Annotated in this window: 61 protein-coding genes and 1 other RNA gene (2 of these 62 running past the window's edge); 42 read left to right on the forward strand and 20 right to left on the reverse strand. The window is 43.8% G+C overall.

What is annotated here, in order from left to right; all coding sequences use genetic code 11:
- The 6 genes from ACFQ2J_RS14520 to ACFQ2J_RS14545 all read left to right on the forward strand — a co-directional run.
- Window positions 1-839, forward strand: the 3' portion of a protein-coding gene (locus ACFQ2J_RS14520; protein ID WP_386061955.1) for a phosphoglycerate kinase. It extends 343 nt beyond the left edge of the window; 839 of the gene's 1,182 nt are visible here — the last part of the coding sequence; its start codon lies beyond the left edge, outside the window; it ends in the stop codon at window positions 837-839.
- 19 nt (window positions 840-858) lie between these two features.
- Window positions 859-1,617 (forward strand): triose-phosphate isomerase, encoded by a 759-nt coding sequence (gene tpiA, locus ACFQ2J_RS14525; protein ID WP_386061958.1) that lies wholly within the window; start codon window positions 859-861, stop codon window positions 1,615-1,617.
- A complete protein-coding gene (gpmI, locus tag ACFQ2J_RS14530) occupies window positions 1,614-3,152 on the forward strand; it encodes a 2,3-bisphosphoglycerate-independent phosphoglycerate mutase (protein WP_386061961.1) in 1,539 nt (512 codons plus the stop codon). Before tpiA ends, gpmI begins: the two co-directional genes overlap by 4 nt.
- A gap of 26 nt (window positions 3,153-3,178) precedes the next feature.
- A complete protein-coding gene (gene eno, locus ACFQ2J_RS14535) occupies window positions 3,179-4,465 on the forward strand; it encodes a phosphopyruvate hydratase (RefSeq protein WP_386061964.1) in 1,287 nt (428 codons plus the stop codon).
- A gap of 77 nt (window positions 4,466-4,542) precedes the next feature.
- On the forward strand, window positions 4,543-5,133 hold the full coding sequence (locus tag ACFQ2J_RS14540) for a YdcF family protein (protein WP_386061967.1): 591 nt from the start codon (window positions 4,543-4,545) through the stop codon (window positions 5,131-5,133).
- Between the two features lie 21 nt (window positions 5,134-5,154).
- On the forward strand, window positions 5,155-5,736 hold the full coding sequence (locus tag ACFQ2J_RS14545) for a nitroreductase family protein (protein WP_386061970.1): 582 nt from the start codon (window positions 5,155-5,157) through the stop codon (window positions 5,734-5,736).
- A gap of 108 nt (window positions 5,737-5,844) precedes the next feature.
- Here ACFQ2J_RS14545 and ytzI read toward each other — a convergent pair whose 3' ends face one another.
- The 6 genes from ytzI to ACFQ2J_RS14575 form a co-directional block, all read right to left on the reverse strand.
- On the reverse strand, window positions 5,845-5,991 hold the full coding sequence (ytzI, locus tag ACFQ2J_RS14550; protein ID WP_386061973.1) for a YtzI protein: 147 nt from the start codon (window positions 5,989-5,991) through the stop codon (window positions 5,845-5,847).
- Window positions 5,992-6,091: 100 nt separating this feature from the next.
- Entirely contained in the window at window positions 6,092-7,804 is a 1,713-nt protein-coding gene (ptsP, locus tag ACFQ2J_RS14555; RefSeq protein ID WP_386061976.1) for a phosphoenolpyruvate--protein phosphotransferase, read from the reverse strand.
- 4 nt (window positions 7,805-7,808) lie between these two features.
- Window positions 7,809-8,075 carry a phosphocarrier protein HPr gene (locus tag ACFQ2J_RS14560; RefSeq protein WP_386061979.1) on the reverse strand — a complete coding sequence of 89 codons (267 nt, stop codon included), beginning with the start codon at window positions 8,073-8,075 and terminating at the stop codon, window positions 7,809-7,811.
- 55 nt (window positions 8,076-8,130) lie between these two features.
- Complete coding sequence (locus ACFQ2J_RS14565) at window positions 8,131-10,002, reverse strand: PTS fructose transporter subunit IIABC (protein ID WP_386061982.1); 1,872 nt, start codon at window positions 10,000-10,002, stop codon at window positions 8,131-8,133.
- Between the two features lie 15 nt (window positions 10,003-10,017).
- Window positions 10,018-10,932, reverse strand: a complete 915-nt coding sequence (gene pfkB, locus ACFQ2J_RS14570) for a 1-phosphofructokinase (RefSeq protein ID WP_386061985.1) — start codon at window positions 10,930-10,932, stop codon at window positions 10,018-10,020.
- Window positions 10,929-11,678, reverse strand: a complete 750-nt coding sequence (locus tag ACFQ2J_RS14575; protein ID WP_386061988.1) for a DeoR/GlpR family DNA-binding transcription regulator — start codon at window positions 11,676-11,678, stop codon at window positions 10,929-10,931. The genes pfkB and ACFQ2J_RS14575 overlap by 4 nt, the downstream gene beginning before the upstream one ends.
- A 244-nt stretch (window positions 11,679-11,922) precedes the next feature.
- On the opposite strand from ACFQ2J_RS14575, the gene secG reads away from it, so the two are divergent.
- From secG to rnr, 3 genes are all read left to right on the forward strand, one after another.
- On the forward strand, window positions 11,923-12,153 hold the full coding sequence (gene secG, locus ACFQ2J_RS14580; protein ID WP_386061991.1) for a preprotein translocase subunit SecG: 231 nt from the start codon (window positions 11,923-11,925) through the stop codon (window positions 12,151-12,153).
- 163 nt (window positions 12,154-12,316) lie between these two features.
- The gene (locus ACFQ2J_RS14585) at window positions 12,317-13,060 is read left to right on the forward strand and encodes an alpha/beta hydrolase (protein WP_386061994.1); all 744 of its coding nucleotides are present in this window, start codon (window positions 12,317-12,319) and stop codon (window positions 13,058-13,060) included.
- A gap of 57 nt (window positions 13,061-13,117) precedes the next feature.
- Complete coding sequence (gene rnr / locus ACFQ2J_RS14590; RefSeq protein WP_386061997.1) at window positions 13,118-15,427, forward strand: ribonuclease R; 2,310 nt, start codon at window positions 13,118-13,120, stop codon at window positions 15,425-15,427.
- 31 nt (window positions 15,428-15,458) lie between these two features.
- Here the strand turns inward: rnr and ACFQ2J_RS14595 are convergent, their stop codons facing one another.
- Entirely contained in the window at window positions 15,459-16,307 is an 849-nt protein-coding gene (locus ACFQ2J_RS14595) for a GNAT family N-acetyltransferase (RefSeq protein ID WP_386062001.1), read from the reverse strand.
- 141 nt (window positions 16,308-16,448) lie between these two features.
- On the opposite strand from ACFQ2J_RS14595, the gene smpB reads away from it, so the two are divergent.
- From smpB to ACFQ2J_RS14615, 4 genes are all read left to right on the forward strand, one after another.
- A complete protein-coding gene (smpB, locus tag ACFQ2J_RS14600) occupies window positions 16,449-16,910 on the forward strand; it encodes an SsrA-binding protein SmpB (protein ID WP_386062005.1) in 462 nt (153 codons plus the stop codon).
- A gap of 130 nt (window positions 16,911-17,040) precedes the next feature.
- Window positions 17,041-17,381: a transfer-messenger RNA gene (gene ssrA / locus ACFQ2J_RS14605) on the forward strand.
- A 512-nt stretch (window positions 17,382-17,893) separates the two neighbouring features.
- Window positions 17,894-18,460, forward strand: a complete 567-nt coding sequence (locus tag ACFQ2J_RS14610; protein WP_386062008.1) for a sigma-70 family RNA polymerase sigma factor — start codon at window positions 17,894-17,896, stop codon at window positions 18,458-18,460.
- Window positions 18,457-19,554, forward strand: a complete 1,098-nt coding sequence (locus ACFQ2J_RS14615; protein WP_386062011.1) for a DUF4179 domain-containing protein — start codon at window positions 18,457-18,459, stop codon at window positions 19,552-19,554. Before ACFQ2J_RS14610 ends, ACFQ2J_RS14615 begins: the two co-directional genes overlap by 4 nt.
- Window positions 19,555-19,714: 160 nt before the next feature.
- On the opposite strand, the gene ACFQ2J_RS14620 is transcribed toward ACFQ2J_RS14615, so the two are convergent.
- Entirely contained in the window at window positions 19,715-20,302 is a 588-nt protein-coding gene (locus tag ACFQ2J_RS14620; protein ID WP_386062013.1) for a DNA-3-methyladenine glycosylase, read from the reverse strand.
- A gap of 134 nt (window positions 20,303-20,436) precedes the next feature.
- On the opposite strand from ACFQ2J_RS14620, the gene ACFQ2J_RS14625 reads away from it, so the two are divergent.
- Window positions 20,437-21,195 (forward strand): GNAT family N-acetyltransferase, encoded by a 759-nt coding sequence (locus tag ACFQ2J_RS14625; RefSeq protein ID WP_386062016.1) that lies wholly within the window; start codon window positions 20,437-20,439, stop codon window positions 21,193-21,195.
- Window positions 21,196-21,237: 42 nt separating this feature from the next.
- On the opposite strand, the gene ACFQ2J_RS14630 is transcribed toward ACFQ2J_RS14625, so the two are convergent.
- Window positions 21,238-22,671, reverse strand: a complete 1,434-nt coding sequence (locus ACFQ2J_RS14630) for an alanine/glycine:cation symporter family protein (protein ID WP_386062019.1) — start codon at window positions 22,669-22,671, stop codon at window positions 21,238-21,240.
- A 469-nt stretch (window positions 22,672-23,140) separates the two neighbouring features.
- Between ACFQ2J_RS14630 and ACFQ2J_RS14635 the strand changes: the two genes are divergently transcribed.
- The 4 genes from ACFQ2J_RS14635 (at window position 23,141) to ACFQ2J_RS14650 (ending at window position 24,984) form a co-directional block, all read left to right on the forward strand.
- Window positions 23,141-23,272: a zinc-binding dehydrogenase gene (locus ACFQ2J_RS14635; protein WP_386062022.1), complete on the forward strand. Its 132-nt coding sequence runs from the start codon at window positions 23,141-23,143 to the stop codon at window positions 23,270-23,272.
- Window positions 23,273-23,376: 104 nt separating this feature from the next.
- Window positions 23,377-24,081 (forward strand): DUF2306 domain-containing protein, encoded by a 705-nt coding sequence (locus ACFQ2J_RS14640; protein WP_386062025.1) that lies wholly within the window; start codon window positions 23,377-23,379, stop codon window positions 24,079-24,081.
- A 27-nt stretch (window positions 24,082-24,108) separates the two neighbouring features.
- Window positions 24,109-24,726, forward strand: a complete 618-nt coding sequence (locus tag ACFQ2J_RS14645; RefSeq protein ID WP_386062028.1) for a sterol desaturase family protein — start codon at window positions 24,109-24,111, stop codon at window positions 24,724-24,726.
- A gap of 99 nt (window positions 24,727-24,825) precedes the next feature.
- A complete protein-coding gene (locus ACFQ2J_RS14650) occupies window positions 24,826-24,984 on the forward strand; it encodes a DUF1540 domain-containing protein (RefSeq protein ID WP_386062031.1) in 159 nt (52 codons plus the stop codon).
- A gap of 43 nt (window positions 24,985-25,027) precedes the next feature.
- Here ACFQ2J_RS14650 and ACFQ2J_RS14655 read toward each other — a convergent pair whose 3' ends face one another.
- Window positions 25,028-25,441 (reverse strand): VOC family protein, encoded by a 414-nt coding sequence (locus ACFQ2J_RS14655; protein WP_386062034.1) that lies wholly within the window; start codon window positions 25,439-25,441, stop codon window positions 25,028-25,030.
- Between the two features lie 151 nt (window positions 25,442-25,592).
- Between ACFQ2J_RS14655 and ACFQ2J_RS14660 the strand changes: the two genes are divergently transcribed.
- Window positions 25,593-26,696, forward strand: a complete 1,104-nt coding sequence (locus ACFQ2J_RS14660; protein WP_386062037.1) for a DEAD/DEAH box helicase — start codon at window positions 25,593-25,595, stop codon at window positions 26,694-26,696.
- Between the two features lie 57 nt (window positions 26,697-26,753).
- On the opposite strand, the gene ACFQ2J_RS14665 is transcribed toward ACFQ2J_RS14660, so the two are convergent.
- Entirely contained in the window at window positions 26,754-27,557 is an 804-nt protein-coding gene (locus tag ACFQ2J_RS14665; RefSeq protein ID WP_386062040.1) for a Yip1 family protein, read from the reverse strand.
- Between the two features lie 234 nt (window positions 27,558-27,791).
- Between ACFQ2J_RS14665 and ACFQ2J_RS14670 the strand changes: the two genes are divergently transcribed.
- From ACFQ2J_RS14670 to aceA, 3 genes are all read left to right on the forward strand, one after another.
- Window positions 27,792-27,908, forward strand: a complete 117-nt coding sequence (locus ACFQ2J_RS14670; protein WP_386062043.1) for a YhfH family protein — start codon at window positions 27,792-27,794, stop codon at window positions 27,906-27,908.
- A gap of 77 nt (window positions 27,909-27,985) precedes the next feature.
- Entirely contained in the window at window positions 27,986-29,578 is a 1,593-nt protein-coding gene (gene aceB / locus ACFQ2J_RS14675; RefSeq protein ID WP_386062046.1) for a malate synthase A, read from the forward strand.
- 15 nt (window positions 29,579-29,593) lie between these two features.
- Complete coding sequence (gene aceA, locus ACFQ2J_RS14680; protein WP_386062049.1) at window positions 29,594-30,892, forward strand: isocitrate lyase; 1,299 nt, start codon at window positions 29,594-29,596, stop codon at window positions 30,890-30,892.
- Window positions 30,893-30,946: 54 nt separating this feature from the next.
- Here the strand turns inward: aceA and ACFQ2J_RS14685 are convergent, their stop codons facing one another.
- Window positions 30,947-32,260 (reverse strand): lysine N(6)-hydroxylase/L-ornithine N(5)-oxygenase family protein, encoded by a 1,314-nt coding sequence (locus ACFQ2J_RS14685; RefSeq protein WP_386062052.1) that lies wholly within the window; start codon window positions 32,258-32,260, stop codon window positions 30,947-30,949.
- Between the two features lie 149 nt (window positions 32,261-32,409).
- On the reverse strand, window positions 32,410-32,544 hold the full coding sequence (locus ACFQ2J_RS14690; protein ID WP_386062055.1) for a small, acid-soluble spore protein L: 135 nt from the start codon (window positions 32,542-32,544) through the stop codon (window positions 32,410-32,412).
- A 129-nt stretch (window positions 32,545-32,673) separates the two neighbouring features.
- Between ACFQ2J_RS14690 and ACFQ2J_RS14695 the strand changes: the two genes are divergently transcribed.
- On the forward strand, window positions 32,674-33,255 hold the full coding sequence (locus ACFQ2J_RS14695; RefSeq protein WP_386062058.1) for a CDP-alcohol phosphatidyltransferase family protein: 582 nt from the start codon (window positions 32,674-32,676) through the stop codon (window positions 33,253-33,255).
- Window positions 33,256-33,299: 44 nt separating this feature from the next.
- Here the strand turns inward: ACFQ2J_RS14695 and ACFQ2J_RS14700 are convergent, their stop codons facing one another.
- The 4 genes from ACFQ2J_RS14700 to ACFQ2J_RS14715 form a co-directional block, all read right to left on the reverse strand.
- A complete protein-coding gene (locus ACFQ2J_RS14700) occupies window positions 33,300-34,346 on the reverse strand; it encodes an SDR family oxidoreductase (protein WP_386062060.1) in 1,047 nt (348 codons plus the stop codon).
- 72 nt (window positions 34,347-34,418) lie between these two features.
- Window positions 34,419-35,240 (reverse strand): ABC transporter ATP-binding protein, encoded by an 822-nt coding sequence (locus ACFQ2J_RS14705; RefSeq protein ID WP_386062063.1) that lies wholly within the window; start codon window positions 35,238-35,240, stop codon window positions 34,419-34,421.
- 11 nt (window positions 35,241-35,251) lie between these two features.
- Window positions 35,252-36,301: a FecCD family ABC transporter permease gene (locus tag ACFQ2J_RS14710; protein WP_386062066.1), complete on the reverse strand. Its 1,050-nt coding sequence runs from the start codon at window positions 36,299-36,301 to the stop codon at window positions 35,252-35,254.
- Window positions 36,298-37,308, reverse strand: coding sequence for a FecCD family ABC transporter permease (locus ACFQ2J_RS14715; protein ID WP_386062069.1), 1,011 nt, complete (start codon window positions 37,306-37,308; stop codon window positions 36,298-36,300). The genes ACFQ2J_RS14710 and ACFQ2J_RS14715 overlap by 4 nt, the downstream gene beginning before the upstream one ends.
- A 172-nt stretch (window positions 37,309-37,480) precedes the next feature.
- On the opposite strand from ACFQ2J_RS14715, the gene ACFQ2J_RS14720 reads away from it, so the two are divergent.
- The 4 genes from ACFQ2J_RS14720 to ACFQ2J_RS14735 all read left to right on the forward strand — a co-directional run bounded on the left by ACFQ2J_RS14720 (window position 37,481) and on the right by ACFQ2J_RS14735 (window position 40,599).
- Window positions 37,481-38,464 carry an ABC transporter substrate-binding protein gene (locus ACFQ2J_RS14720; protein WP_386062072.1) on the forward strand — a complete coding sequence of 328 codons (984 nt, stop codon included), beginning with the start codon at window positions 37,481-37,483 and terminating at the stop codon, window positions 38,462-38,464.
- A gap of 172 nt (window positions 38,465-38,636) precedes the next feature.
- A complete protein-coding gene (locus tag ACFQ2J_RS14725; RefSeq protein ID WP_386062075.1) occupies window positions 38,637-39,233 on the forward strand; it encodes an AarF/UbiB family protein in 597 nt (198 codons plus the stop codon).
- 78 nt (window positions 39,234-39,311) lie between these two features.
- The gene (locus tag ACFQ2J_RS14730; RefSeq protein ID WP_386062078.1) at window positions 39,312-39,671 is read left to right on the forward strand and encodes a Lin0512 family protein; all 360 of its coding nucleotides are present in this window, start codon (window positions 39,312-39,314) and stop codon (window positions 39,669-39,671) included.
- Window positions 39,672-40,407: 736 nt separating this feature from the next.
- Window positions 40,408-40,599, forward strand: a complete 192-nt coding sequence (locus tag ACFQ2J_RS14735) for a YfhD family protein (protein WP_386062081.1) — start codon at window positions 40,408-40,410, stop codon at window positions 40,597-40,599.
- Between the two features lie 66 nt (window positions 40,600-40,665).
- On the opposite strand, the gene ACFQ2J_RS14740 is transcribed toward ACFQ2J_RS14735, so the two are convergent.
- Together ACFQ2J_RS14740 and ACFQ2J_RS14745 are read right to left on the reverse strand one after the other, a co-directional pair.
- Window positions 40,666-41,568, reverse strand: coding sequence for an aldo/keto reductase (locus ACFQ2J_RS14740; protein WP_386062084.1), 903 nt, complete (start codon window positions 41,566-41,568; stop codon window positions 40,666-40,668).
- 71 nt (window positions 41,569-41,639) lie between these two features.
- Window positions 41,640-43,106, reverse strand: coding sequence for a UDP-N-acetylmuramoyl-L-alanyl-D-glutamate--2,6-diaminopimelate ligase (locus ACFQ2J_RS14745; RefSeq protein ID WP_386062087.1), 1,467 nt, complete (start codon window positions 43,104-43,106; stop codon window positions 41,640-41,642).
- A 287-nt stretch (window positions 43,107-43,393) separates the two neighbouring features.
- On the opposite strand from ACFQ2J_RS14745, the gene ACFQ2J_RS14750 reads away from it, so the two are divergent.
- The 15 genes from ACFQ2J_RS14750 (at window position 43,394) to copZ (ending at window position 56,970) form a co-directional block, all read left to right on the forward strand.
- On the forward strand, window positions 43,394-44,284 hold the full coding sequence (locus tag ACFQ2J_RS14750) for a glycine betaine ABC transporter substrate-binding protein (RefSeq protein WP_386062090.1): 891 nt from the start codon (window positions 43,394-43,396) through the stop codon (window positions 44,282-44,284).
- Between the two features lie 399 nt (window positions 44,285-44,683).
- A complete protein-coding gene (locus ACFQ2J_RS14755; RefSeq protein ID WP_386062093.1) occupies window positions 44,684-45,637 on the forward strand; it encodes an AAA family ATPase in 954 nt (317 codons plus the stop codon).
- A complete protein-coding gene (locus ACFQ2J_RS14760; RefSeq protein WP_386062095.1) occupies window positions 45,634-46,845 on the forward strand; it encodes a DUF58 domain-containing protein in 1,212 nt (403 codons plus the stop codon). The genes ACFQ2J_RS14755 and ACFQ2J_RS14760 overlap by 4 nt, the downstream gene beginning before the upstream one ends.
- On the forward strand, window positions 46,842-48,077 hold the full coding sequence (locus ACFQ2J_RS14765; protein WP_386062098.1) for a hypothetical protein: 1,236 nt from the start codon (window positions 46,842-46,844) through the stop codon (window positions 48,075-48,077). The genes ACFQ2J_RS14760 and ACFQ2J_RS14765 overlap by 4 nt, the downstream gene beginning before the upstream one ends.
- 189 nt (window positions 48,078-48,266) lie before the next feature.
- Window positions 48,267-49,682, forward strand: a complete 1,416-nt coding sequence (locus ACFQ2J_RS14770; RefSeq protein ID WP_386062101.1) for an esterase/lipase family protein — start codon at window positions 48,267-48,269, stop codon at window positions 49,680-49,682.
- Between the two features lie 80 nt (window positions 49,683-49,762).
- Complete coding sequence (locus ACFQ2J_RS14775; protein ID WP_386062104.1) at window positions 49,763-50,569, forward strand: VLRF1 family aeRF1-type release factor; 807 nt, start codon at window positions 49,763-49,765, stop codon at window positions 50,567-50,569.
- Window positions 50,570-50,881: 312 nt separating this feature from the next.
- The gene (locus tag ACFQ2J_RS14780) at window positions 50,882-51,187 is read left to right on the forward strand and encodes an antibiotic biosynthesis monooxygenase family protein (RefSeq protein ID WP_386062107.1); all 306 of its coding nucleotides are present in this window, start codon (window positions 50,882-50,884) and stop codon (window positions 51,185-51,187) included.
- Window positions 51,184-51,537: a hypothetical protein gene (locus ACFQ2J_RS14785; RefSeq protein WP_386062110.1), complete on the forward strand. Its 354-nt coding sequence runs from the start codon at window positions 51,184-51,186 to the stop codon at window positions 51,535-51,537. The genes ACFQ2J_RS14780 and ACFQ2J_RS14785 overlap by 4 nt, the downstream gene beginning before the upstream one ends.
- A gap of 33 nt (window positions 51,538-51,570) precedes the next feature.
- The gene (locus ACFQ2J_RS14790) at window positions 51,571-52,221 is read left to right on the forward strand and encodes a cobalamin B12-binding domain-containing protein (protein WP_386062520.1); all 651 of its coding nucleotides are present in this window, start codon (window positions 51,571-51,573) and stop codon (window positions 52,219-52,221) included.
- A complete protein-coding gene (locus ACFQ2J_RS14795) occupies window positions 52,208-52,969 on the forward strand; it encodes an STAS domain-containing protein (RefSeq protein WP_386062112.1) in 762 nt (253 codons plus the stop codon). The genes ACFQ2J_RS14790 and ACFQ2J_RS14795 overlap by 14 nt, the downstream gene beginning before the upstream one ends.
- Before the next feature lie 84 nt (window positions 52,970-53,053).
- On the forward strand, window positions 53,054-53,179 hold the full coding sequence (locus ACFQ2J_RS14800; RefSeq protein WP_386062115.1) for a hypothetical protein: 126 nt from the start codon (window positions 53,054-53,056) through the stop codon (window positions 53,177-53,179).
- 272 nt (window positions 53,180-53,451) lie between these two features.
- A complete protein-coding gene (locus ACFQ2J_RS14805) occupies window positions 53,452-53,835 on the forward strand; it encodes a DUF302 domain-containing protein (protein WP_386062117.1) in 384 nt (127 codons plus the stop codon).
- A 174-nt stretch (window positions 53,836-54,009) separates the two neighbouring features.
- The gene (locus ACFQ2J_RS14810) at window positions 54,010-54,327 is read left to right on the forward strand and encodes a metal-sensing transcriptional repressor (protein ID WP_386062120.1); all 318 of its coding nucleotides are present in this window, start codon (window positions 54,010-54,012) and stop codon (window positions 54,325-54,327) included.
- Window positions 54,328-54,346: 19 nt separating this feature from the next.
- Entirely contained in the window at window positions 54,347-56,731 is a 2,385-nt protein-coding gene (locus ACFQ2J_RS14815) for a heavy metal translocating P-type ATPase (protein WP_386062123.1), read from the forward strand.
- Between the two features lie 32 nt (window positions 56,732-56,763).
- On the forward strand, window positions 56,764-56,970 hold the full coding sequence (copZ, locus tag ACFQ2J_RS14820; RefSeq protein WP_386062126.1) for a copper chaperone CopZ: 207 nt from the start codon (window positions 56,764-56,766) through the stop codon (window positions 56,968-56,970).
- 65 nt (window positions 56,971-57,035) lie between these two features.
- On the opposite strand, the gene ACFQ2J_RS14825 is transcribed toward copZ, so the two are convergent.
- Window positions 57,036-57,213 carry the 3' portion of a spore coat protein gene (locus ACFQ2J_RS14825; RefSeq protein WP_386062523.1) on the reverse strand. It continues 113 nt past the right edge of the window, so only the last 178 of its 291 coding nucleotides appear in the window; its start codon lies beyond the right edge, outside the window; the stop codon is at window positions 57,036-57,038.

The raw sequence follows: 57,213 nt of genomic DNA on the forward strand, positions 1-57,213 counted from the left end.
AAAACGTCCGCTTCCATCCGGGAGAGGAAAAGAATGATCCAGAGCTTGCGAAAGCATTCGCTGACATGGCAGATGTTTACGTAAACGATGCATTCGGTGCGGCCCACCGTGCGCATGCGTCTACTGCAGGAGTTGCAGAACACCTGCCGGCAGTAGCTGGACTTTTGATGGAAAAGGAAATTAACGTATTAGGTAAAGCTCTTTCTGATCCGGAGCGTCCGTTCACTGCAATCATTGGTGGCGCGAAGGTCAAAGATAAAATTGGCGTCATCGATCACCTGCTTGATAAAGTCGATAACCTGATCATCGGTGGAGGACTTGCCTACACTTTCCTTAAAGCGAAAGGCTATGAAGTTGGGAAATCCCTTCTTGAAGAAGATAAAATCGACCTTGCGAAACAGTTCATGGAAAAGGCAGAAGCCAATGGTGTCAACTTCCTGATGCCGGAAGATGTCATCGTAGCAGACGACTTTTCCCGTGAAGCGAACACCGAGAAAGTCGCAATCGACAGCATTCCGGCAGATTGGGAAGCGTTGGATATCGGACCTGCTACGCGTGACAAGTACGCGGAGGTTGTAAAAGACTCCAAGCTTATCATCTGGAACGGACCGATGGGTGTGTTCGAATACGAGATTTTTGCAAATGGAACGAAAGCTGTAGCAGCTGCACTTGCTGAAACAGAGGGCTATTCCGTCATCGGCGGTGGAGACTCTGCAGCAGCAGTCGAGAAATTCGGCTATGCAGCGAAGATGGATCACGTATCCACTGGTGGAGGAGCTTCCCTTGAATTCATGGAAGGGAAAGAACTTCCTGGCGTAACATTACTGAATGATAAATAATTCGAAGAGGTGAATGTATATGCGTAAGAATGTGATTGCAGGTAACTGGAAAATGAACAAATTGCACGGAGAAGCAGTCGACTTCGTTCAAACAGCTAAAGGTGAAGTACCTTCTAAAGAGCAAGTCGAATCCGTCGTTTGTGCGCCGTTCCCATTCCTTCATACGTTAGTGAAGGAAACGGAAGGGACAGCGCTTAAAGTCGGTGCACAGAACATGCACTTCGAAGAGAGCGGCGCATTTACAGGTGAAGTCAGCCCAGGTATGCTGAAGGACCTTGGCGTTTCTTATGTTGTACTAGGCCACTCCGAGCGCCGTGAAATTTTCGGTGAAACGGACGAAGATGTAAACAAGAAAGTACATGCTGCATTCAAGCATGACCTGACTCCGATCGTCTGTGTCGGTGAAACGCTTGACCAGCGTGAAGCGAATGAGACGATGGATCACGTCAAAGCACAAGTGAAGAAAGCTTTGGAAGGGTTAAGTGAAGATCAGATCAAGCAAGTAATCATTGCCTACGAACCAATCTGGGCAATCGGAACTGGAAAAACAGCTTCTTCTGAAGATGCTAACGAAGTATGCACACACATCCGCAGCGTTGTGAAGGATTTTGCTTCTGCTGATGCAGCTGAAGCGGTACGTATCCAGTACGGTGGCAGCGTGAAACCTGCGAACGTTGAAGAACTGTTGGCGCAATCCGATATCGACGGAGCATTGGTAGGCGGAGCAAGCCTTGAGGCAGATTCTTTCTTGAAACTTGTGGAGGCAGGTAAAGCATGAGTAACAACAAGCTTGCAGCACTGATCATCCTTGATGGTTATGCGCTGCGTGATGAAGAAAAAGGGAACGCGGTTAAGCAGGCGAATACACCGAACTTCGATCGTCTTTGGAACAAGTACCCGCATTCCGAGCTGACTGCCTGTGGTGAAGCCGTAGGTCTGCCGGAAGGGCAAATGGGGAACTCTGAAGTCGGACACTTGAATATCGGTGCAGGTCGCATCGTTTATCAAAGCTTGACGAGAGTGAACATGTCCATCCGTGAAGGGGATTTCTATGAAAATGAATCCTTCCTGAAAGCGATGAAGCATGCGAAAGATAATGATAAGGCATTACACCTGTTCGGTTTGTTATCCAACGGTGGCGTACACAGTCATATTGAGCACCTGTTCGCCTTGTTGGAAATGGCCGCTAAGCTTGAGCTTAAGAAGGTATATGTACATGGCTTCCTTGATGGGCGTGACGTCGGACAGCAGTCTGCGAAAACATTCATCAAGCAGACAGAAGAGAAAATGCAGGAACTTGGCGTCGGTCAGTTCGCTACCATTTCCGGCCGTTACTATTCCATGGACCGCGATAAACGCTGGGACCGTGTGAAAAAGTCTTATGACGCGATGGTGTATGGTGATGGACCTAAGTACACAACTGCGATGGAAGTCGTCGAAGATTCCTATGCAAACGAAATCTATGATGAGTTCGTCCTGCCGTCCGTTATTACCGATGGCGAAGGGAATCCGACAGCAAAAATCGAAGATGAAGACTCGATCATTTTCTATAACTTCCGTCCGGACCGTGCGATCCAGATTTCCCGTACGTTCGCGAACGAAGACTTCCGTGATTTCGATCGCGGTGAAAAAGCACCAAAAGATATCCGTTTCGTCTGCCTGACGCAATTCAGTGAGACGGTGGATGGATTTGTTGCCTATGAACCAGTGAATCTCGACAATACGTTGGGTGAAGTATTGGCCCAGAATGATATGAAACAATTGCGGATTGCAGAGACAGAGAAGTATCCGCACGTCACCTTCTTCATGAGTGGCGGTCGTGAACAGGAGTTTCCTGGGGAAGAGCGCATCCTCATCGATTCTCCGAAAGTGGCGACGTATGATCTGCAACCGGAGATGAGTGCTTATGAGGTAACGGACGCATTGCTGCAGGAACTGGACGCAGACAAGCACAATGCAATCATCCTCAATTTTGCCAATCCGGATATGGTCGGACATTCAGGTATGCTGGAACCTACGATTAAAGCGATTGAAACGGTTGATGAATGTCTCGGTAAAATCATTGATAAAATCGAAGAAAAGGGTGGACATGCCATCATTACTGCCGATCACGGTAACTCTGATGAAGTCATCACGCCAGAAGGCAATCCGATGACTGCGCATACGACAAACCCTGTTCCGGTAATCGTAACGAAGGAAGGCATTGAGCTTCGAGATGGTGGCATCCTTGGCGACCTTGCCCCGACGTTACTCGAATTGCTTGAAGTTGCACAGCCAAAAGAAATGACAGGGAAAACCCTGATCAAAAAATAACTTTTCATTAAAAGGAGAGATTTTGAATGCCATATATTACTGATGTTTACGCACGTGAAGTACTTGACTCCCGTGGTAACCCAACAATTGAAGTAGAAGTTTATACAGAGAGCGGCGCATTCGGTACTGCACTAGTACCAAGTGGAGCTTCTACAGGTGAATACGAAGCGGTAGAACTTCGTGACGGAGACAAAGACCGTTACCTTGGAAAAGGTGTTCAGCAGGCTGTTGAAAACGTAAATGAAAAAATAGGACCAGAGCTTCTAGGTCTAGATGTTACACAGCAAGTTGTCATCGACTACTTGATGATGGAACTTGATGGTACAGAAAACAAAGGTAAGTTGGGTGCTAACGCAATTCTTGGTGTATCCATGGCAGTTGCTCACGCTGCAGCTGACTTTGTAGGTCTTCCATTGTACAAATACCTTGGAGGCTTCAACGCGAAGACACTTCCAACACCGATGATGAACATCGTAAATGGTGGGGAACACGCGGACAACAACGTTGACATTCAGGAATTCATGATCATGCCAGTTGGTGCGCCTGATTTCCGTGAAGCGCTTCGCATGGGTGCGGAAATCTTCCATTCCTTGAAGAAAGTATTGAAATCCAAAGGCTACAACACAGCTGTTGGTGATGAAGGTGGATTCGCTCCGAACCTTCAGTCTAACGAGGAAGCATTGTCCACAATCATCGAAGCGATCGAAGCTGCTGGCTACAAGCCGGGAACAGAAGTACAGCTTGCGATGGACGTTGCTGCATCTGAAATCTTTGAAGATGGCAAGTACAACTTGAAAGGTGAAGGTGTCGTACGTACTTCAGAAGAAATGGTCGACTGGTATGAACAGATGGTTGATAAATATCCAATCGTATCCATTGAAGATGGCTTGGATGAAAACGACTGGGACGGATTCAAGAAGCTTACAGAGCGCATCGGCGACCGCGTGCAGCTTGTTGGTGACGACCTGTTCGTTACAAACACGAAGAAGCTTAGCCGCGGAATCGAAGAAGGTATCGGTAATTCCATCCTGATCAAAGTGAACCAGATCGGTACACTTACAGAAACGTTCGAAGCGATCGAAATGGCGAAGCAGGCAGGCTACACTGCAGTCATCTCCCACCGCTCCGGTGAAACGGAAGATGCGACAATCGCAGACATCGCAGTTGCGACAAATGCTGGTCAAATCAAGACTGGTGCACCATCCCGTACAGACCGCGTAGCGAAGTACAACCAGCTTCTTCGTATCGAAGATCAGCTGCTTGGTACAGCTGTCTATGCTGGCGACATGGCATTCTACAACCTGAACAAATAAGGTTGCACAAACTTGAACCTCTCTGATATATTTCAGAGAGGTTTTTCTTTTTATAGATAAAAGTAAAGGTGAGAGCAATGATTAAGAAATTGATGGGGATCATTTTTTTAGTATTTCTCGTATATGTGGGATTTACAGGCTATTCGATGTGGACATATGAAGACCATAAAAATGGGGAGCATGCAGATGCAGCAATCGTCCTTGGAGCGGCACAATGGAACGGAAAACCATCGCCTGTATTTGAAGGTAGACTTCAGCATGCTATCGACCTGTATAAAGATGAAAAAGTAGACAAGCTGATTGTCACTGGTGGAAAAGGGACACGATCCCGTTTCTCAGAAGCAGAAGTAGGGCGAGCTTTCATGGTTGAGCGAGGGATTCCAGAGGAAGACGTCCTCATAGAAAACACCTCCCAAGTGACCGAACAGAATCTGGAGAATGCCAAGCAAGTTGCTGAGAAGCTTGGATTGGATGATTTTCTGATTGTGAGTGATCCATTCCATGCCAAACGAGGCGCGATGATGGCACAGCACCTTGGGATGAATGCAGATGGCAGTCCTACGCCATATACACAATATCAATCGATGGATACGAAAGTGCCGTTTTTTGCACGGGAATTAGCGTTCTATATCGGTTATGACTTGGCAGGACCGTTCCGGTGGGAATGAGTACAAAGGGGAGAGGTTCCAGTGAACGTGGAAGAAGCGATAAAAAGCAGGCGATCGATTCATACTTTCAAACCTGAGCTTGTCGACAGGTCAACTTTGATGGATATAGTTGAAACGGCATCGTGGGCACCCACCCATAGGATGGTGGTGCCTTGGAATGTTTTCATGTACCAGGAGAATGGAATTGCTGAAATCGCAGATGCGACGATCGAAAGCTATAGACGGATGGGGTATTTTGAAACCTATACGGATGCTGCGAAGGAAAGACAGGTGATTGAAGGTATAAAGAAATACATTACGTCCATACCGCATCATGCTGTGATCCATATGAAGCGGAATAAAGAGAACCCTCATTTTTATGAAGAAGATTATGCTGCTGTTTGTGCATTCATCCAAAACGTCCAGCTGGCTGCTTGGGAAAAAGGGGTAGGCGTACTGTGGACATCGCCACCACTCATCAATGATCCGGAATTTTTGCGTACAATTGGATTGGACCATAATCAGGACAAAGTTGTAGCGATCCTTCAAATGGGTTATCCGGATAAAATCCCGCGTGCAAAGGCTCGTACACCGATGCATCACAAACTATCTTTTATTGATTGATGGATTGATGGGGCGGTTTCCGGCGAGTTTTCGGAAATACCGGCGAGTTTTCAATTTTTCCGGCGACAATGCCGATTTACCGGCGACTTCACCCAATTTACCGGCAACCTACTTATTCTGATCCTCTTTCTCATCCGGTAGCGGATCGACTTTGTGTTTGTAGTTATAACCGGAGTTGATGGCGATTCCGAATGCTGCTGCAATACCTAGAACAATAAGAATACATACGATTAAAATGACTGTACTTGTAGTCATGTCATCACACCTTAATAAAATAATTTCAAAAAAAGAAGGGATAAAATATCCCTTCTTTTTTCATCATTAGTTTGCCACAAATCGTGAAATAAAACTACTGTTATTTAGTTTTTTCCTTTACGAAAGCGACTACTTCATCTGCTGTTCCCATGGAAAGGATCTCTTCCTTGAACGAAGCCAATTCTTTCTTGGAAAGGTCCTTGATCTGCGTACGAGCAGGCAGGATGGAGGTTGCGCTCATGCTGAATTCGTCGAGTCCAAGTCCAAGAAGGATTGGAATGGCGATTTCGTCTCCAGCCATCTCGCCACACATACCAGCCCATTTGCCTTCTGCGTGAGCAGCTTCAATGACATTGTTGATCAAGTTCAGAATTGCCGGGTTGTATGGCTGGTACAAGTATGAAACGCGTTCGTTCATACGGTCTGCAGCCATCGTATATTGGATCAGGTCATTTGTACCGATGCTGAAAAAGTCGACTTCTTTAGCAAATTGGCGAGCCAATACGGCAGTGGCAGGGATTTCTACCATCATACCGACTTCGATTTCATCAGATACGTCCGTACCTGCTTCCGCCAACTTCACTTTTTCTTCTTCAAGCATGTTCTTAGCTTCACGGAATTCTTCCAACGTCGCTATCATCGGGAACATGATTTTCAAATTACCATAGACACTTGCGCGAAGTAGGGCGCGAAGCTGGGTACGGAAAATATCGTCACGCTCCAGGCACAGGCGGATCGCACGGTAGCCTAGGAACGGGTTCATTTCATGAGGAAGGTCAAGGTAGTCAAGCTCTTTATCGCCACCGATATCCAATGTACGGACAACGACAGGCTTGTCTCCCATTTGTTCCAGCACACTCTTGTATGCTTCAAACTGCTCTTCTTCGGTTGGAAGCTGGCTTTTACCCATGTAAAGGAACTCTGTACGGTAAAGGCCGACACCTTCGCCGCCATTGTTCAGGACACCTTCGACATCATCTGGTGTACCGATGTTAGCTACAAGCTCCACATGTTCACCTTCAGCAGTCTTCGTAGGTTCATCTTTCAATTTCGCCCACTCTTGCTTCTGCTTCTCGAAGTTCTCCATTTTCTCTTTATAGGAAGCGATTTGTTCTTCCGTAGGGTTGATGATGACGTCACCATCGATGCCATCTACGATGATCATATCGTTTTTCTTAGCAGTTTTCGTAATCTCTTTTGTTCCTACAACTGCAGGAATCTCGAGTGAACGGGCCATGATCGCAGAGTGGGACGTACGTCCACCGATATCCGTCGTGAACCCTTTGACGTACTGCTTATTCAACTGTGCAGTGTCTGAAGGAGTCAGATCGTCAGCTACGATGACAACCTCTTCATTGATCAACGCAGGATCAGGGAAGGTCACGCCAAGCAAGTGTGCCATGACACGTTTAGTTACGTCCTGGATGTCTGCAGCACGTTCGCGCATGTATTCATTGTCCATATTTTTGAACATGTCGATGAACATATTTGCCGTTTCATCAAGTGCTGCTTCTGCATTGACGTTTTCGGATTTGATCTTGTCTTCGATCGGCTGGATCAGCTCTGGATCACTCAATACAAGCAGGTGTGCGGAAAAAATCTCGGCATGCTCATCACCAAGCGTCTTTTTCGTATGTGCTTTGATCTTCTCCAATTCACCTTTGGAAACGTCCAGTGCTTCATGCAGGCGAGTGACCTCATCTGTTGGATTGTCAATTTTACTCTTGTTGTAGGATAGGTCTGGAGCTTCCAGAGGATACACCTTTGCGATCGCGATTCCGCTAGAAGCTGCAATACCTTGAATGTTACTCATGTTGTTATTCCCCCAGGCCTTCGTTTTTCATTGTATCTGTAAGTGTTTGGATTGCTTCTTCTTCATCCTTACCTTCTGCAGTGATTTTCACTTCTGCTCCAGCAGGGATACCAAGGCTCATGATTCCCATGATGGATTTCAAATTGACCGCCTTCTCTTTGTAGTGAAGGTTGATGTCAGATTCGAAGTTTCCTGCTTTCTGTACAAGTACAGTAGCTGGACGAGCGTGTACACCATCGTTTGAAGTTATTGTAAATGTCTGTTCAGTCATAGTAATTCCTCCTCAAAAGTTCTTGTCTTTATACAATTCCACTAACTAGTCTATTTTAAGCTTTTCTAAGGTCTTTTTTCAAGAATCCAACAATGATTGCACTGATAAATGAACCGATTAGAATCGCCAAGGTGTACAAGTACCAACCTCCGGTTACAAGCGGGAATACAATTGCACCACCGTGGGGGGCCTGTAAACCGATTCCGAACACCATAGAGAGTGAACCAGCAATCGCAGAACCGACTACCATCGATGGGATGACACGTACTGGATCAGCTGCTGCAAATGGAATTGCTCCTTCTGTAATGAAAAATGCACCAAGCGGCAAAGCAGTTTTACCTGTTTCACGTTCCTGTTTCGTGAATTTGTTCTTGAACATTAAAGTGGCAATTCCCATTGCGAGTGGAGGAACCATTCCACCGGCCATGATTGCAGCGATGAATTCATAGTTGCCGGCATCAATCATTGCAAGTCCAAATGTATAGGCAGCTTTATTGATTGGGCCACCCATATCGACAGCCATCATTCCTCCAAGCAACAATCCGAGGATTGCAAGGTTCGTTCCACCCAATCCTTCTAACCAGCCCAGCACACCTGTGTAGAGCTGTGTCAGTGGAGGGTTAATCAACTGCATAATCATTCCTGTTCCGAAGATCGCAAGTACCGGATAGAACAATACCGTCTTCAAACCGTCCAGGATTGCAGGTAGGCCTTCCAAAGCTTTCTTAACTCCAAGCGTCAAGTAACCAGCAAGAAAACCTGCAATCAGACCACCTAGAAAACCAGATCCGTTTGCTGCATCTTCAACACCAGTCGTTATCGCGATCAGACCACCGACCATACCAGGAGCGAAGCCTGGACGATCTGCGATACTGGATGCAATGAAACCAGCGAGTACGGGAACGAGCAGGAAGAAGGCGTTGTCACCGCCAATAATCCCAAGCATCTCTGCAAATCGGTTATCCGAATCGATGCCGAACATGAAGGATATCGCAAGCAGGATACCACCACCGACAACGAATGGAAGCATGTTGGAAACACCGTTCATCAAATGTTTGTACACGCCTGTACGGCCTTTCTCTTCACTGCCGGAGCTTTCTTTCGATCCTCCGTCACCTTGATGGATCGGTGCATCTTTTTTCGCTGCGCGCTCCAGTAAATTTTTCGGTTCGTGGATCGCTTTTGCGACCGGCACTTCAATTACAGGTTTTCCTTTGAAGCCTGAAGTGTCAACCTTCGTATCTGCTGCAACAATGATTGCATCTGCTTCTGCAATGTCCTGTTCGGTGAGACGGTTCTTAACACCGCTTGAGCCATTCGTCTGGACTTTCAAATTGATACCCATCTCTTTTGCCGTTTCTTTCAATTTATCAGCAGCCATATAGGTGTGCGCGATTCCTGTCGGGCAAGCAGTTACGGCAAGGATTCTGCTTTCCGAATCGGAAGAGCTTTCTTCTTCCTCGTCAGCATCTTCTGCTTCTTTTGCATTAATCGCTTCCATCACATCATCTTCAGTTTGCGCTTCTTCCAGTTTAGTTCGGAAATTCGTATCCATTAAGAATGAAGATAAACGGGATAATGTCTCCAAGTGTGTCTGATTCGCGCCTTCAGAAGCAGCGATCATGAAGAACAGGTTGGTCGGTTGTCCGTCCAGGGATTCATAATCCAATCCATCGCTTGAGCGGCCGAAGGCAATCGCCGGTTCTTTCACCGCATTGGTTTTGGCGTGAGGGATGGCAATTCCCTCGCCGATTCCGGTCGTACTTTGTTCTTCACGGTTCAAAATCGCCTGTTTGAAGCCTTCTTTATCGTTAAGACGTCCTGCGTCATCCAGCTTCGTAACAAGCTCATCGATGACGTCTTCTTTATTCGTTGAAGAAAGGTTCAACAGGATCGTGTCTTTCTTCAACAAGTCTGTAATTCTCATTGTTATTCCCCTCCTTTAAGTAATCGGTACAACCTTTATTTCTGGCAAAAGACGTTCAACATCTTCTTTTTCACATAAGTCATCCTGAAAAGCTGTGGCACTTCCTGATGCAACTCCATATTTGAATGCCTCTTCCAATGTACGTCCATTCGTATAGGCGGTAAGGAAACCGGAGACGACCGAGTCACCGGCACCGACTGAATTCTTGACAGATCCTGTTGGTACATTGGCAAACCAGGCATGCGTCTGATCGACGAATACTGCACCATTACCGCCCATGGAAACAATGACATGCTGTGCACCTTGATCTACGAGTTTCTTTGCAAAGTAAGCTGCCTTTTCAGGTGATTCAATTTGAGTATCGAACAGTTGTCCAAGTTCGTGATGATTCGGCTTCAAAAGCAATACTTTTTCACCAATCAGCTGCTTCAATGCTTTTCCAGATGTATCTGCTGCAAGTGAAATGTCTTTCTCTGTACAAATCGCCGCGATTCGGTTATAAAAATCCTCTGGCAAAGAGGATGGCACGCTTCCTGCAACTACAAGGATATCTTCAGACGTCAGCTGCTCGATCTGGTTCAGCAGCTGCGACTGATGGTTATTTGACAGCTCCGGTCCTGGACCGTTGATTTCAGATTCAACGTCTGATTTCAGTTTGACATTGATTCTTGTGTACTGTTCCGTATCAATGAACTGATGAGCAACGCCTTCCTGATCGAGGAAGTTTTTAATGAATTCACCAGTGAATTGCCCTGTGAATCCCAGGGCAGTGGTCGTTGTGCCAAGCCGATTCATCACACGGGAAACATTGATACCTTTTCCACCAGGGTAATAGAATGCATTTGTCGCTCGGTTCAACCCACCATTTTCAAAATGATCGACGTGCATAATGTAGTCGATCGATGGGTTGAGGGTGCATGTATAGATCATGATGTCACAACCTTTATTTCAGTTTTTTCTTTGAATTGTTCGATTGCATCGATCGAATCGTTCGTAATGACTGCTGCTTCTTCAAGGTCAGCCACTTTCGCAAACGTCGTTCGATGGAATTTGGAACGATCAGCGAGTACCCATCGTCCTTCTGACCGGAGAAGTGCTGCCGTTTTGATGGCTGCTTCTTCTGGGTCCGGTGTGGTAAGACCGTTGGTTGCGTGCACACCATTTATACCAAGGAAGCATTTATCAAAGTGATAGCCTTTAAGACTGTGTTCTGCTTCTCTACCGATAATGGCTCGTGTTACTGTCTTAATCTGACCCCCCAGTACATAAGTGCGGATGTCCAGCTCCGTCAACAAGTTCATATGATCGAGGCCGTTTGTGACGACGATGATATCTTTATTGATTAAATGGGGAATCATTTCAAAAGTTGTCGAGCCTGCATCAAGGTAAATGCAGTCTCCATCTTCAACTAGGTCTGCTGCATACGTTGCAACTGCGAGCTTTTCTTTCAAATGCTTCGTCGATTTCTCCTGCATTGTAAGCTCTTCATTTGTCGGTACTCTAAGTGAAGCACCTCCATGAATCCTGGTCAGCATCCGGTTATTCTCGAGCTGGTCGAGATCACGACGGATCGTAGACTCTGAGGCATTGGTTGCTTCCACCAGTTCTTGTATTTTAACCGTATTTTTTTGATTCAATAATTCAAGTATGATTTGATGACGATCAGGTGTGAGCAATCAGATTGCCCCCTTTCATGAACTACTTCCATCTTAAATGAAGCCTTTTCATAAATCAATCAAAAACAATCATTTTCAATCAAAAACTATCATAATAATCTTTCACAATCAATCATCTATTCTCAACAGAGGAATATGCTTAACATTTATCCTCACATTATCTGAATCTTCTTGATGAATGGGTCGAGTTATGCTAAATTATCACTATGCACTTGTGCGTTTTTTTAGGAGGTGTGGGTCACACATGGAAACACTCGCAATTACGTTATTGGCGATTGATACGATCGTAATGATTGTTCTCGTACTACTTCAATCAGGAAAAAGCGCTGGTCTAGCCGGAGCGATTTCCGGTGGGGCTGAGCAATTATTCGGTAAACAGAAGGCACGTGGAATCGATGCTGTACTTCATCGTGCAACAGTAGTTACAGGAGTATTGTTCTTCGTATTCGCATTCTTTGTAGGTTATATCGCATAATCAAATGAATTATTGAAAGAAGCCGCGCTGATGAAAGCGCGGCTTTTCTCATTTTGAAAAAGGCTATGATATGATGATATGGGTCGAATGGTGTAAAAAACATAGACGAATTCAGAATGAAAACATGCATAAAAGGGAAATACATGGATAAGGAGAGACGAACATGAAAATCAAACAACCACAACCATTTACGTTTGAAGAGGGAGAGCGCGCGGTATTATTACTACACGGATTCACAGGACATTCTGCGGATGTGAGAATGCTTGGGCGTTTTCTGCAAAAGCATGGGTACACGAGTCATGCACCGATTTACCGGGGGCATGGCCTGCCGCCTGAAGAATTGATCAAGGCAAATCCGGACCAATGGTGGGAAGATGTAAATGAAGCAATGAACCATCTGAGAGAGCTGGGTTATGAAAAAATTGCTATTGCTGGTCTTTCATTAGGTGGAGTACTCGGATTGAAGCTTGCTTATTCAGAGCCTGTCAAAGGGATCATTCCGATGTGTTCTCCAATGTTTTTCGATAATGAAGAACAATTGACGCAAGGTTTCCAGTACAAAGCGAAACAATATAAGCAATTGGAAGGAAAAGATAAAGAAACTATCGAAAAAGAAGTCAAGGAGCTGCTTGCGCAGTCTGAAGATATGTTCAAGCAACTGGGTGGCTTCATCAAGGAAGTGCATGACAAGATCGATCACATCTACGCCCCGACCTTCGTCGTACAGGCTGAGAATGATGAAATGATCAATACAGAAAGTGCAACCTACATTTATGAAAAAGTGGAAGCAGATCAAAAGGATCTTAAATGGTATAAAAACTCCGGCCACGTGATTACGATGGATAAGGAAAAAGAGCAGCTGCATGAAGATGTGCTCGAATTCCTGGAATCACTGGACTGGTCTTGAGTATTTTAAGGAACAAGGTCAGGGGAAGCCGGATTGTATGAAGGAGGAGGAAGCGTTTTGAGTAACGAATTGAAGAACCAAATCAAGAATTTTTTCCAAGAGAATGCATCGAAGCCTTTATCTGTACAAGAATTGGAAGAAACGCTAGAACTCGATGAAGCCGGGGACTTCACTGACCTGATGAAATCATTGAATGAATTGGAAGAAGAGGGCGAGCTGGTAAGGACGAGGAAGAATCGGTTCGGTTTACCAGAGAAAATGAACCTCATCCGGGGACGTATCCAGATGCATGCGAAAGGTTTTGCATTTCTGATCCCTGATGAAGAGGGAAAAGATGATATCTACATCCATCATTCGGACCTTCATTCGGCAATGAACAATGATAAGGTCATGGTCCGTGTCGAGAAGCGGGATGAATCCGGCCAACGCCCGGAGGGGACGGTCATTCGTATCCTTGAACGTGCGACAGGGCGAGTTGTGGGAACGTACCAGGGGAGTCAGAACTTTGGCTTCGTCGTTGCTGATGACAAACGGATACCGAATGATATTTTCATACCGAAGAGTGCAACCAACGGTGCGGTCGATGGACATAAGGTCATCGTCAACATCACGAAGTTCCCTGAAGAACGAATGAGTGCAGAAGGGGAGATCGTTGAAATCCTCGGGCATAAAAATGACCCGGGCATCGATATCCTTTCCATCATCTATAAACATGGCATCAAAATCGATTTCCCGGATGAAGTTCTGGAGCAGGCGAAACAGACGCCTGAGACGATTTCGGAAGAGGAAATCAAAAACCGACGCGATCTGCGTGAGGAGACAATTGTCACTATCGACGGGGCGGATGCCAAGGACTTGGATGATGCAGTCTCCGTCAAAGAATTGGACAATGGGAACTACAAATTGAGCGTCCATATTGCGGATGTCAGTTACTATGTGGAAGAAGGATCACCGATCGATCAGGAAGCAAGAGAACGGGCAACAAGTGTCTACTTGGTTGACCGGGTAATTCCGATGATTCCTCACCGTCTATCGAATGGAATCTGTTCCTTGAATCCTCAGGTCGATCGACTTACGCTATCCTGTGAAATGGAGATCGATTCGAGTGGGGAAATCGTCAATCATGAAATTTTCCAGAGTGTGATTCGAACAAATGAACGAATGACCTACTCCGATGTCCGTAAGATTCTGGAAGACCAGGATCCGGAACTGATGGAGCGCTACAGCGACCTGATTCCGATGTTCGTCAACATGGGCAAATTAGCCGCTACGTTAAGGAAGAAGCGGATGGGGCGCGGAGCGATCGACTTCGATTTCAAAGAAGCGAAAGTGCTTGTGGATGAAGAAGGAAAAGCGAATGATGTCGTCATCCGTGAACGATCCATTGCAGAACGTTTGATCGAGGAGTTCATGCTGGCAGCAAACGAAACGGTGGCCGAGCATTTCCACTGGATGGAAGTACCGTTCATCCATCGTGTCCACCAGGATCCTGATCCAGCGAAGCTTCAGCATTTCTTCGAGTTCATTGCGAACCTTGGTTATGCAGTCAAAGGGACAGAGAATGACATCCACCCTCAGGCGTTGCAAAAGGTGCTGGATCGAGTGGAAGGTACCCAAGAGGAAATGATCATCAACAAGCTGATGCTTCGTTCGATGCAGCAGGCGAAATATGATCCTCAGAGTCTGGGGCACTTCGGTCTTGCTACCGATTTCTATACTCACTTCACGTCTCCGATCAGACGTTATCCAGACTTGATCGTCCACCGTCTGATCCGGACGTATCTAGTCGAAAAGAAATTGGATCCGAAAACGCGTAATCACTGGAAAGATAACATGCCTGAAATTGCCCGCCATTCATCGGAAATGGAACGTGCAGCTGTTGATGCTGAGCGCGAAACGGATGATCTGAAGAAAGCGGAATACATGCTTGATAAAATCGGGGAAGAGTACGAAGGTGTCATCAGTTCGGTAACAAGCTTCGGGCTGTTCGTAGAACTCGATAATACAGTAGAAGGTCTCGTTCACGTCAGTTATCTGACCGACGATTACTACCGCTTCGATGATAAAAACTATGCCATGATCGGAGAACGTACAGGAAACGTGTTCCGTATCGGTGATGAACTCACCGTCCGAGTGGCGAACGTCAACATCGAAGAGCGAGTCGTTGATTTTGAAATTGTCGGGATGAAACCTCGGAAGCCTCGTGAACGATCAGCAAGACCGGAAATGATCAAGGCCAAAAGTGATCGATCCAAAGGTTTTTCCAATAAGAAAGATGACGGGAAAAAGAAGAAAAAGAAAGATAAGAAACCTTTTTATAATAATAAAGGGCTTCCGAAAAAAGGGAAGAAAAAGAAGAAGCGTTAACAAGAAAGTAAGGCTGCCAATCACGGCAGCCTTACTTCGTTTTTCCATATAACAGCCACGGTTCCTGGACATCATACGCTTCAAGGTTTGGTACTCGTTGGAAAGCTTCCTGTGTGAAATCGATCCAGACAGCATCGAGGTCTGGGTGTCTTCCCCAATAAGATAGTAGGGTATCAAAAAGGCCAGGCTGTTTATAATGATCATTCCAAAAGTATTTAACGTGCGCATAGTCTTCGCCTTTCTGATCATTTCTCAGGATGACGAAGCGGCTTTTATCCGGGCTTAAGAAAAACGCACTTTCAGCCAAATATTCAAGCGTGAACAGAACATCATCAAAAGGCAGTGGATAGTAACATTCATAAGGGAACATATGTAATGGGTTATCCTTGATAGAATGAAGCAGATCCAGCTTTTCATCAGGTGAAGTCACTTCATTCCATACATCCCCTTTTGCATAGCTGAGCAATTCCGGTCGCTTCAAAGCCAGACTGTGATGCAGGGAAACTTCTTTCATACCTGCTTTTTCAATGACACGCCGTGCAGAACTGTTATGTGTCTGAGTGTTTGCACCTATCCATTTGATGGAAGGGAACTGCTGGAGATAGCTGCACATTTCATTCATCAGTTGTGTAGAGTATCCTTTTGAAAAGTAGTTGCGATCTGTACGCAGTCTGCCAAGCATGGCGAATGTATCGTGGAAAAGTGTGTAGCCTGCGATGGAAGCGAGCTGTCCATGTTCATATAAACCAAATAGTCCCTGTGTATCCGATGTGGCTAGACGGTAGAATATGCGGATTACATAGTCGTTTTCAATTCCTGTATCCATATTGATTACAGCATCAAAGTCATTTTTGATTAGTTTTTTAATCTCGATTGTCATACATCCTGATCCCCTTTGGATGATTCGTAATTTTCAAACATATATTCTCACACTGGAATTCTGGTGTCCATCGTTTTGAATTGGAAAGAAGGGGCTTTTTTGATACAATAATGTTTACGGCGAACGGAGGAGGAACCACTGATGCCAAAAGGACAAGGAAATCTTATTGCACAAAACAGAAAAGCAGGTCACGACTTTTTCATTGAAGAAACCTATGAAGCAGGCATTGTCCTGAAGGGCACTGAAATCAAATCTGTTCGTGCCAAACGCGTCAACTTCAAAGACAGCTTCGCACTCGTTAGAAAAGGTGAAGTGTTCATACACAACATGCATATTTCGCCGTATGAACAGGGCAACCGATTCAATCATGAACCGACGAGGTCGAGAAAGCTGCTCCTTCATAAGAAGGAAATTGATAAGCTGATCGGGGCGACCCAGCAACAGGGCTATTCGCTTGTGCCATTGAAAATGTACATTAAAAACGGTGTAGCAAAAGTGTTGATCGGCCTTGGTAAAGGTAAGAAAAAGTACGACAAGCGTGAAGATCTGAAGCAGAAGCAGATGAAGCGAGATATCGATCGTGCCATGAAGGAACGTTACTAATATCTGGTTCATGTGGCATAGCTTGCTTTTGCAAAGAAGCGCTGATGTGATATAATGTATATGTCGTTGAAACAGACGACGCTAATTGAATAAAGCGCTAGGCTTTACTCTTTCATCCTAACGGGGACGTTACGGATTCGACAGGGGTAGGTCGAGCTCAGGTAGCGAGTCGAGGCGACGACTCGATAAACGTCATTTGCCTAAATATAACTGGCGAATCTAACGATAACCTAGCTCTAGCAGCGTAAGCTGACTTGAGCTGATCCTTCCTGGCATTGTCCGTGTGCCAGATCGAAGGGTCTCAAACTTAAGCGGACTACGCGTTTCTCCACCGCCTGAGGAGAAACGAAGAGACTAATCAGGCTAGCTCCTGGTAAGCCTGTTGGTAGGCTGAACAGGTAGCGAATGACAATATACCAACTACGCTCGTAGAAGCCTGAGTGCCGATATCTCTGGACGTGGGTTCGATTAGTGAATAGTCGCCTTATGTGGCAACACATAAGTGATAATCTGGCTTTATCGGTGAAACCTAAGTCACATTAAGTGATAAGGCAATGCCGAGCGGTATGTGGAGAGATCCAACAGCCGTGTATCGACTTATAGGCTGCCCATTGTGGTAGTACTAGGATGTGAACTGCTTCCTTGAAGAGGAAAATATAGAGTTCGCATAAGACGCCAGAGGACCTTTGAAAGGTTCAAGATATAGTCAGTGCCATGTCGAAAGCATGGAACAGCACGTCCCACCGTCTCCACCAATACATACTATTGGTGGTTTTTTATTTGGGTAATTTTACTTAAAGCATAAACTTTCCACTTCGGAAGCTTATGCTTTTTTGTTTTTGAATAATAATTTGAAATTTTGGTTTGCTATGATGTTGGTAATCATTTTTTAAATTGATACTCTAAAAAATGGGATTTAATTTACTTTAATACGTTATATAAAATGTAAAGGCTTTTACAAAAAATTGAAGGGAATATTTTGGATGAAGTCAAATAAAGAGAATTTTATTAAGCGTCTCCAATCGGGGAAGGAAGATGCATTAGATTATATTGTTGATCAATACCTGTCTTTGGTGCAAGTTGTTATTTCTAAGGTACTGTCTCCACTGAATCGTGAAGGAATTATCGAAGAGTGTGTTAATGATGTTTTTCTTTCCGTATGGGAGAATGCTAAGAAGTTCAAAGGGGACAGGGACAACTTCAAGAGTTGGTTATGTTCGATTGCGAGATACAAAGCTATAGATTATTACCGAAAAACAGTGAAAAACTTTGAAATTACAGTCGATCAGTTGGAAAAATCAAATGAAAAATCTTTAGAAGATGAAATAATCCAATTAGAGAACAAAAAAGAATTATTGATTTTAATTAGAGGAATGAAACCTGTTGATCAAAAGATTTTCATAATGAAATATTTCCTTGGCTACTCAACAGATGAAATTGCTGCAAAGCTTTCTATGACTAAAGGAAGTATTGGAAACCGATTGTACAGAGGGAAAAGAGAGCTATCAAAAAGAATTGAAAATCTGAATATTGGAGGTAGTTTGATTTGAAAGATAAAGGTATTTATGATCTTTTAAATGATATAGAGATTGATGTAACAGAGTATGAAGATTCAAATGTTAGTGAACTTGAGAAAAGGAAAGTAAAGATGCGACTAAGAAAAGAAGTGAAAGCTAAAAAGAAAAGGGGATGGAGAAATAAATTAGCTGCTGCCTCAATTGCTTTTGCCTTACTTTCTTCAACTATGGTTGGGGTTTCTTATACCTCTTATGCTGATGATATCCCTTTTCTTGGGAGTATATTTAAACACTTTAATAATCAGGGGCTTTATGATCATCATGAAGAAAACTCCACTGTATTAGAATTAGAGGAAAAATATAATGGTTTGATTATGACTGTGAATGAAGCGGTATTTGCTGGTGACACAGTCTTTATTACATTCACACTTGAGAGTGAACATGATTTAGGAGAAAGTCCTACTTTAAACACCATACCTGATTTATCAATAAACAACGAAAAAGTTGCTCTTAATGGAGATGAAAAAATAACTAGGGTTGAAGACAATAAATATGTTGGAATGGTGACGTTGAATAATAGTTTGAGAATCAAAACGAATGAGGTTCATGTTGAATGGGATGTAGGGAATGTCCAACCTGATGGAAATAAAGAGGCGATAAATGGAGATTGGTATTTTGAATTTGATTTAGAAAGAATAGATAGTGGTAAAGTAGTTATTGATAAACAGAATGTGTCAGATGATGTCCGGGTAAATTTAAAGGACATGGAGCTTACTCCGATATCTTTTGTTATTAACTATTCAAATGAAGTAACCGACGAAGTCAGATCAAATTGGGACTTTACCTTTATTGAACTTGAAGTACAAGACGACTTAGGAAATGAGTATAAAAATATGCAGCTTTTTGGTAATGGATTAGATTTCTATGATCGCAACTGGACAGCTACTTTTGAAAGGATTGATTCAGAAGCGAAATCCTTAACCATTACTCCTATAGTTCAACTCTCAGATAATGATGAAGTTCAGTATGATAATGAAGGTAATATCATAAGTGAATCTCGTTCAAAGAACAGTAAATCAGAGGAAGAGAAGTATAAATTAGATTCAATTGAAGTGAATATACAATAAAAGTACAGCTCCTTATAGCTAAAATATATTTAGAATAATTTTAATTACTGTGAAAGTGGAAATTCGTATGATTTCTACTTTCACAGCTTTTTTGTGAATGAAATTCATTTGATGTAGTGATGAATATAACTAAACCTTCTACCTTCATCACTTTAATTTATTAACGAGACACATAACGATTACCAGTCACCCAAAAGCGCCAAGGGTAATCCCGCGCTTCGCCAGAATTATCGATTCCTATTCGTTTCCCTTCTGAAATCCCATCAGGTGTGTAACCATACTCAATGTAAAGAGGAGAGCGATCGAGAGGGTGTCCGTAATCCTGCTGGGTAATTCCCATGGCTTTTGTGAGCTTACCTGGGCCATTTGTCCAATCTCGTTGCTTTCTTCCTTTTCTCCGCTCCGCCATCAATTCCAATCCTTCGACAGGCTCGACGGCTCGAATCAAAATCGCTTCTGGTACGCCTTCTAATCCGCTGACCACATTGACCAGACAATGCGTATGCATGACATAGGTATAGGTGATCCCGGCTGGTCCGAACATTACCTCCGTCCGCTTTGTCCGCTTATTCTGATAGCTGTGAGCGGCTTGATCCATGGGGCCCATGTATGCTTCTGTTTCCACGATATATCCCGCAGCTGTTCCTTCAGGTGTTTCTTTTACTAATTTGCAACCCAGCAGTTGTTTCGCCAGTTCCAATGTAGGCTGCTGGTAAAATGCATTCGACAGTTTTTCCATTCCAATCATCCTTCAGACTGATCTATTCTATGCAAAGCTTACCCTATGCCTCAAGGATTAAACTGCATAAAACATGAAAATTGTTTGAATTTTTGCTAAAATTAATAAGTGTATGAAACAGGAAGAGGAGTTGAAACGTCGTTGTGCAGCTGTTGAATCTACAAGACAAACAAGCATTACTTGCATTATTGGAAAAGGATAAAAAGAATACGTTGCAGTTTTATGAGTATTTGCCATATCTGTCGAATGAAGATGATCGATTCGGGTTTTATGGGAGATATGTGAATGGAGAACTGGTCAGTGCGGTGTACTTCAGTCCGTTCAATATGGGATTCACATTGGTGGATGATTGCTACCTTTCTGAAGTGAATGACTTGCTTGGAGTTCTGCCATCCATGTATATCTATGGGCCGAAAGAGTTATTGGAAAAGCTCGATCGTTTTCCTGGACGTCGACCGCATCCTTATATTTACGGATCGCTGCCGATTGAGGATGAGATGTTGGATCAGCCGACGAACGTGGAAAAAGCAAAAAAAGACGATATTCCGGCTATCCGTGAGTTTTATGATGGAAAAGATATCATGATCGAAGTACCGGAGTTGATTGAATCGATCGTTGAAAAAGGAAACATTTTTATCGTGAAAGACGAAGATGAGATTGTGTCCGCAGCATTGTCTCATTCGGAAACGGATGAATACGCATTGATTGGCGGTGTGTACACGGAAGAAGGTTATGAGGGGAATGGGTACGCATATGAATGTGTCTCTGCCTTGACCCAGCACCTCCATGATCAGGACATTACCCCATATTTATTCTACGAAGCTCGCCTCGAGCATTTAGGGTATTTCTATAGTAAGTTTTCTTTTGAATTCGAATGTGATTACTTGATGTTATATGATTGAGAAAACCCCCAGCAGGTGCTCATACGCTGCTGGGGGTTTTGATTATACCGCTTCTTTTTGTCGTCTCTCTTCGTATTCATCATCTTCCCATGCTTCTGTATTTTCGATTCCCAGTTTCTTTGGACAGAAAACGGGATCCTTTCCAGCTTTACGCTGCATTTCGTAATCCTTCAGCACTTTGAAAGCTACTTTTCCTAATAATCCGATAGCGATCAAGTTGATTACTGTCATCAATGCCATGAACAAGTCGGCCATTTTCCAGACAAGGCTCAGACTGGAAACAGATCCGATCATGACGAACGCCATGGTCGCTATCCGGAAAATCAACAGAGCAGGTTTACTTTCTTTAATGAATTCAATGTTAGTTTCGCCATAGTAATAGGATCCGATAATTGAACTGAATGCGAACAACAGGATTGCAAGCGAGATGAAGATAGCTGCCCATCCTCCGATATGAGAATCCAGTGAGTTCTGGAGCAGTTCGATCCCTGAAACCTCACCAGTTCGGAAAACTGGTGCAAGCAGAATGATGAACGCTGTAGCAGAACAAACGAAGATCGTATCGACAAAAACTCCAAGTGATTGGATTAAACCTTGTTTTGCTGGATGTGACGTAGTGGAAGTAGCGGCTGCGTTCGGTGCACTACCCATACCAGCTTCATTAGAGAATAGTCCTCGTTTAACACCGTTCATGATAGCAGCACCGATAGCCCCGCCGAATGCCTGCTCAAATCCGAAGGCATGTCCGACAATGATTCCAATGATTGATGGCAATTCTCCAATATTAATGACCAGAACGATGAATGCAATCAAGAGGTAAAGTACTGCCATGATCGGGACGATGACACTGGACAGATTGGCAATCCGGTGCACTCCTCCGAATATGACAAGCCCGGTAATCGCTGTGATGATCAAACCTACTACCCAACGATTCACTCCGAAAGCGTTTTCAAAAGCTAATGCAATTGTATTACTTTGAACTGAGTTGAAGATCAATCCGAATGTCACTGCAATCAATACAGCAAAGACAATTCCAAGCCAACGCTTTTTCAAGCCTTTTTCAATGTAATAAGCAGGTCCACCTCGGAATGCTTTGGAGTCCCTGATTTTATATACTTGTGCCAATGTACTCTCGATGAATGCGGTAGCTCCACCAAGAAGTGCCACAATCCACATCCAAAAGACCGCTCCTGGTCCACCTAAAGTGATTGCCACAGCAACACCTGCAAGGTTACCAGTTCCGATTCTGGTTGCAGCTCCTACACAAAAGGATTTGAAAGGGGAGATGTTCTTTTGTCCATCTTTGAATTGAGGTTTTTCAGCCAATACCCGTATCATCTCGCCGATGAATCGGAATTGTACGAAGCGTGATGCAATCGTGAAATAAATTCCTAAACCGAGGAGTCCGGCAATTAAAACATAACTCCATAAAATGTTGTTTGAAAAATCGACAATCGTCGTAATGAATTCCTCCATGTTCCTAGTCGCCTCTCTCTTTTTTAGATTTTTTTATTTTTTCTGAAAATTACTCACATGTATTATTATACATAACGTCGACATTATTTCAACATGTTTCGACAAAGTGTAACATCAATGAAAAAGACTACTAAGACTTGTTATCAAAGCGATTTTCTAAGTTATGACATAAAAATTACCAATTTCAATTCGTTATAAAAATGCATAAAAATACCAAATTATATAACTATTTACAAAAAAGAACAGCTTCCCATGTGGAAAGCTGTTCGTCTGATTAGTAAGAACTTCATGCTTCTAATCGTCCGTGGTCTCTTTCTTACTCATAAAATCATAAGACGACCAGCAGCGATTCATCAAGACCTCATTTTCCTCTGCGTACATGTCTCCCCATTTACACATTTCAAAAAGAGTGGGCTAAAGCCGCTTTCCCATTTCTGTTGTTTCATATTCAACACGTGGTGACGATCTATTGCGGTTATTAGATGCCGGTAAAGTGTCTTCGATGTTGGAACATACGATAACGTTGGAAGAAGTTCCAAGTGCACTGGAAAAGCTGTCCCAAAGACATGTAAAAGGTAAAATCGTAGCAAAAATCAAATAATAAAAGTAAAGGCGTCCTGAAAAACAGGACGTCTTTTTTTATATGTGGAGGAATCTTTCTTCCATTTATCGAATTGTACTTGTCGGACTAAATTTTGGAGGTTGATGACGATCATTTTTGATGTAGTACGTATTTTACATATCATTGGCGGGTTTACTGCCCTATTGACATTTTGGATACCGATTGTGACGAAAAAAGGTGGCAGTATTCATGTTAAAGCCGGATGGACCTATGTGTGGGGAATGATCATCGTGGCGGCTTCTGCTTTCTACATGGGACTGTATCGGTTGGCAGACCCGAATAGCTCACAGGAATTGATTTCATTTTCACTGTTTTTGATTTTCATTGCGATACTCAGTTCTTCAACTGCGTATTATGGCATTAGGGTGCTTCGATTTAAAAAGAGGAACCGCCCGCACAGAAACCTAATGGATTTGAGTTTTCCTTTTCTTTTGCTTTCATCAGCGATTGGTATGAGTATGTATGGATCGATCCAGGACTTTCCATTGTTGATCTGGTTTCCGCTTGTTGGGGTTTTTCTTGCTGGAACGCAACTGAATTACTGGCTACGCTCTACTAAGAGGAAGGTACACTGGTGGTTCGAGCATCTTGCAGGGATGCTGGGCTGTTCGATTGCAACGATCACTGCGTTCACTGTATTCGGTGCCCCTCGCTTGCTTCAAATCGAATCCGTAAGCATGCTGCTTTGGTTTCTGCCGACGATTGTTCTGACCCCGGTAATCATAGGGATGTCTATGTATTATGATCGCAAGTTCAATAAAAAGGGGAAGCGTGTAAAGACAGCCTGATTCCTAAGGATTGAAGGAGGGGAAAGCTTGAAAGGAAAGCGGGTTTATCGTGAGTTTTTTCTCCATAAGGATATAGCGGTCATGGCGCTGCTATGGCTTCTGCTGGTAAGTGTCGCAATCGTTTTTGCACTTCAATGGAGTTCTTTACTTTATTATGGATTAGGTATGGTGGTTTTCATGTTCAGTGAGTATTTCACCCACCGATTCATTTTTCACTTGAAATCACCCAAAAACCGATTTCTCCTGAAATTGATGAAGCGGCTGCATTACGACCATCATAAATATCCTAATGATTTCAACCTGTTATTCTTACCATTGTGGTACAGCATTCCCAGTCTGGTGTTATTGGTACTGATTTTCTTCTCCATTACAAATGATATGTTTTCAACAATTGCATACGCTGCTGGAGTCGTCATGATGCTGCTTACTTATGAATGGAAGCATTACGTAGCACATCGTCCTATCAAACCGCGTACGAAATTCGGAAGATGGGTGAAGCGGATGCATATCCTTCATCATTTCAAAAATGAAAATTACTGGTATGGGGTTTCTACTCCGTTCGTTGATGTGCTTTTCAGAACCTTGAAAGATGGGCGTGAGGTAGATACAAGTACGACAGTCAAAGATTTAGAAAACAGACAGTGAATACTCATCCATCTCTTCTGAACAGATTCAGGTTACCATTATATCGCTCGTATAGGAGAGGGATTTAAGCTGAATCTAAACTAGAGGAGGTGAAGCGTAGTGGCATTGGATGTACTTTGTGAAGTTGTCAACTGTGTGTATAACCGTGAAGGTGAGAAATGTGGAGCTGACAAGATTTATGTAGTCAGTCACCAGGGTAAAAAAGCCCATAACAGTGAAGAAACGGACTGTAAGACCTTCAAACCAGGTGATATGTAATCCCCTCATTTAGAAGACCCTGGACAGATGTCCAGGGTTTATTCTATGCTTCCTTCGTAAAGTTCAAATCCCACGTAATGCCGAACTTGTCCTCTACTTTGGCAAAGATTGCTCCCCAGAATGTGTCCTGAAGTTCCATTTTTACGAGTCCTTCTTTTTTCAACATCTCATAGATGGACTGGATTTCTTCTTCACTTTCCATTTCCAGCGCCAAAGAGATCCGATTACCTTTAGTAATGTCATTATTGCTGAAGCTGTCTGATACCATGAAGAAAAGTTCCCCTGCTTTGAACTGAGCGTGCATGACGTTGTCGTCCAGTTCAGGTGGCGTTTCAAACTGTGCCTCTCCGAATGTTTGGATGCCCAGCACTTCTCCTCCGAATACTTCGGAATAAAAAGCAAGTGCTTCCCGAGCATTACCGGCGAACGTCAAGTAAGGCGTTACCTGATGCTTCATTCAATCCACTCCCATCAAATAATAAAGCTTACATTGTTATTATGTAACAGCTATTCGTTAAAACTAGAACTTTTGTTCGTGTTTGTTTACATTTGATTCTCACTATAAGATAATAACTGAAGATATGAACGAATATAAAGGTGGCTTAACTATGAGGGATTTCTCCCATTTCAACCTCAATAATACTATAAACGAAAAATTGAATAGACTTAAAATCACTACACAAACCGAGATTCAACAGCGAACAATTCCGTTATTACTGAACGGTCAGGATGTAATCGGCCAGGCAAGGACAGGATCAGGAAAAACTTTAGCGTTTCTGCTGCCAATGCTGGAGAAAGTGGACTACACTAAAGAAGAAATTCAAGGGCTTGTCCTTGCGCCTACAAGAGAACTGGCCATCCAATTGACCAGGGAAGCAGAAAAGCTTATTGGCAAAGAGCACGTACTCGCTGTCTACGGAGGACAGGATGTGAACGCTCAGATCCATCGGTTGGAAGGGGACATCCGTATGGCCGTTGCAACACCTGGACGGTTACTGGATCATTTGAGAAGAGGAACGATCGATTTATCCTCCGTTTCCTTTCTCGTATTGGATGAAGCGGATGAGATGCTGCATATCGGATTTTTAGATGAAGTGGAAGCGATTCTGGAACAGACGCCTTCTAAAAGGCAAACGGCTCTTTTTTCAGCTACACTACCAGATGAGCTGAAGGCAATCACTGAAAAGCATTTACAAAATCCGACGACGATCAAAGTAGACGTTAAGGAAACGCGTTTAGAAGCAATCGAGCAATATGTGGTTGAAACGACCGATCGAAAGAAGGAAGAGTCGTTAAGGAAAGTCATCAAGCAGACGCAGCCTTTTCTTGCAATCATTTTCTGCCGAACACAACGCCGGGTGACGAAGCTTCATGAAAAGCTTCAGGCCAAAGGATATCTCACCGATGAATTACATGGTGGACTATCACAGGCAAAGAGGGAAAAAGTCATGCAGCGCTTCAGAGATGCGCGCATCCAGTTGTTGATTGCGACAGATGTTGCTGCCCGGGGACTGGATGTGGAGGGTGTAACGCACGTCTATAACTATGATGTTCCACTGGATACAGACAGCTATATCCACCGGATCGGCCGGACAGGCAGAGCTGGTGAAAAAGGCATGGCAATCACCTTCATCGCCTCAAAAGATGTGCCGAAGTTCCAGTCGATTGAGCAATCACTTGATGGAAACAGAATTACTAAAATGACACCATAATGAAAAGCGGTCAGCACCCATAAGGGATGCTGACTGCTTTTATTTGTGAAGTAAACTTTAGAACATGTTGAAGAACGGTAAGGAATTCATCGTATCCGATACGAAAATACGTGTGATGATATAAATAAGTACCATCGCTATGAAGGATGCACCGACCGCAAGATAAATCCGGTCATATTTGCTGGTACCTTCCTTCGTGAACTCTAGTACGATATAACCTGGAAAGATCATCATGACAAAGAGGGATGGAACACCTACAAATAGCAGGGTTCCTTGCCCAGAACCCATCAGTGCGAAAAGGATTCCGGTGACACTCAATGCTGCAAATGGAACCATAAGCGAACCATACTGCGCAACCATTTGTTTGAAGTCAACCTTACTGCCGATAATCTTCATAATCACGAACACACTGAAAATCGCTGCTGCCACTGACAGGATTGTTACAAAGAAGAACGGGATGAATACTTCGAAGAATGGAAGAGCTTCCCCGCCACCGAATATGCCTGCCATTGCTTGGAATAACTTATTCGCCAATATGTAGTAACTGATCGTTACACTCAAGGCAAAGATCACGATTGTCACGAGTCCTGTAATCCAATTATCTTTTGACAGCTGAAATGCTGAAGATGGACGCTTCAAAAGCGCTAACGCATCTTTCCCGTACGTTTGTGAAGCTTCCTTTGCTTTCCCCAGATTATCATTTTGGTGTTTTACAGGCTCTGAGGTGGCTGCAGTCTCTTCATGATTAAGAGTTGAAGTTTCTTTTTCTTCCGTCACAGTCTCTTTTTTCATTTCGCTTCCGCACACTCCGCAATGCTTTCCTTCTTCCTGCTGGTGTCCGCATGATGGACAAACAAGCATCGAATCATTCCTTTCAAATCGAAATAGATTATTATGATGTTAAAAAATTCCTAGGTTTTACATTCTCCGTCAATACTTGATATTCCTGCATTCGACAAACTTTTCAAGGGAAGATTTTAATTTAAATTGAATTATTTTCTAAAAAAACAGTTGCAAATTATTCCATTACCCCATAGACTGTACTATAACAGATTAAACAGACATAAAACTGGTATATAAAAGGAGGTTGAAGTCATGAATTCAATCAAAGTAAACGCACACGCATGCCCAGAGTGTGGATCCAACATGGATGGTAAAGCGCATCATTTCATTCTGGAGTGTGAACGCTGCTTATCGAAGAAGGAAGAATAATTTTTTTTGCAGTTACTGTTATATAAAAGTTAAATATTTTAAGTTTGATATATAACAATGTGGGGTGATGTAGAGTCATGCAGACAAAAGATCTCAGCATTCAGGTTCAAGGGAAAATGAAACCGGGGTACGAACAGATACTGACCAAGGAAGCGCTGGCATTCATCCAGAAACTACACGAGAATTTCAATCCGATTAGAAAGCAGCTGCTTCAAAATAGAATAAAACGACAACAGGAACTTGATCGAGGGATCAAACCGGATTTCCTTAAGGAGACGGAACATATTCGCAACGGTGATTGGCGTATCGAATCCCTCCCAGAAGATTTACAGGACCGTCGTGTGGAAATTACAGGCCCTGTCGAACGGAAGATGCTCATCAATGCATTAAATTCAGGTGCTAAAGTTTTTATGGCTGATTTTGAAGATGCGAATGCTCCTACATGGGAAAACACCATCGATGGCCAAATAAACTTAAAAGATGCGATTCGCAGAACGATCTCGTTCACGAATGAAAAAGGGAAAACGTATCAATTGGGAGAAAACCCAGCAGTATTGATGGTTCGTCCCAGGGGATGGCATCTGGAAGAAAAGCATTTGACCATTGAAGGTGAGCGATTATCGGCCAGTTTAGTCGATTTTGGACTTTATTTTTTTCATAATGCACATGAACTGCTGAAGCGGAACACGGGTCCATATTTCTATCTGCCAAAACTGGAGAATCATCAGGAAGCTCGCTTGTGGAATGATGTTTTCCGATTTGCGCAGGATCAATTGAATATTCCGCATGGGACGATCAAAGCGACTGTGTTACTGGAAACGATCCTGGCTGCTTTTGAGATGGATGAAATTCTGTATGAATTGAAGGAGCATTCTGCAGGGCTGAACTGCGGACGTTGGGATTATATTTTCAGTTATATTAAAAAGTTCAGGAATGACCCTGATGTCATTTTTCCCGATCGTTCTGAAGTGACGATGGAGGTTCCATTCATGCATGCGTATTCTCTCCTGGCAATTCAAACCTGCCATAAACGGAATGCACCCGCAATCGGCGGAATGGCAGCACAAATCCCAGTCAAAAATGAGCCATTGAAAAATGAAGAAGCTTTCAACAAAGTAAAGGCAGATAAACAACGGGAAGTGAAGGACGGCCACGATGGAACTTGGGTCGCACACCCAGGTATGGTCCAGACTGCAATGGAAGTATTCGATAACGGAATGCCGACAGCGAACCAAATAACTAATATGCGAGAAGATGTGTCCATTACTGCAGATCAGCTCCTGGAAGTGCCAAAGGGTACCATTACCGAGCAGGGCTTGCGCACCAATATCAACGTTGGCATCCGCTACATTGCTTCCTGGCTGCAAGGGAGAGGGGCAGCACCGATCGACAATCTGATGGAAGATGCTGCAACCGCTGAAATCTCAAGAGCACAGGTATGGCAATGGTTAAGGCATCCGGAGGGTAGGCTTGATGATGGCAGGAAGGTTACGCTCAATTTGTTTGTCCTGATCAAGGAGCTTGAAATGAAGAAACTGAAGGACCAACTGGGAACAGAAGCATTTGTAGAAGGTCGTTATGAAGAAGCTGCATCTCTGTTCGAGCAGTTGATCCGGAATGATGATTTCGCAGAATTTTTGACGATACCAGCGTATGAGCGCTTAACTTAAAAGGGGGAGAAGTTAATGAGACAGGAACGAATCAGTGAATTACAAGAGCAGTGGCATGATGATGCAAGGTGGGGAGGCGTGACGCGCCCCTATGAAGCAGAAGATGTGATTCGGCTGAGAGGGTCGTTGGACATCGAACATACACTGGCGAAGAAAGGTTCAGAGAAACTGTGGAAACTGCTTAACGAAGAGGACTATGTAAATGCACTTGGCGCCCTTACAGGGAATCAGGCGATGCAGCAAGTGAAAGCAGGTCTGAAAGCCATTTACTTAAGCGGGTGGCAGGTAGCGGCGGATGCCAACTTGTCAGGTCATATGTATCCGGATCAGAGCCTTTATCCGGCAAACAGTGTGCCACAGGTCGTCAAGCGCATCAATCAGGCACTGCAGCGCGCAGATCAGATTCATTATTTGGAAGGAAAAGAAGATGTGGATTGGTTTGCGCCGATCGTAGCTGATGCTGAAGCAGGTTTTGGCGGACAATTGAACGTATTTGAACTGATGAAAGGGATGATTGAAGCGGGTGCATCTGGCGTCCACTTCGAAGATCAGCTATCGTCAGAGAAGAAATGTGGTCATCTTGGAGGGAAAGTGTTGTTACCTACCCAGACCGCTGTAAGGAATTTGATTTCAGCTAGATTTGCTGCCGACGTGATGGGAACGCCGACCGTCTTGATTGCGCGGACGGATGCCAATGCAGCAGAACTGATCACCAGTGATGTAGATCCTTATGATGCACCGTTCTTAACTGGAGAGCGTACCCCGGAAGGATTCTTCAAAACACACGCTGGAATCGATCAGGCAATCGCTCGCGGCCTGGCATATGCGCCATATGCAGATTTGATCTGGTGTGAAACATCCGAGCCTAATTTGGAGGAAGCGAAGCAGTTCGCAGAAGCCATCCATGAAAAATTCCCTGGAAAGCTTTTGGCTTACAACTGTTCTCCTTCATTCAATTGGAAGCAGAAGCTGGATGATGCCACGATCGCTAATTTCCAGCAGGCTCTCGGTGAGATGGGCTACAAATTCCAGTTCGTCACACTCGCTGGCTTCCATGCTTTGAATCACGGAATGTTCGAGCTTGCCCGGGAGTACAAAGATCGAGGGATGGCTGCGTATTCGGAACTTCAGCAGGCTGAATTTGCAAGCGAAGCCTTCGGTTATACTGCCACACGCCATCAGCGTGAGGTCGGTACAGGTTACTTTGACGAAGTAGCCCAGGTCGTAACTGGAGGAACTTCTTCCACTACTGCCTTGAAAGGTTCAACAGAAGCCGATCAGTTCACTGAAAAGGTCGGAACAACGAACTCCTAATTAAAAAAGCTTGCAGAGAACTTAATTGTTCCCTGCAAGCTTTTTTATGTCTTTTCACACATTGAATTTCTGGAAGATCGATTTTTCAGGGATACGATATACTTCCTGGTCCATCAGGTGATTGATGATCACTTTGTTCCGATGCACGGCAAGCCCAAGGTTCGTCGACCCGACACCGTGCGTATGAGAAATACCACTGTGCACATAAATCTGGTTAGAAGTAGCTTCAGTCAATTTCAAGCGGTAATCTGCTTCCACTTCATACCGGCCTTTCTCATCCCAATGAAGCAGGGAGGAGAGGTGGTCTTCGATGAAAGGCGGTACATATGGCGTGTAACCTGTCGCTGTGATGACCACTTCACTTTCATGAACGAACGTTTCTCCTGTCTGAAGATGCTGACAGGTGATTTCATAACCCGATCCATCTGTTTTCTTTTTTATCGCTTTCACTTCAGAGAGTACTTGAAGACCGACATCCAATTCTTCGCGTCCAACTGAAAATTCATATAAGAGATCATAAATGTCTGTAATCGTATGATTGCTGATTCCTTTATAGTATAAACCTTGAGACGCGAATATTTCGTCCTTCTGCTGTTGAGGCAGACCGTAGAAATAATTCACATAATCCGGTGAGAAATGCTCCAGGCTCAATTTCGATTCTTCCATCGATGCAAAACCAGGGGAGCGGGTGATCCAGTCCAGACGGAACTTATGTTCACGCTGTTCTTTCAGCAGTTCGCGGAATGCTTCAGCAGCACTTTGACCTGACCCAACGACAGTAATGGAAGAAGCCTTCTTACAGCGCTCCTCATTTTTCAGGAAGTCTGCCGTATGGAAGACATCTTCCTCGGGCAGGTCCTGGAATGATCTTGGCATAGTAGGCCTCGTACCAGTACCAAGCACAAGGTTGCGCGTGTAGTACACATCAGTAGTTTCTGTTTCTAAATCAAGAACTTCCACTTCGAAGTATTCTTCTTCGTCTTTTATATGCTTCGTGTTCATTACCCGTTTACCGAATTGACAGCTCTCCAGTTGTTCAGCTACCCATTGGCAATAGTCATTATATTCACGGCGTGGAATATCCAATCGCTGCAGGAAGTAGAATTGGTACATCCGATCATTTTCATTGATGTAATTCAAAAAACTATATGGGCTTTTCGGGTCAGCCATCGTAACCAAGTCAGCAATGAAAGGAACTTGCATTTTTGTCCCTTCGATCAGCATTCCAGGATGCCAGTCGAACTTTGGTGTCTGTTCGAAAAATAAGGAATCCACCTCTGGCTGATCATCCAGCAATGCAGCAAGGCTGAGGTTGAATGGCCCGATTCCGACTCCGATCATATCGTACATTTTCTTCGTTGGTTCCATCATTTTATTCTCCTTTTTACGTGACAAAGACCTTCACAAAAATTCAGACAATCCTTATTCATCTTATCATAAGTCTTGTTGAAACAAAAAAGCGCTTTCGTGATATGTACGAAAAGCAAAGGAAGAATCCTTTGCTTTTACAAAATGTCTCAGATTTTCGTTTGGCGCTTTTCAGAACGTTGTTCTAATTGTGATTGCGGCTGCTGATCCCGTGTATCCTCAGTGATACCTTGGCGGTTCACCGACTTGGTACGGTTTCGTTTGCTACGTTTTTCTTTTTCCATCTTGCAGCACCTCCTCACTATATTTTTGAACAGCGGATCGGATTTATACTGTATTGGAGCGTTAATGATTTCCGGCTATGGAGGTAAATGGTATAGTGGACGAAATGATAAGTGGAATAAGGTGAGGTTATGATAGATACACATGCAAGGAAGTATGTCCAACCGTTCATATCTAAAACGGCGGACTTCCTTTTAAAAATTGGGTTAAGTGCGAACCAGGTAACGATCATCGCTTTTGCAGTAGGTATGATGGCTGGTGCCTTCTATATAATGGGGCATCCCATACTGAGTGTAGCGATTTTATGGGTTTCAGGGTTTCTTGATGCGGTGGACGGTTCAATGGCGCGGAAGACGAAACCTTCACCGTTCGGTACAGTAATGGATGTAACTTTCGACAGAATTGTGGAAATCGGAATCATTCTTGCCATTGCTTATGTGCATCCTGAAATCATGTGGCCATTATTACTTTTAAGTGTTTCCATCATCATTTCGATGACGATTTTCCTGACGGTGGGAAATGTGTCGGACAATAAGGGAATCAAGTCTTTTCATTACCAGGCAGGACTTGCAGAGCGATCAGAAGGATTCATCCTGTTCAGCATCATGCTCCTTTTTCCGTCTATCCTATTTTGGACTACCCTGCTCTTTTTTGCAGTAGAACTCTTCACAGCCGGTCAACGGTTTCTTGAAGCGAAAAAATTACTGAAGTGAATCCAAAGAAAGCCCGAACATTCAATTGTTCGGGCTTTGTTCTATCATTGTTGATTAAAATAGGTCTCCATCATCATCCGATAATGACTTTCATTCAAGCGAAGGGGATCAAGCCCTGCTTTTGCAAGCAGTCGTCTCGTATTTGTATCATCAAATGTGATGGTACGGTTCAAATAGGAATGAAACACTTTCATCGGCTCATTGATCAACTCATCTGATCTTGTTAGTTCGGTTTCAGAGCTGGTTAGTGTCAGATTGTCCATTTGGCTGACTTCCTTGATCAAATTAATGATCTCCCCGTTCGTCAATGTTTCATTGTTAGCGATGTGGTAGATCTGGTTTTTCTTTGCATGTGCAGCACCTGCAGTCAGTACATCGACAACGTAATTGACGGGCACAAGGTTTGTCCTTGCCGCTGCGTCACTGTAAAGGCGGATAGTAGTAGCCGCGTCCAGTCGTTGCTTCTCAGTCATTTTTTTCAGCAGCGAGACTGCCTTCATGAGTCCGTATAATGCAAATGTCGTTTCTGCTTCCCCGGTATCGGAATCACCAATGATGATTGCTGGTCGGAAAATACTGACGTCCATGCTCTCGCGATAAGACCATACAAGGTGTTCTGCATGACTTTTACTTTCTTCATAATAATTGACGAACGTTCGATTGGAATCATGCAACGTTTCTAATCCATAGCTTTCCATACCAAGCGTATAGGCGGTGCTGACATGGAAAAAGCGTTGGACATTCAAGGATCTGGCAAGCTCGAGTGCATGCTTCGTGCCATCAACGTTGATATTGAATGTCTTTTCTTTATCTTCCTGTTTGAAGGATAAGAAAGCAGCAGTATGATAGAACAGGTCAATGTTGTTCTTCAACTGACCGATCTTCGTTTCTGAAATTCCGAAATGTGGGAGGGAGAGGTCACCTTGGATCGGGTGGATGCGCTCGGTCTCTCCTTCAGCTAATGTATCTAAAAAATGATTCAGTTTGGCTTGACTGCGTACAATCGGGTAAATTACGTGTCCCTGGTCCAGTAACCCGCGCATCAATCGCTTTCCGACAAATCCAGTTGCACCGGTAAGTAATATATTCATGAAGTTTCTCCTTTGTTATATAGCATTTCGTAAAAAAAGAAAACGATCCGAGGACGAATCGTTTTCTATCGTTTATCCCTCAACTGCCTGCAGGCTTGCTCCTTTTACTCTTCGGCCTTTTCCGTGAGGCAGGCAAAGTGGCGTACCGAACATCGGATCTTCGATGACCTGGCATTTCATACCGAAGACATCTTCGACGAGTTTCGGTTCAATGACAGATTCAGGCTTTCCATGAGCATAAACTTTCTTATCCTGAATCGCGACTACATTATCGGCATAACGGCAAGCAAGATTCAAATCATGCAGCACCATGATGATCGTCCGTTGCTCCTGCTGATTCAAATCATATAAAAGGTCGAGGATTTCGACTTGGTGTGCCATATCCAGGTATGTCGTCGGTTCGTCAAGAAGAATCGTATCCGTTTCCTGTGCCAATGTCATTGCAATCCATGCACGTTGACGCTGACCACCCGATAAAGAGTCTACCGTACGTTCGGCAAATTCCTCCATATTGGTTGATTTCAATGCACGGGTAACTGCGGCTTCATCTTCTTTCGACCACTGCTGGAACCAGCTCTGATAGGGGTAACGCCCTTGTTTGACCAGCTGCAGTACCGTGAGGCCTTCAGGATGTGAAGGTGACTGAGGAAGGATGGAAAGCTTCCTTGCTACAGCCTTGGTCGACATATTCGCAATATCCTGACCATTCAGTATGACGCCTCCCTGTTTAGGTTTCAAAAGTCGTGCCATTGAACGGAGCAATGTAGATTTACCACAGCCATTCCCTCCAATAAGCACACTGATTTCTCCTTTTGGGAAGAAGTGATTCAGTTCATCGATGATGACTGTATCTCCATATCCTAATGTCAGTGATTTCGTTTCCAATGCCTTCATGTGATCTCTCCTCACTGATTTCGAGTTCGATAAAGCAGATAGATGAAATAAGGTGCTCCGATTGCTGCGGTGAATACACCAGCAGGAATCTCCAATGGAGCAATGACTGTTCTTGCAACAAGGTCAGCTGCCATGACGACGATCGCGCCGATCAATGCAGCAGTTGGAATAAGTGCGCCGAAGGAGGAACCGACAAGCTTTCTGGCCATATGAGGGGCCATCAAGCCGACAAATCCGATACCACCTACGAATGCTACAGCACCACCTGCGAGAGCAGTACTGAAAAGCAGCAGGATCAATCGGTCTTTCTGAACCCAGCTCCCGAACCCTTTGGCGATTTCTTCACCTAACTCCTGTATGTTCAAATTCCTTATATAAATGAAAACTAAGATTAAAATCGTAAAAACCCAAGGGGCAAGTGTTAATACTTGATTCCAGTTGGCACCATTGATGCTTCCCGTGATCCAAATATGTGCCTGTGAGGCAAGGTAAAGTGGACCAAGGATGATCATCATATTCGTCAGTGCCTGCATGGCAGCAGCCAATCCGATCCCTATCAAAACCAGGCGGATAGGTGTGACGCCATTGTTCCATGATAATAGATAGACAAGTAACCCTGTACCAAGTGCACCAAGGAATGCAGCGAATGGCAGCCACTCAATTCCCACTGTGATGGAAGTAGCGTTATCCGCAAAAATCGTCAGGAACAACACTGCAGCGAATGAAGCACCACCTGTAATTCCGATGATATCCGGAGAAGCCAAAGGGTTTCGGATGATTCCCTGCAGGATGGCTCCTGCTACCGCCAGCGCAATTCCTGATAAGAATGCGAGCAGCACTCGCGGCAGGCGAAACTCCTTGATGACTAGTTCATTCATTTCATTTCCTGCACCAAAGAAACTTTTCACTACATCAAGCGGTGCGATTTGTAAGTCGCCTGTACCGACGCTGATGATTAGTAATGCGACGGTGACGATGAATAGTAAAGTGGTTACTGTAATTGCTTTTTTATCGAGTAGAAAAGAAAGCCATTTATTCCGATAGGAGCTGTATTTACTCATAAGTTGTTCAGCCCCCTTCGTGCAATATAAACGAAGAAAGGAGTACCGATCAGTGCAGTCATTACTCCGACAGGGACTTCGCTGGGCATGATAATGTAGCGGGCTCCGATATCAGCGGCCAAAAGCAGGATTGCTCCGAGAATTGCACTGTATGGTACAACCCATCGATAGTCCATCCCGACAAGGCTTCTCGCAATATGAGGGATGACGATTCCTACGAATCCTACTGGTCCAGCGATGGATACTGCTCCACCCGCTAATAGGATGACAACGATTCCAATCATGATTTTAACAAGTATCGTCCGCTGACCCAAACTGACAGCTACGTCATCTCCCATTGCCAGGATGTTGATTTGTTTGGAAAGGATGTGAGCTCCGATCAAGCCGATGGTTAAATAGGGAAGTACACCGAGAAGGATATCCAAATCCCGTCCTTGCACCGAACCTGTCAGCCAGAACAACACTTCATCGAGCGCTTTTTCGTTCAATGCAAGCATCCCTTGAGTAAGCGAGGCAAACATAGCTGCCATCGCCGCCCCGGCTAATGTAAGTTTGATTGGTGATAGTCCATCTCTTCCCACAGAACCTAAAAGATAGACAATACTTGCAGTCAATGCTGCTCCGAAAAAGCTGATCCAGGCGAATTGCTGAATCGAAGAAACGGAAAAGAAACTGACTGCAACAACGATGAAAAACCCTGCACCTGCATTGATTCCGAAAATACTCGGCGATGCGAGTGGATTTCTTGTAATTCCCTGCATCAAAGCGCCGGCAACGGCTAGACTAGCTCCGACAGCAGCCCCGATCAATGCCCTCGGCAGCCTGCTCTCTCTTATGATGATATGCTCATTGGATCCGTCAAAATGATTGAATGCTTCCAGGGCCATTTTCCATGTGACGTTTGTATAACCATAGATGACGCTTCCACACATGAAAATCAGAACAAGGAGCACTCCTATAATGATACCGACTGTTTTTATTCTGGTCGTTTTGAATAGTTCATTCATTACAAGGACCTTTCTGCTTCTTATATATAGGTTTCCATGTATAAGTTTATCGAGTCAGACGGATACTGTCAATGATTATCATTATCAATTAGGTATTGACAAGGAACCTCCACTCACTTAAACTACTAGTTGTGAATGAAAATCATTATCAATTAATTAGGAGGCACTACATATGTTCAAGAAAAAAGGATTTGGTTTATTTCTGCTATTATTTTCTTTAATGTTGGTACTTGCTGCATGTGGATCTTCTGATGATACAGAAGAAAGCGACAATGCAAGTGAAGGGGAAGAGAAAACATCGGACTCTTCCTATGAAGTAGAACACGCAATGGGAACTGCTGAAATTCCTGAAACACCGGAAAAAGTGGTCATTTTGACAAATGAAGGAACAGAAGCTTTGCTTGCAATGGGAGTAAAGCCTGTAGGAGCAGTACAGTCCTGGTTAGGTGATCCTTGGTATGACCATATCAGTGAAGACATGGAAGGTGTAGAAGTCGTAGGTACCGAGAGTGACATCAACCTTGAAGCGATCGCTGGCTTGAAACCTGATCTTATTATTGGTAATAAACAGCGTCAGGAGAAATGGTTCGATCAATTGAACAAAATTGCTCCTACCGTGTTTGCTGAAGAACTCCGTGGCGATTGGAAAATCAACTTTGAACTATATTCAAAAGCATTGAATAAAGAAGAAAAAGGACAAGAGGTTCTGTCCGCGTTCGATGAACGTATCGAAAGCTTGAAGTCTGATCTTGAAGAACAGGAGAAACTGGACACGAAAGTATCTGTAGTCCGTTTCCTTCCAGGAAGCTCCCGTATCTACTATAAAGATTCTTTCTCAGGTGTGATCTTGGAGCAGATTGGTCTAGCTCGTCCGGAATCACAGGATAAGCCTGAATTTGCAGAGGAAGTAACGAAAGAACGTATTCCGGATATGGACGGCGATGTCCTGTTCTATTTCACCTATGAAACTGGTGATGGTGAAGGGAATTCTACTGAAGAAGAGTGGACGAACGACAAGCTTTGGAACAACCTTGAGGTTGTACAAGAAGGCAATGTCCATGAAGTGAGCGATGCAATTTGGAACACTGCAGGCGGTGTCATGGCAGCGAACCAGATGGTAGACGAATTGGAACAATACTTGCTTGAAGAGAAATAAGTGACGAATGACCGGTGAATGTTACATTCACCGGTCATTTTTCTATTTTTTATTCGTACATTTTTAAGAGGGGTACAGACAAGTAGCGTCATCGTATCTATAAAATTCTGATATAATAGAAGGAACAAGTCACTCGTTCTTCGTCCAAGTTCTTATGATTGAGGGGATCATGATGAGACACATGGAAGAACTGATACAAGAAGTCGTCATTGAGAGGGATACAGTGATCGGTTATCCGGCTGCCTTCCGTTATGTAGCTGCCGGCAGAAGTGCTGCGGTGTTTTTTGACCATGTGGAACAAAAAGCGGTGAAAGTTTATTTTCCATCGTACGAACATTTAGCAGAGCAGGAAGCTGCCATCTATGAGCAATTATCCAACCCCATCTACTTTCCTCAGATTTATGAAGTTGGCGATAACTATCTCGTAATGGAATACATCGAAGGGAAAACCCTATATGACTGCCTCGTTGAAGGAGTTACCATTACTCCCGACATGATCAGGCGTGTGGATGACATTCTGGAGTATGCAGTCTCCAAGGGACTCAATCCCTCTGATACCCACTTGAAAAATATCATCCTTACAAAGGATGGCACGATCAAAGTGATTGATGTGGTAAGGTTCACGCAAAAAGAAGTGTGCGAGCAGTGGCCGGACATCAAGAAAGCTTACTATCTTTATTATCAAAAACGGTTTTTTCCGAAGAAATATCCTAGAACATTGATTGAACTGATCATTTACCTTTACCGTTCCAACCTGCTGCCTATCTAAGAATCGTTGGTTTTATGTAGAAGGTGATGTGGAATGAGGAAAATAAAGGTGATAACAAGTATAGAAGGAGGCAGCGAAATGGATCAACTAATCTTTATTCAGACAGGAATGGGCGTGGATGTGCATGGACAGAACGTAACAAAAGCTTCTGTACGTGCAATTAAAAATGCCATCCACACGAATTCCATGCCAGGTATCAGAAAAAGTCTGCCTGAAGAATCATTGGACAACATGAGGGTGAATATCAAACTAGCAGTTCCTTGTGATGAAGACCAACTGGACTTTGATGAGATCAAAAAGGCAATCCCATATGGTACCGTGACCGTTGAAGTTCAAAAAGGCGGAATGCTGACAACAAGCGGTATCGTACTCGAAGACAAAGAGGATCGCAACGATCTAATGTATATTGTCAATGCATCCGTAGAAGTCGGTTATTGAACCCAAAAGGAAGCTTGGAGGTAACTTTCCAAGCTTCCTTTTTCTTTTGGCTTTTTTTAATCTTTAGTTATGTAGGAATCGTTTGCCGAATAAGCGGAAAGGGCGCTGGGGAAAATACTCGCTTTCCTGTGGGGAGCTGGCGAGCCTCCTCGTTCGTTTCACTCTCTGTGGGGTCTCGCCTAGGCCCTTCACCCACGGGAGTCTCGCATTTTCCCCGTCGCCCTATGTGTGTTTGGTGAACGACCCTCACAATGTATGATGTTAGAAATCGGGTGTAGGTTAAGTGAACGTCTAAAGAAACTTTTCTTAGGTTTCAAGATCTTTGAATCCATGTTTCTCTAGTCTGACAACGCAAGGAGGTCCGGGAAATTGGGAGACTCCTCGAAAATGCTACGCATTTCCTTCGTGCGGTGTTTATTCAGTATGCTTTTTCAAAGTCCTATGGGGTGAAAATGAGCGGTGAGATCTCAGAAGGCGAAGCCTGAGGAAGCTCAGCCCATTCCCATGGACATGGAAAGCGAGTAATTTCCCGGACCTCCTAAGTCTCATCCCTAGCAAGGGATGCAACTTATCTCGATACTGAGTCTTCAGGGAGAGTGTCCCGACTTTTCGTGCCTATTTTTGAATGAACCCTCTGATGTTTTTTAGATGTAATCAATCGAGTTCCATTTTTACATAGTTTCAGGTCTGGTGAGAAATACTAATAGCGAATCGTGAAAGGAAAGAGGTGAAAACCATGGGTAGAGATGACCGTCGTAAAGCTAACGGTAAAAACGATGCAGGCTTACCGCAAACTCCGAAACGCGAAAAGGATGCTGCTGGAGCACGTGATGTGGAATTCGCACAAGAATTCGCTGATCAGGAAGATAAGCAGGCGCAGGAAAGAGCGCGCCAGGCTGATGCTCGTCAAAAGCGCAACAATCAATAAATAGAAAAAAGTGATTCCCATTAGCGGAATCACTTTTTCTATTGTCTAGGAAGTTATTCGTTTGTATTAAGGGATATCGTGTCCCATGGACGATTGAAGGATTTCGAACCATTGATCATGGTTCAACGTGTAGTCTAGTGAACGAACTGCGCGATCGATTCTTTCAACGTTACCGGAACCTACGATAGGCATGATTCTCGATGGATGCTTCAATAGCCACGCATACATCACTTCATCAATGTCCTCTGCACCTATTTCCCTGCGGACCTTCTCCAGTGTATTTCTTACACGGACAGCTTTTTCTTCTTTTCCTTGAAATACTTTTCCTCCTGCCAATGGTGACCAAGCCATTGGGGCTATTCTTTTTTCGAGGCAGAAGTCCAACGTGCCATCCTGGATATTCTCCAAATGGTAAGTGGATACTTCTACTTGATTTGTAACCAATGGGACCTCCAGGTAAGATTGGAGCATTTCAAAATGATGGCGTTTAAAATTGGATACACCAAAGGTTCTTACCTTCCCATCCTTATGTAATCGGGAAAAAGCCGCTGCCACTTCTGCCGGGTCCATCATTGGGTCAGGGCGATGAATCAACAGCGTATCAAGGTAATCCGTCTGCAAATTGATCAACGATTGTTCAACTGACTGTATGATGTGTTGTTGGCTTGTATTGTAATGATGGGTGTGGTTCTCAGGGCGATTTTTTGAAGGGAGGACAATGCCGCACTTCGTGACGATCTCCATCTTGTTCCTTAATTCAGGTTTCTTAGCTAAAGCCCTACCGAATAAAGCTTCACATGTATAATCCCCATAGATATCAGCGTGGTCGAAGGTTGTTATTCCTTTATCCAAATTATGTTCAATAAGCTCCAGAACTTTATCATCTGAATAATTCCAATCTGCAAGCCGCCATAATCCGTGAATGATACGGGAGAAAGACAGTTCTTCTGCTACTTGTATTCGTTCCATGAAAGTCATCCTTTGTTTAGAGAGATAAATGCAATTATACCATGAGACCATGAAAAAACAGAGCTGATGGCTCAGCCCTGTTTTAAGATTGGATCGCAGCACTCTGATTGACGATTGAACCATTCAACACTTTCGATATCTGAATTTACAGGATAGTGGTAGGCGTCCTTATATTCTTCATGGCCTTTTCCTGTAATGATGATCCAATCATCTGCTTTTGCTTTATCCCATGCATATTTGATGGCTTTAGTCCGGTCGGGGAGGACCGTACCCTTGATGGAGCCGTCTGTGAAATGCAAGTCCTCAAGCTCCGCGTCCATTTCGGAAGGGTCAATTCCATTCAAGTCATCTCTTGTAAGCACGTATTCGGTTGCATGCGCTTTACTTGCATGCAGCATTTCCTTTTGCTTCGATTTGTCTCTTTTTCCACGGAATCCGAAAACGTGGATGATGTTCCCCGCGCCTTCTCGTTTTGCTGTTGCAAGGATATTTTCTATGGCATCGGATGTGTGTGCATAGTCGACTACAATTGTTGCGCCATTCGGATGCGAGTATCTTTCGAATCTGCCTGGTACATGGATCCTTTGGGAAAGGGATCGGCTGATATTTTCCCACTCGACACCGACACGGTTTGAAGTCACTGCTGCAAAGGAGGCATTATGGAAATTGTGAATGCCGGGCAGCTGCAGGTTAATTGGTACTTTCCGGTCTTTTGTATGCAATAGCTGCTGTTCAAAGTCAAAAATGGCATCGTCAGTTTCGTTGGAATCAACTGTCCAGACATGATGATTCCTTTGCTTCAGCCGCTGTGCCAGAGTCTTTCCCCAGTCTTGTCCTGTATAGATGACAGCTGTTCCATCCTCTGTCAATTGATCGAATAAACTTGCCTTCGTTTCAAAGTAGTCTTCCATACTTGAGTGATAATCCAAATGATCATGACCAAGATTGGTAAACACTAAATGATCGAACGGGACTCCATGAATCCTTCCTTGCTTGATGCCGTGTGAGGAAACTTCAAGAATTGCCACATCGTCTTCTGAATCTGCAAGGAACTTGTGTAATGTCATTGGATCAGGAGTGGAGTGAGTGGAAGGGTGATCCTTCTTGTTGATCATGTAAGACACTGTACCGAATAAGGCACAGGAATAACCGGACTGTTCCAGGATGTGGCGGATCATAAAGGATGTTGTCGTCTTTCCGTTCGTCCCGGTAATGCCGATCATAATCGGGTACGGTTTATCTTTCATATAGTAATTTTTGGATATTACTGCCAATGCCCTCCTGCTGTCACCTACTTGGATATAAGGCATGTCGAAGTAATCATCTGCCTCATGCTCGCCGATGACCAAGGAAGCCCCATTTTCAACAGCTTCTTTTATATAAGTATGACCATCCGCCTCGTGACCCCGGATCGCTATGAAAAGGGACCCTTTGTCCACTTTTCTGGAATCGCAGGCAATATGTGTTATATCGATATCATCAAGACGGCAGTTTGATGATTGAATTGTCAGTGATTTAAGTAATGTACGCACGTTCATGGGTGGGTCTCCTTTTTAACTCCATTTAATTGTGTATTTCACGAAATTTGTCGTTTCAAACTCCACCTAAGGAATCATTTTGACAGGGTATGCCGTCCCACCATTCTAACAAGTAAGAAGGAGTGGTAGGTTACAGTTAAATTAAAATTATGATAAATTTGTACAGTTTTTACTGTATAAACTGTTTTTGTTCATGTTACAATCGGTAATCGTGAGAAACTTTCTGTACATAGGTTTCCCTAATTAAGTGAAAAATTTATAAGAAAAGTAAAATAGGAGGAATTCATATGGGTAAATTTCGTAATGTGTTGACTTTATTGGCGCTTACACTTGTTCTTGTTCTTGCTGCCTGCGGTGGGAATGACGAAGGTGGAAACAATGATGAAGGTAATGAAGCAGAAGGAAATGGTACGATTCAGATTGGTATGAACAACTGGGCTGAGAACGTCGCTGTTTCGAATATGTGGAAACTCATCCTCGAAGAAAAGGGATACGATGTTGAACTGAAGAACGTGGAAAAAGGTTTTCTTTACGAAGCATTAGCTAATGGTGATCTTGATATCGGAATGGAAATCTGGCTTCCGAATACGGATAAAGCTTTCTATGAGAAATATAAAGAGGATATCGACTGGAGAGAGACCTGGTATGAAGGCACAAACCTTGGGCTCGTTGTTCCTAGTTATATGGAAGAGATCAACTCGATTGAAGACTTGAATGCGAATAAGGATCAATTCCCTGATGGAAGAATCGTTGGAATTGATGCTGGGGCAAGCATCATGGCATTGACAGAAGATGCAATCAAGGAATACGATCTCGATTATACATTAGCAGCTTCATCCGGTCCGACCATGACAGCCGAACTGCAAAATGCGATGAAAGCGGAAGAGCCGATTGTCGTAACACTATGGAAGCCACACTGGGCGTTCGCAGAAATGGATTTGAAGTTCCTGGAGGACCCTAAGAACGTATACGGAGATTCAGAAGATATTTCTTATGCCGCACGTAAGGGTCTTGAAGAAGACCAACCTGAAGTAGTGAAGTGGTTCGACAGCTTTAAAATGAGTGATGACCAGCTTGGAAGCTTGATGGCTTCCTTGAATGAAGCGGATTCACCTGAAGAGGGTGCTCAGAACTGGATTGACGAAAACCAGGATGCCATTGATGAATGGACGAAATAACGGGACGAAAGCATGGTTCGTAATTGGACCATGCTTTTTTTATGTAAATTCATTATAAATGAACCTATTTGAAAGTCACGCAGAGCCAGAGTCTTTCACAAACACACAGAGGGTGGCTGGGAAACTGCGAGACTCCGATGGGAGAAGGACCTAGGCGAGACCCCACAGGGAGTGAAACGAGCGAGGAGGCTCGCCAGTTCCCCCACAGGAAAGCGAGTAGTTTCCCAGGCGCCCTTCTTTTCAATAATCGGCAAAGATCCAGTGGTTAAATCTCGAATTCCTGAGCTTTAGACTTTATCACTTGTTGCTTGTTTTCTTCCTATATAATATATTGAATGTTACGAATCTTTCTGCTAATAATAGTCATATGGAAAAATATATAAAAATGGGGCGGGAATTATGGGAGAAAACGTACATACAATCAAACAGGCGAAAGCCGAATTAGAACGTGTAATCTTAGGTAAACCACAGGAAATAGAACTGCTTTTCACAGCACTACTCGCTAAAGGACACGTGTTGCTGGAGAGTGTACCAGGATCCGGTAAGACAAAATTGGCGAAAAGTTTTGCAAAAGTCACTGGAGGTACCTTCAAACGGGTACAATTCACGCCTGATGTACTGCCGAGTGACGTTACAGGCATCCAGTTTTTCAATCCTAAAACGCAGGAGTTCGAACTGAGGGTAGGGCCGGTGATGACAAATGTATTGCTGGCAGACGAAATCAACCGCGCCACTCCAAAAACTCAATCAAGCCTATTGGAAGTGATGGAAGAATACCAGACAACGATTGATGGGGAAACGCTGCCGGTAGAATTGCCATTCCTTGTCATTGCTACTCAAAACCCGGTCGAAAGCAATCAAGGTACATTTCCGTTGCCGGAAGCACAATTGGACCGATTTTTATTCAAAGTCGACATGGGCTACCCTGTCTATGATGAAGAAAAGAATATCCTGGCAACTTACAGGGTAGATGAACCGATGGACCAGCTCACAAGTAAGCTTACACACGATACGATCATGAAGCTGCAGGAGCAAGTGAAACACGTAACACTTGCGGAGCCTGTCGTCGATTACCTGCTAACATTAGTGCGCGCTACGCGAGATCATTTGGATATTGACTTAGGAGTAAGTACTCGTGGTGCATTGGCATTCATGAGGGCTTGTCAGGCTTCGGCTTTGATCAAGGGGAGAACGTACGTCACCCCTCAGGATGTGAAATTCATTGCACCATATGTAATGGAGCATCGGATTGTGCTCTCCATGGATGGGTCAATTAGAAAAACGGTAGAAGAAGTTGTCCGTGAAATACTGGAGAAAACCGAAGTGCCAGTGGAAGTGGGCGAGGGAAGGTGAAGCAGTGGAAAAAGGAGCTTCCCCTTCAACATAGAAAGAATTATGACACCTACTACACTGGAATTGCCATCTCAGCCATCCTGGCAATAATAATGGCTGCACCGGTAATGTTTGTATTGACAGGGATTCTTTCAGCTTTCGTCATCTTCAACAAACTCTATGATCGCTTTGCAGGGGAAGGACTGGAGCTTCTCAATCCGAAACGGACGATTCGTATGTTTCCGGGAGATCAGGCTGATTTAAGCTTGACCTTCAAAAATAACTCCTCTGTTCCAATTCTGAATGGAAAAATCAATTTCAGTTGCGGTTCTGTGGTGAAACCGTTGGAAAAAGGACTGGAGTCCGACCGGAATGGGCGATACCGATATCCCCTCCATCTTTTGAAGAAAGGCGAGTCCACCATCCGTATTCCTTTTCATGCAACGAGCCGAGGTACTGTGAATATCCAGCATGTTACATACGAATTTCCTCATTTGGTGAACTTCCATACTATTTTCATGAAGTTCACCCCTTGGATGAGAACGGAATTCATCGTCTATCCACAACCTAAAACCGTCCATGGCCTGGAAGAAGCGAATTACTTAGCGGAAGGAAACCAAACTGCGGTATTTTCACCTTTTGAAGACGTATTGACTCCTACAGGTACAAGGGATTATGTATCGTCTGATCCATTCCATCGGATTCATTGGAAAGCTTCTGCCAAACAACAGCAGCTTCAAACGAAAGTGTTGGAAAAGAAAGTGGATTACACGTGGGCAATCCTGCTCAACACGACAGAAACTACGAGGCTCGGAAATACTTTTGTCAGTACGAAGCTTGAGGATCTGCTTTCTTATGCTACTTACCTCTGTCATGTAGCTGCTAAGAAAGGGTATGCTTCAGAGCTTCACCTGTCCTCTAGACGCCCTGGTAAAGTCCCTTACTTTCATTTGCCCGCAGGAGAGGGAAACCAGCATCTGAAACACTCACTTGAATTGCTGGCGCGAGTAAGAAATGACCATGCGTATATGAATTTCAAAGAAATGCTCCATCGATTCGATCACCATATCCATAAACCGATGTCGATCATCATCATGGGTGAATGGACTGAGGAAACCTCCTTCTACGCCGCAAAATGGAAAGCGAAAGGTATGCGCGTCTTCCATGTCATCCCTAAAGAGGATCATGCGGTCATGACACTTGGAAGGCAAAAGGAGGTAATGGGATGAATGAAGGAAAAACAGGCATTGTGAAGGGATATCATTATCTCGGTGATGCATTGTTGTTCTATTATCTGATCGTTGCCATCTACGCTTTCCAGGGTGGATATCCATTTCTACCCTATTTGGGTGTCGTATTTCTTTCGTATCTGGCATTTGCGTTAGGAACTTCCAAGACTTCCACCTACATGCCCTTCATTTTTCTGGCGCCTTTATTGATGATTGTCATGTTCCTGTTGGGTTTTCCGATCTACCTTGCGTTAGGGATACCGGTGCTGCTTAGCTGGAGATTTCTTATCCATGAAAAAGATCCGGATCGAAGCAATGAGACCTTTATCTTATTCTTCTCTCTGTTCGTTGCTATGATCGAGTTTTTCTTATTGGAAACATCGACAGTCGTATGGATGTGGAGTATTCAATTCACGGTTGTCGTCCTAGGTCATTTAGCATCCAACTACATGAAATTGTCTAAAAAAGAAAGAAGCGATGGAGCAGGAGTCATAGCTGGCTGGACTGCGGGACTCGCTTTACTGGCAGTTGCGGTCGCTTTATTGGACGACCTTTTCCGGTCAATCATCTCAATGATCTATCAGGTCATCCTAGCTGGAGTGCTGCTTTTGATTGATGGTTTTATGTATGTCGTCAATGTGTTAGGGCTTGATTTCCGTATCAACTTGGAACCCCCACCTGAGCAAGGGAATGAAACCGAGGGTGGATTTGGAGAGATGAATGAAGAGGGAATGATGTTCGATGGTCAGGATAATGATTCGGAAAAATTGGTGGAGATGGTTAATTCCACAGTATTCTGGACGACAATAACTATTATTCTGGTTGCGATGATCATTGGTGCCTTTATTGTCTATAAATTGAGGAAGTATCGAAATGTCCCATCTGATAAACATGAGGGAGTTTCCTATGAGTACGCTGAATATCCTGATGGACCACGGCGTTCGTTATGGAAACAGTGGCAAAACAAACCCGATGATCCTGTCAGAAAGAAGTTTTTCGAGTTAGAGCAGTATGCTGCCAAAAAGAAAATGGGACGACAGCTTTATGAATCGATCGAGGATTGGTTCGCAAGACTGGGAATTGCCTCAGCGGGAGCAGAGATCTATCAAGTAGTGCGATACGGTGAACAGACCCTGAGCGAAAAAGAAACCCAACAAGCATACACCCAAATCGAACAACTCAAACAAGAAATTAAACAAAAAGCATCAAAAAAGAAAAACACGAATCAGTAAACTGTGTAAGCCCCAGCCAATTCACAAATATGGCTGGGGCTTTCTTTTTGTAGGAAATGAGAATAGTACAATCCTCCCTGGGAAACGGTCCTTTTGTAACTAAGAGAACCACTCCTTTTCCAATATACTGTAAGTAACACAACATTCTACTATAGGAAGGAGAAACAAATGAGGGGGATTTTATTTGTAATGATTGTATTCGCAATGGTGGTACTTCCAAACCAGGCAGACGCAGGGGAAGTTGATCCAAATAAATCACCTGTCCTATTCATTCATGGGTTGAACAGTTCATCAAGCACATGGTACGAAGACAATGACATGTATGAAACCGTCCGTTCCCAAGGTTTCGAGACTGCATTCATCGACTTGAATCCAGACAAAGACATGTGGACGAATGGCCAATTGCTGGCGGAGAAACTTCAGGAAATCTATCAGCATTTTGGGGAGAAGGTCGTCATAGTAGCACATAGCAAAGGTGGGGTCGATGCACAGGCTGCTTTGGTTCATTACGGGGCTCATCCTTATGTTGAGCGCGTCATTACATTATCTTCCCCTCACAAAGGTTCTGAGCTGGCGAATCTTGCTCACAGCTCTTGGGCAGGATGGCTTGCAGATATTCTTGGTAACCGGAGTGAAGCTACTTACGCGTTACAGACTGGCTATATGAGCTACTTCCGAGATGAAACAGACAACCATGAACTTGTTTCTGCCAATCCGATCTATACCTTTGGCGGGACAGGATGGGGACCGTTCTGGGGGTCGCTTTTCTATGGTGGGATGTACTTGAATCAGTTCGGATCGAATGATGGGGCTGTTACAGTTGCGAGCTCCCGTCTGTCCTATGCACAGGAAATAAAAGTAGATGACTGGGACCATTATGAAATCAAAGAGGGAAATGCCACTTTTACTTACTTTGAACCTTATTTATATGAAGCAGCTCCATTAAGTTCCTTCGAATCTGTGCCATTCGTGGAGGAGGAAGCATCTTTGGCATATGGGAATTACCAGCACGGTGGAAGCCACAAAAGGAAAGCGATTGAAGGTTTCTTTGTAGAGGACGGAGTGGAAGAAATCACGGTTGAGTGGATCAGCAACAGGAAGGATACGGACTTAGAACTTATTGAACCAGCAGGTAACCAAATGTACAGTAATTTTAAAGTGGCTTCTGATGAAAGTGACGTATTCAAAGGTGCTTATCGTCACGAACTGACAATTGAAAACCCTGTACCTGGATGTTGGAAGTTATCTGCATCCAATGACCAAGGGGAAGATTACTTTTTTCAGGTGAACTTTGATAGTGCTGCGAATCGTCAAATCGATGTTGCGGTGGAGGACGGAACACATTCATCCGTTGCTTTCGCTTCTTCTCATCTGAAAGAGATCAAGGCGACGATCAGAGTGAATCACTTGAAAAAAGGCAAACCGGAAGCAACAAGCATTCTATTTAAAAGAGAGAAGAACAGTAAAGTGACTTTGAAGTACAGTGGTGAGGGCGTGTATAACCTTACCATCGATGTGACAGGAAAAACGCCAAAAGGCAACTTGTTCAACAGGACAGTGGTCACTTCCGTGTACTTGGATGATAAAGGAAATATCCATCGATAATTCTAAGTTTGAGTGAACTCATTTGCGGAAACATAAAGACTAGACGTAAAAATTTTACGCAAAGGGGTAGATTGAAGCTTATGGATATGAACAAAGAACTGAAAAAAATGGAAAGTGTATATTTAGAAAAACCGCACCGAGTTTTTACGATGTATCTGAATACAGATCCTTCTGATCCTGATCAGCAAGGCGGAGAATGGAAAATCCACTTGAAGAATGGTTTGAACAACTTCGAAAGTTACCTACAGGAAGATGGAGATTCTGATGAGAAGCGTAACTTCTGGGCCATTAAAGAGAAAGTGGAAAAGTACGTAGAAGAAAATGAACAGCAGTTCGCTAAAAGCCTGGTCATCATTGCAGCATCTGATGATTCGATCTGGTTTGCGGAGCGCTTGCAGATGCCGGTTAAGACCGAGTTCTTCTGGGAGGAAACAGCAAAACTTGATCAACTGCGTACAATGTATGAAACATTTCCGAAAACAGGGTTGATTCTGACTCAGAAAACCCAAGTTAAAACGATCGATGCAGAGCTTGGTCGACTGAAAGATACCAATCTTTATGAACTGGACCTGGATACAGAAGATTGGCGTCAGCACACCGGTCCACACCGTGCACAGCCATCGATGGGTTCCGGCGGTAAAAGCACGAAGCAGGATCAATTCGAGGAACGTTTCGATGCCAATCGCCACCGCTGGTATAAGAGTCTTGCATCAAAGCTGGACAAGCTTGCCAAAGATAACGGATGGGAACGCATCTATATGGTCGGCGATAAAGAAGAAACGAAAGATCTCGATAGCAATATGAATAAAGAAGTGACAGCTTTTGTAAATAAAAATCTGCTTGATCATACCGAAATGGATGTCATTGAGGAAGTTGTGCTTAAATAAGCAGAAAAGACTCAGGAGAGCAGCCTCCGAATGTGGAGGCTGCTCTCCTTTTTTATTTGCTAGGAAATTTTAATTTGCCTTTTTATGGATGGAGATCTGATGGAGTGTAAAAGCTTTATACCGATTTATCCCATTCTCATAGGGATAAAAAAATTTCATCATAAAATTTTCTTCGTATAATTTTGTTAAAAAACCTGTACCTGCGCGGATTGTTATACACTCCTGCACGCTGTGTGTTAAACTATTATTTGAGAATAATTACAAACCAGCATCAATCTTTTAAGAAATATTCATAGATTGCAAGGTGATATTATGTACATTGTTGATTCAATCGTCACAGTGCCTGAACATAAGGCAGACGAACTAATAGAAGTTTATCGCAACAGGAGCAGATCCGTCGATAAAGCGGACGGATTCCACTCATTCCAGCTCCTGCAGAATGATAAGAAACCAGGAGAACTTACGGTGCATATGGAATGGCTCACTAAAGACGACTACTTGAAGTGGGTTCGCAGTGAGGATTTCAAACGTATCCATGAACTGGAGAAGAAATATCCTGATCAGGAACTGGCGAATATTGTACCTAAAGTCAATAAATATAAGGTGGTGGCGGAATGAAAGCCTCCACGAAGAACCGCCTCGTATCCCTTATTGTAGAAGATATTTACCGAGCGTACCCTGACCTTGTGGAAAGGTTCGGGGAGAACGGAAGAGAACGGACATACGAAGATAACTACCATCACCTGGACCACTTGGAAACTGCTTTTCAAATGGATAATGTCACATTTTTCCTCGACTATACCATGTGGTTGAACAATGTGCTGACATCCAGGGGAGTAGGCACCGAACTGATCATTGATAATTACCAACGGTTGATTCAAATCCTAGATGATTGCGAAATGGAAGAAGAAGCAGAAAAACAGGCATACATCGAGTATTTGAAACAGGGGATCACAGTTTTGTCCTAACCGTTCCATTGAGAGGTGAACAAGTTGAGTGAAATGCATATCCGATTAGCGGAACTTTTCCTATCCGGAGAAGAAGAAACTGCTGTTGATTTTATAGAGAAGCATCTGAATGAACATCCACGAATGTATTTATACGAAGATATCATTACCCCAGCTATGTACCATATCGGAGAGCTGTGGGAGAACAATGAGATTTCTGTGGCTGATGAACATTTGGCAACTGCTGTATGTGATTTCGTTTTATCGAAAATTGAAAATACTTCGTATCCAATGAGCACGAAAAAGCTTGGGGATCGGAAAGTGATGCTGCTCGGCATTGAAAATGAGCGTCACTATATCGGTCTGAAAATGGTTTCCAGCTACTTCAAAGAAAAGAATTGGAGGGTAAGGTATTTGGGCCCTGACCTTCCGATCGACCATGCCATCAAGCAGATTGATAAATGGAAGCCTGACGTCATAGGATTGTCTGCAGCATTGTCCTATCGACTGCCAGTGCTGAAAGTTTTTATCGAAAGATTCTCAAAGTTGGAATGGCAACCGGATATTTTAGTTGGCGGACGAATCACCCGAAAATATGACCTGACTGACATGTATGATGATCATGTTCACTTCATTCGAGGACTGAATGATTTAGATAAATGGCTTGTAGATAGGAAAGAGGGCATCAAGGATGGAACGAGTTGAGCACTTTTTTGCTATACCCTACTTGGGTATCAATAAATACTTTCAAATTCAATACTTTTCCAGCGAAGTGGAACAGCTGACCGTTTTAAAAGATAATTTCCTTGATATGCTGGATGATGAAAGCAGAGAAAAAGTTCAAAAATGGCTGACACCTTCGATGAAAAAGGTGAAAGTTGAAGTGAATGTGAAGCCTCTCCAGGCAGACGCCGATCCGATCGTAGCTGATATCCATGCACGGTGGCATAATGACCTTCAAGCGGATATCATGGTGATCAAGCGTGATGAAAAGCTGATAAGAGTAACAGATTCCTTGAATCAACTTCAGTATCGATTGAATGATACCAATTTTGAACTGCTGGAAGAAAAAGAGAAGCTTGAACAGGCAATCATCGAGAACAATCGCTTATCTGCTCCTTTCATTACGTTGACAAATGAGACAGCACTTGTACCTATTTTCGGTGAAATCAGTGTGGAAAAGTTACATGCGATCGAGTCCCATTTATTGTTTGAAGTGCAGGAGAATGATGTGGATCGTCTGTTATTCGATTTTACCGCAGTAGGGGAAATGGAGAAAGAAGGCTTCCTTGTGCTGCAGAATCTGATCCAATCGCTTTTTTATATGGGATGCGAAGTAGCATTTGTAGGGATACAGCCGAAACAGGCGCAGCATATGCATCATATGAAAATGAAGTTCGACATCACGTATTTGACTTCACTTCATCAGGCACTCCAAAAATACTGCAAATAAAAACCCGTGTTTCCTGTTATCAACAGAATCACGGGTTTTGTGTACTCAGCATTCGTCCGCAGGAATACCTGCCAGGACTAAGCCATGTTCTCTTTTTTCCAAGCGCAGTTGACTCACCATCTGTTGGACATTAGGATCAATCGCTACTTGGATGTCATTGATGGATTCGATTCGATCATCTTCTTCTGGCCCATCCAGGGTCAGTCCTAATTGTGGACCCCCTCAGCCAATGCCAGCAAGAAACAACCGAATGCCCTCTGCATCATTTTCAGTCAGAATCTGTTGGATTTCATGCTTCGCTTCATCTGTAATCTGCATTGGTCGCTCACTCCTTTATCTAACTTCATCATACGTCATATGGTATGTTGCTTCAAGTGTCCTGCATGTCATTAGCTTCCCCGAAAATAATTGTTTTCATCGTTTTGGATATACTTTATAGGGTATATAAATTTGTGAAGACAATTATTAAGGGAGGATTAGCTATGTTTCATTATACGGTAGAAACTTCACGTAGTGTCCAGGCAGCGGTTGAAGCTTTGGAAGATGCTCTTAAGAGCGAGAAATTCGGAGTGCTGTGGGATTTCAATGTAAAAGAGACTTTGAATGGTAAAGGATTTGATTTTAATCAATCCATGCGTATCTTAGAAGTATGCAATCCTGAAGAAGCTAACAAGGTATTAGCTGAAAACGAATTAGTCAGCTACTTTTTACCTTGTAAAGTAGTTGTTTATGAAAGTGATGGGAAGACAAAAATAGGGATGCCTAAACCGACAGAGCTTATCCGCTTCCTTGATGATGCTAAATTGAACGGAATCGCGGAAGATATTGAGCAACGTATGATTGCAACGATTGATTCAGTAAAATGATTGTTCCTAAACTTTATTTGTATATGGGAGGCATTGTTCGCCTTCTTCGCTTTGGAGGTCTGTTCCTGAACTGAGGAATGGACCTTTTCCTTTGTATGGAAAATATATGATGTATAACGATTGACTTTATATACTATACGGGGGTATAGTAATAATCAAGGGAAGGTGAATAAGATGGATGAAAATAAACTTCCGGAAAACAGTGGAAAGAAACCAGTTAAACCAAGAACGAAAGATGAGAAACAGAAAGTTCTTGACCGTTTGAAAAGAATAGAAGGGCAAGTTAGAGGCATCCAGAAGATGGTGGAAGAAGACCGCTATTGCGTGGATATTCTCGTGCAAATATCAGCAATCGATTCAGCTCTGAAACAGGCCGGCTTCTCTTTAATGGAACGACATACGAAACATTGCGTCAGTGACGCAATCAAATCCGGTAATGGTGATGAGTCGATCGAAGAATTGATGAAAGTGATGAAGCAGTTCGCAAAATGATGAAAGAGGAGGTGCCTGCATGAGCGAAATGAAACATATGTCCTTGAATATCACTGGAATGACTTGTGCGGCGTGTTCCAATCGTATTGAAAAAGTTTTGAATAAAATGGATGGTGTCGATGCTAAAGTCAACCTTGCAATGGAAAGTGCGTCAGTTGACTATGATCCTGAGCATGTTGCCTCCGACCAAATCATGGCCAAGATTGAAAAGCTCGGTTATGGCGTACAGATGGAGCGGGCAGACTTCGACATTACGGGAATGACATGTGCTGCCTGTTCCACCCGTATTGAAAAAGTCCTCAATAAAATGGAGGGAGTATCGACTGCCTCTGTCAATCTGACCGACGAATCTGCCGTGGTCGAATATCAGAACGGGATGGTTGACAGGGAAGCAATCATTGAAAGGATTCGTAAACTGGGATATGACGCATCGGTGCATGTCGATCGTGAATCGAAAGCAACAAGAAAAGAAGAGGAACTGAAGAAGAAGCGAATCCAGCTCTATGCAGCAGCATTATTATCTTTCCCGTTACTATTGACGATGATCGACCATCTTTTCGGGCTGCCTGTACCACATCTGCTGATGAATCCATGGGTGCAATTCCTGTTGGCAACGCCTGTACAATTCATCATCGGTAAGCAGTTTTATGTAGGGGCGTACAAGAGCCTTAAGAATAAGAGTGCCAATATGGATGTCCTTGTTGCATTGGGGACGAGTGCAGCCTACTTCTACAGTTTGGCCGAAAGCATCCGGGCAATGATTAATCCGGGCAGAGAAATGCATCTGTATTATGAGACCAGTGCAATACTGATTACGTTGATCCTGTTAGGGAAATATTTCGAAGCCGTAGCAAAGGGAAGAACAACCCAGGCAATCTCAAGTCTGTTGAATTTACAGGCAAAAGAAGCTACCCTGCTCCGGGACGGAGAAGAAGTGAAAGTTCCTGTCGATCAAGTGAAGGCGGGCGACATCCTGATTGTCAAACCGGGTGAAAAAGTACCCGTGGACGGAGAGGTCATCAGAGGAAATACTGCCATTGATGAATCGATGATTACAGGGGAATCCATTCCTATCGAGAAACAGACTGGGGATGCAGTCATCGGCTCAACAATCAATAAAAACGGACACATACAGGTGAAAGCGACGAAGGTTGGTAAAGACACAGCCCTTGCCGGAATCATCAAAGTGGTGGAAGAAGCACAAGGCTCCAAAGCACCGATACAACGGATGGCGGATATCATTTCAGGTTATTTCGTACCGATAGTCGTAGCTATTGCAGTCATCACTTTTGCAAGCTGGATGTTGTTCGTTGCACCTGGAAACTTCACACAAGCACTTGAAGTCGCAATTGCTGTTCTCGTTATTGCTTGTCCGTGTGCGCTTGGCCTCGCCACTCCGACTTCAATCATGGTCGGAACAGGAAAAGCTGCGGAACTCGGCATTCTCTTTAAAGGTGGCGAGCACCTGGAGAACACGCATAAAGTAGATACAATCGTATTTGATAAAACAGGCACATTGACGAATGGAACTCCTGAAGTGACAGATTTTGAAGGCGATGAACAGGCATTAATGCTCGCAGCAAGTGCTGAACGAAATTCAGAGCATCCATTAGCAGAAGCAATCGTATCCTATGCTCAAAATGCAGGGAATGAGCTCCATGAGGTTACCGACTTTGAAGCAGTACCTGGACATGGAATCAAAGCGATGGCGAATAATTCGGAAGTTCTGGTTGGAACCCGTATGTTTCTAGAAAAACATAGCGTGGAATATGGCAACTATGAGCTTAAGATGGAGCAATGGGAAAACGAAGGGAAAACAGCGATGCTGATTGCAGTCGATCGAACAGTCAAAGGTGTAATCGCTGTTGCGGATACGATCAAAGACTCCGCTCCCGAGGCATTGAAGCAGTTAAGTGATGCCGGCTATGAGCTGATCATGCTGACAGGAGACAATGAAAGGACTGCAAACGCAATTGCTTCCCAGCTTGGCCTCGATCAAGTAGTGGCTCAAGTCGTCCCAGAACAGAAAGCTGACAAAATAAAAGAAATCCAGCAACGAGGGAAAAAGGTTGCGATGGTCGGCGATGGAGTCAATGATGCTCCGGCACTTGTCGTAGCGGACGTAGGCATTGCAATTGGTACTGGTACGGACGTTGCCATTGAAGCAGCAGATCTGACTATTTTAGGTGGAGACCTTGCGTTGATTCACAAAGGCATCCTAATGAGTAAGAAAACAATGAAAAATATCCGTCAAAATCTGTTTTGGGCACTAGCCTATAACTCAGCTGGGATACCCGTAGCTGCCATCGGACTTCTCGCACCATGGATCGCCGGAGCTGCAATGGCATTCAGTTCCGTAAGCGTCGTTACCAATTCGCTTCGTTTGAAGCGGGTAAAAATATAAAGGTATTATACAACTTAAAAGGAGTGGTTAGGATGCAATTGACACTTGAAGTAAATGGAATGACTTGTGGGCATTGTGAAAAAGCGGTAAAAGGAGCCCTCGAAGAACTGCAGGGAGTAGAAGGTGTAGAGGTTCACCTTTCAGCAGGAAAAGTAGACGTTACCTACGATGAATCATTCGTTTCGAAAGATAAAATGAAAGATGCAATTGAAGATCAAGGTTATGACGTCGTAGGATAAAAACATGAGAAGGTGCACCGCAGTCCAAATGCGGTGCACCTTCTTTTTATATTGTGATGTTTAACCTAACCGCCATAAGGTAATTGGTTCTTATATCCGTCAAATTGGGTATAGGATTGCTGCATCTTTTGCTGGTCAGCCTGCTCGAGTGCATACCAGCCATTTTTGAACATCATATTGTATAGATTTCGTTGGCAATCCTGTGTTTCTTTAAATATCGTCGCGATATCCGTATAAAGGTTT

The organism is Thalassobacillus hwangdonensis (assembly GCF_042675915.1).
Classification (GTDB): Bacteria; Bacillota; Bacilli; order Bacillales; family Halobacillaceae; genus Thalassobacillus_A; species Thalassobacillus_A hwangdonensis.

Coding starts and splice junctions, on each gene's coding strand:
- tpiA (WP_386061958.1), top strand. CDS start 859: ATGCGTAAGAATGTGATTGCAGGTAACTGGAAAATGAACAAATTGCAC.
- gpmI (WP_386061961.1), top strand. CDS start 1,614: ATGAGTAACAACAAGCTTGCAGCACTGATCATCCTTGATGGTTATGCG.
- eno (WP_386061964.1), top strand. CDS start 3,179: ATGCCATATATTACTGATGTTTACGCACGTGAAGTACTTGACTCCCGT.
- ACFQ2J_RS14540 (WP_386061967.1), top strand. CDS start 4,543: ATGATTAAGAAATTGATGGGGATCATTTTTTTAGTATTTCTCGTATAT.
- ytzI (WP_386061973.1), bottom strand. CDS start 5,991: ATGACTACAAGTACAGTCATTTTAATCGTATGTATTCTTATTGTTCTA.
- ptsP (WP_386061976.1), bottom strand. CDS start 7,804: ATGAGTAACATTCAAGGTATTGCAGCTTCTAGCGGAATCGCGATCGCA.
- ACFQ2J_RS14560 (WP_386061979.1), bottom strand. CDS start 8,075: ATGACTGAACAGACATTTACAATAACTTCAAACGATGGTGTACACGCT.
- ACFQ2J_RS14565 (WP_386061982.1), bottom strand. CDS start 10,002: ATGAGAATTACAGACTTGTTGAAGAAAGACACGATCCTGTTGAACCTT.
- pfkB (WP_386061985.1), bottom strand. CDS start 10,932: ATGATCTATACATGCACCCTCAACCCATCGATCGACTACATTATGCAC.
- secG (WP_386061991.1), top strand. CDS start 11,923: ATGGAAACACTCGCAATTACGTTATTGGCGATTGATACGATCGTAATG.
- ACFQ2J_RS14585 (WP_386061994.1), top strand. CDS start 12,317: ATGAAAATCAAACAACCACAACCATTTACGTTTGAAGAGGGAGAGCGC.
- ACFQ2J_RS14595 (WP_386062001.1), bottom strand. CDS start 16,307: ATGACAATCGAGATTAAAAAACTAATCAAAAATGACTTTGATGCTGTA.
- smpB (WP_386062005.1), top strand. CDS start 16,449: ATGCCAAAAGGACAAGGAAATCTTATTGCACAAAACAGAAAAGCAGGT.
- ACFQ2J_RS14610 (WP_386062008.1), top strand. CDS start 17,894: ATGAAGTCAAATAAAGAGAATTTTATTAAGCGTCTCCAATCGGGGAAG.
- ACFQ2J_RS14620 (WP_386062013.1), bottom strand. CDS start 20,302: ATGATTGGAATGGAAAAACTGTCGAATGCATTTTACCAGCAGCCTACA.
- ACFQ2J_RS14630 (WP_386062019.1), bottom strand. CDS start 22,671: ATGGAGGAATTCATTACGACGATTGTCGATTTTTCAAACAACATTTTA.
- ACFQ2J_RS14640 (WP_386062025.1), top strand. CDS start 23,377: ATGACGATCATTTTTGATGTAGTACGTATTTTACATATCATTGGCGGG.
- ACFQ2J_RS14655 (WP_386062034.1), bottom strand. CDS start 25,441: ATGAAGCATCAGGTAACGCCTTACTTGACGTTCGCCGGTAATGCTCGG.
- ACFQ2J_RS14660 (WP_386062037.1), top strand. CDS start 25,593: ATGAGGGATTTCTCCCATTTCAACCTCAATAATACTATAAACGAAAAA.
- ACFQ2J_RS14665 (WP_386062040.1), bottom strand. CDS start 27,557: ATGCTTGTTTGTCCATCATGCGGACACCAGCAGGAAGAAGGAAAGCAT.
- ACFQ2J_RS14670 (WP_386062043.1), top strand. CDS start 27,792: ATGAATTCAATCAAAGTAAACGCACACGCATGCCCAGAGTGTGGATCC.
- aceB (WP_386062046.1), top strand. CDS start 27,986: ATGCAGACAAAAGATCTCAGCATTCAGGTTCAAGGGAAAATGAAACCG.
- aceA (WP_386062049.1), top strand. CDS start 29,594: ATGAGACAGGAACGAATCAGTGAATTACAAGAGCAGTGGCATGATGAT.
- ACFQ2J_RS14685 (WP_386062052.1), bottom strand. CDS start 32,260: ATGGAACCAACGAAGAAAATGTACGATATGATCGGAGTCGGAATCGGG.
- ACFQ2J_RS14690 (WP_386062055.1), bottom strand. CDS start 32,544: ATGGAAAAAGAAAAACGTAGCAAACGAAACCGTACCAAGTCGGTGAAC.
- ACFQ2J_RS14695 (WP_386062058.1), top strand. CDS start 32,674: ATGATAGATACACATGCAAGGAAGTATGTCCAACCGTTCATATCTAAA.
- ACFQ2J_RS14700 (WP_386062060.1), bottom strand. CDS start 34,346: ATGAATATATTACTTACCGGTGCAACTGGATTTGTCGGAAAGCGATTG.
- ACFQ2J_RS14705 (WP_386062063.1), bottom strand. CDS start 35,240: ATGAAGGCATTGGAAACGAAATCACTGACATTAGGATATGGAGATACA.
- ACFQ2J_RS14710 (WP_386062066.1), bottom strand. CDS start 36,301: ATGAGTAAATACAGCTCCTATCGGAATAAATGGCTTTCTTTTCTACTC.
- ACFQ2J_RS14715 (WP_386062069.1), bottom strand. CDS start 37,308: ATGAATGAACTATTCAAAACGACCAGAATAAAAACAGTCGGTATCATT.
- ACFQ2J_RS14720 (WP_386062072.1), top strand. CDS start 37,481: ATGTTCAAGAAAAAAGGATTTGGTTTATTTCTGCTATTATTTTCTTTA.
- ACFQ2J_RS14725 (WP_386062075.1), top strand. CDS start 38,637: ATGAGACACATGGAAGAACTGATACAAGAAGTCGTCATTGAGAGGGAT.
- ACFQ2J_RS14730 (WP_386062078.1), top strand. CDS start 39,312: ATGGATCAACTAATCTTTATTCAGACAGGAATGGGCGTGGATGTGCAT.
- ACFQ2J_RS14735 (WP_386062081.1), top strand. CDS start 40,408: ATGGGTAGAGATGACCGTCGTAAAGCTAACGGTAAAAACGATGCAGGC.
- ACFQ2J_RS14740 (WP_386062084.1), bottom strand. CDS start 41,568: ATGGAACGAATACAAGTAGCAGAAGAACTGTCTTTCTCCCGTATCATT.
- ACFQ2J_RS14745 (WP_386062087.1), bottom strand. CDS start 43,106: ATGAACGTGCGTACATTACTTAAATCACTGACAATTCAATCATCAAAC.
- ACFQ2J_RS14750 (WP_386062090.1), top strand. CDS start 43,394: ATGGGTAAATTTCGTAATGTGTTGACTTTATTGGCGCTTACACTTGTT.
- ACFQ2J_RS14755 (WP_386062093.1), top strand. CDS start 44,684: ATGGGAGAAAACGTACATACAATCAAACAGGCGAAAGCCGAATTAGAA.
- ACFQ2J_RS14765 (WP_386062098.1), top strand. CDS start 46,842: ATGAATGAAGGAAAAACAGGCATTGTGAAGGGATATCATTATCTCGGT.
- ACFQ2J_RS14770 (WP_386062101.1), top strand. CDS start 48,267: ATGATTGTATTCGCAATGGTGGTACTTCCAAACCAGGCAGACGCAGGG.
- ACFQ2J_RS14775 (WP_386062104.1), top strand. CDS start 49,763: ATGGATATGAACAAAGAACTGAAAAAAATGGAAAGTGTATATTTAGAA.
- ACFQ2J_RS14780 (WP_386062107.1), top strand. CDS start 50,882: ATGTACATTGTTGATTCAATCGTCACAGTGCCTGAACATAAGGCAGAC.
- ACFQ2J_RS14785 (WP_386062110.1), top strand. CDS start 51,184: ATGAAAGCCTCCACGAAGAACCGCCTCGTATCCCTTATTGTAGAAGAT.
- ACFQ2J_RS14790 (WP_386062520.1), top strand. CDS start 51,571: ATGCATATCCGATTAGCGGAACTTTTCCTATCCGGAGAAGAAGAAACT.
- ACFQ2J_RS14795 (WP_386062112.1), top strand. CDS start 52,208: ATGGAACGAGTTGAGCACTTTTTTGCTATACCCTACTTGGGTATCAAT.
- ACFQ2J_RS14800 (WP_386062115.1), top strand. CDS start 53,054: ATGTTCTCTTTTTTCCAAGCGCAGTTGACTCACCATCTGTTGGACATT.
- ACFQ2J_RS14805 (WP_386062117.1), top strand. CDS start 53,452: ATGTTTCATTATACGGTAGAAACTTCACGTAGTGTCCAGGCAGCGGTT.
- ACFQ2J_RS14810 (WP_386062120.1), top strand. CDS start 54,010: ATGGATGAAAATAAACTTCCGGAAAACAGTGGAAAGAAACCAGTTAAA.
- ACFQ2J_RS14815 (WP_386062123.1), top strand. CDS start 54,347: ATGAGCGAAATGAAACATATGTCCTTGAATATCACTGGAATGACTTGT.
- copZ (WP_386062126.1), top strand. CDS start 56,764: ATGCAATTGACACTTGAAGTAAATGGAATGACTTGTGGGCATTGTGAA.